The organism is Arthrobacter sp. ISL-28, from assembly GCF_018613875.1.
Lineage (GTDB): Bacteria > Actinomycetota > Actinomycetes > Actinomycetales > Micrococcaceae > Arthrobacter.
This window is the reverse complement of record NZ_JAGGPJ010000016.1, coordinates 57355-115025: the sequence shown is the minus strand read 5'-3', so window position 1 is coordinate 115025 and position 57671 is coordinate 57355. Positions and strand designations below refer to the sequence as shown.

Annotated in this window: 53 protein-coding genes, 1 pseudogene and 1 riboswitch (2 of these 55 only partly in view); of the genes and pseudogenes, 38 read left to right on the top strand and 16 right to left on the bottom strand. The window is 65.7% G+C overall.

What is annotated here, in order from left to right; genetic code table 11:
• On the top strand, positions 1-338 hold the end of the coding sequence (locus tag J7E80_RS13520) for a GntR family transcriptional regulator (RefSeq protein WP_251036847.1). It extends 409 nt beyond the left edge of the window; only the last 338 of its 747 coding nucleotides appear in the window; its start codon lies off the left edge, out of view; its stop codon occupies positions 336-338.
• A 7-nt stretch (positions 339-345) separates the two neighbouring features.
• On the opposite strand, the gene J7E80_RS13515 is transcribed toward J7E80_RS13520, so the two are convergent.
• A complete protein-coding gene (locus J7E80_RS13515) occupies positions 346-1134 on the bottom strand; it encodes a putative hydro-lyase (RefSeq protein WP_215052343.1) in 789 nt (262 codons plus the stop codon).
• Between the two features lie 179 nt (positions 1135-1313).
• Between J7E80_RS13515 and J7E80_RS13510 the strand changes: the two genes are divergently transcribed.
• Positions 1314-1655, top strand: a complete 342-nt coding sequence (locus tag J7E80_RS13510; RefSeq protein ID WP_215052341.1) for a hypothetical protein — start codon at positions 1314-1316, stop codon at positions 1653-1655.
• Between the two features lie 73 nt (positions 1656-1728).
• On the opposite strand, the gene J7E80_RS13505 is transcribed toward J7E80_RS13510, so the two are convergent.
• Both J7E80_RS13505 and J7E80_RS13500 read right to left on the bottom strand, forming a co-directional pair.
• A complete protein-coding gene (locus tag J7E80_RS13505; protein WP_215052340.1) occupies positions 1729-2748 on the bottom strand; it encodes a LacI family DNA-binding transcriptional regulator in 1020 nt (339 codons plus the stop codon).
• Positions 2749-2845: 97 nt separating this feature from the next.
• Positions 2846-4300, bottom strand: coding sequence for a sugar porter family MFS transporter (locus J7E80_RS13500; RefSeq protein ID WP_215052338.1), 1455 nt, complete (start codon positions 4298-4300; stop codon positions 2846-2848).
• Positions 4301-4815: 515 nt separating this feature from the next.
• Between J7E80_RS13500 and J7E80_RS13495 the strand changes: the two genes are divergently transcribed.
• The 4 genes from J7E80_RS13495 to J7E80_RS13480 all read left to right on the top strand — a co-directional run bounded on the left by J7E80_RS13495 (position 4816) and on the right by J7E80_RS13480 (position 9471).
• A complete protein-coding gene (locus tag J7E80_RS13495; RefSeq protein ID WP_215052336.1) occupies positions 4816-5382 on the top strand; it encodes a hypothetical protein in 567 nt (188 codons plus the stop codon).
• A 246-nt stretch (positions 5383-5628) separates the two neighbouring features.
• Positions 5629-6180 (top strand): hypothetical protein, encoded by a 552-nt coding sequence (locus J7E80_RS13490; RefSeq protein WP_215052334.1) that lies wholly within the window; start codon positions 5629-5631, stop codon positions 6178-6180.
• 290 nt (positions 6181-6470) lie between these two features.
• Positions 6471-9209 carry an AMP-binding protein gene (locus tag J7E80_RS13485; protein ID WP_215052332.1) on the top strand — a complete coding sequence of 913 codons (2739 nt, stop codon included), beginning with the start codon at positions 6471-6473 and terminating at the stop codon, positions 9207-9209.
• The gene (locus J7E80_RS13480; protein ID WP_215052330.1) at positions 9193-9471 is read left to right on the top strand and encodes a hypothetical protein; all 279 of its coding nucleotides are present in this window, start codon (positions 9193-9195) and stop codon (positions 9469-9471) included. Before J7E80_RS13485 ends, J7E80_RS13480 begins: the two co-directional genes overlap by 17 nt.
• A 25-nt stretch (positions 9472-9496) precedes the next feature.
• Here the strand turns inward: J7E80_RS13480 and J7E80_RS13475 are convergent, their stop codons facing one another.
• Complete coding sequence (locus J7E80_RS13475; RefSeq protein WP_251036846.1) at positions 9497-10225, bottom strand: TetR/AcrR family transcriptional regulator; 729 nt, start codon at positions 10223-10225, stop codon at positions 9497-9499.
• 144 nt (positions 10226-10369) lie between these two features.
• Here J7E80_RS13475 and J7E80_RS13470 point away from each other — a divergent pair, with 144 nt between their 5' ends.
• The 3 genes and pseudogenes from J7E80_RS13470 to J7E80_RS13460 all read left to right on the top strand — a co-directional run.
• Positions 10370-11839 carry an NAD(P)/FAD-dependent oxidoreductase gene (locus J7E80_RS13470; RefSeq protein ID WP_251036845.1) on the top strand — a complete coding sequence of 490 codons (1470 nt, stop codon included), beginning with the start codon at positions 10370-10372 and terminating at the stop codon, positions 11837-11839.
• Positions 11840-11894: 55 nt separating this feature from the next.
• A complete protein-coding gene (locus tag J7E80_RS13465) occupies positions 11895-13412 on the top strand; it encodes an APC family permease (protein WP_215052328.1) in 1518 nt (505 codons plus the stop codon).
• Between the two features lie 114 nt (positions 13413-13526).
• A pseudogene (locus J7E80_RS13460) lies at positions 13527-13676 on the top strand (pyridoxamine 5'-phosphate oxidase family protein); the annotation flags it as partial.
• 80 nt (positions 13677-13756) lie between these two features.
• Here J7E80_RS13460 and J7E80_RS13455 read toward each other — a convergent pair.
• On the bottom strand, positions 13757-15094 hold the full coding sequence (locus tag J7E80_RS13455; protein ID WP_215052326.1) for an MFS transporter: 1338 nt from the start codon (positions 15092-15094) through the stop codon (positions 13757-13759).
• Between the two features lie 226 nt (positions 15095-15320).
• Between J7E80_RS13455 and J7E80_RS13450 the strand changes: the two genes are divergently transcribed.
• The 4 genes from J7E80_RS13450 (at position 15321) to J7E80_RS13435 (ending at position 20344) form a co-directional block, all read left to right on the top strand.
• Entirely contained in the window at positions 15321-16049 is a 729-nt protein-coding gene (locus J7E80_RS13450) for a GntR family transcriptional regulator (RefSeq protein WP_311380832.1), read from the top strand.
• Positions 16050-16224: 175 nt separating this feature from the next.
• Positions 16225-17571: an L-fuconate dehydratase gene (locus tag J7E80_RS13445; protein ID WP_215052324.1), complete on the top strand. Its 1347-nt coding sequence runs from the start codon at positions 16225-16227 to the stop codon at positions 17569-17571.
• Positions 17568-19136, top strand: a complete 1569-nt coding sequence (locus tag J7E80_RS13440; protein ID WP_396020775.1) for an aldehyde dehydrogenase (NADP(+)) — start codon at positions 17568-17570, stop codon at positions 19134-19136. The genes J7E80_RS13445 and J7E80_RS13440 overlap by 4 nt, the downstream gene beginning before the upstream one ends.
• Before the next feature lie 8 nt (positions 19137-19144).
• A complete protein-coding gene (locus J7E80_RS13435; protein WP_215052322.1) occupies positions 19145-20344 on the top strand; it encodes a fumarylacetoacetate hydrolase family protein in 1200 nt (399 codons plus the stop codon).
• Between the two features lie 64 nt (positions 20345-20408).
• On the opposite strand, the gene J7E80_RS13430 is transcribed toward J7E80_RS13435, so the two are convergent.
• Complete coding sequence (locus J7E80_RS13430) at positions 20409-21029, bottom strand: hypothetical protein (RefSeq protein ID WP_215052320.1); 621 nt, start codon at positions 21027-21029, stop codon at positions 20409-20411.
• Positions 21030-21210: 181 nt separating this feature from the next.
• Between J7E80_RS13430 and J7E80_RS13425 the strand changes: the two genes are divergently transcribed.
• From J7E80_RS13425 to J7E80_RS13410, 4 genes are all read left to right on the top strand, one after another.
• Positions 21211-21588, top strand: coding sequence for a VOC family protein (locus J7E80_RS13425; RefSeq protein WP_215052318.1), 378 nt, complete (start codon positions 21211-21213; stop codon positions 21586-21588).
• 46 nt (positions 21589-21634) lie between these two features.
• Positions 21635-22699, top strand: a complete 1065-nt coding sequence (locus J7E80_RS13420) for a PHP domain-containing protein (protein WP_215052316.1) — start codon at positions 21635-21637, stop codon at positions 22697-22699.
• Between the two features lie 122 nt (positions 22700-22821).
• Complete coding sequence (locus tag J7E80_RS13415) at positions 22822-24201, top strand: MFS transporter (RefSeq protein ID WP_215052314.1); 1380 nt, start codon at positions 22822-22824, stop codon at positions 24199-24201.
• A 27-nt stretch (positions 24202-24228) separates the two neighbouring features.
• The gene (locus J7E80_RS13410; protein ID WP_215052313.1) at positions 24229-25005 is read left to right on the top strand and encodes an SDR family NAD(P)-dependent oxidoreductase; all 777 of its coding nucleotides are present in this window, start codon (positions 24229-24231) and stop codon (positions 25003-25005) included.
• Between the two features lie 64 nt (positions 25006-25069).
• Here the strand turns inward: J7E80_RS13410 and J7E80_RS13405 are convergent, their stop codons facing one another.
• A complete protein-coding gene (locus tag J7E80_RS13405) occupies positions 25070-25372 on the bottom strand; it encodes a DUF4193 domain-containing protein (RefSeq protein ID WP_215052310.1) in 303 nt (100 codons plus the stop codon).
• A 96-nt stretch (positions 25373-25468) separates the two neighbouring features.
• Positions 25469-25873 carry a DUF5997 family protein gene (locus J7E80_RS13400; RefSeq protein WP_215052308.1) on the bottom strand — a complete coding sequence of 135 codons (405 nt, stop codon included), beginning with the start codon at positions 25871-25873 and terminating at the stop codon, positions 25469-25471.
• A 114-nt stretch (positions 25874-25987) separates the two neighbouring features.
• Here J7E80_RS13400 and J7E80_RS13395 point away from each other — a divergent pair, with 114 nt between their 5' ends.
• On the top strand, positions 25988-26725 hold the full coding sequence (locus J7E80_RS13395; protein WP_215052306.1) for a LysR family transcriptional regulator substrate-binding protein: 738 nt from the start codon (positions 25988-25990) through the stop codon (positions 26723-26725).
• On the opposite strand, the gene J7E80_RS24315 is transcribed toward J7E80_RS13395, so the two are convergent.
• Positions 26702-26824 carry a hypothetical protein gene (locus J7E80_RS24315; protein ID WP_285291851.1) on the bottom strand — a complete coding sequence of 41 codons (123 nt, stop codon included), beginning with the start codon at positions 26822-26824 and terminating at the stop codon, positions 26702-26704. The two genes, J7E80_RS13395 and J7E80_RS24315, sit on opposite strands and share 24 nt — an antisense overlap.
• Positions 26825-26977: 153 nt before the next feature.
• Between J7E80_RS24315 and J7E80_RS24310 the strand changes: the two genes are divergently transcribed.
• The gene (locus J7E80_RS24310; RefSeq protein WP_215052304.1) at positions 26978-27679 is read left to right on the top strand and encodes a LacI family DNA-binding transcriptional regulator; all 702 of its coding nucleotides are present in this window, start codon (positions 26978-26980) and stop codon (positions 27677-27679) included.
• Between the two features lie 59 nt (positions 27680-27738).
• Here the strand turns inward: J7E80_RS24310 and J7E80_RS13385 are convergent, their stop codons facing one another.
• From J7E80_RS13385 to J7E80_RS13370, 4 genes are all read right to left on the bottom strand, one after another.
• Positions 27739-28089, bottom strand: coding sequence for a hypothetical protein (locus tag J7E80_RS13385; protein ID WP_215052303.1), 351 nt, complete (start codon positions 28087-28089; stop codon positions 27739-27741).
• 137 nt (positions 28090-28226) lie between these two features.
• On the bottom strand, positions 28227-28838 hold the full coding sequence (locus J7E80_RS13380) for a GNAT family N-acetyltransferase (RefSeq protein WP_215052301.1): 612 nt from the start codon (positions 28836-28838) through the stop codon (positions 28227-28229).
• 193 nt (positions 28839-29031) lie between these two features.
• Positions 29032-29808 (bottom strand): NlpC/P60 family protein, encoded by a 777-nt coding sequence (locus J7E80_RS13375; protein WP_215052299.1) that lies wholly within the window; start codon positions 29806-29808, stop codon positions 29032-29034.
• A 3-nt stretch (positions 29809-29811) separates the two neighbouring features.
• Positions 29812-30013, bottom strand: a riboswitch (cyclic di-AMP (ydaO/yuaA leader).
• 137 nt (positions 30014-30150) lie between these two features.
• Positions 30151-31257, bottom strand: coding sequence for a GTP pyrophosphokinase family protein (locus tag J7E80_RS13370; protein ID WP_215052297.1), 1107 nt, complete (start codon positions 31255-31257; stop codon positions 30151-30153).
• A gap of 268 nt (positions 31258-31525) precedes the next feature.
• Here J7E80_RS13370 and J7E80_RS13365 point away from each other — a divergent pair, with 268 nt between their 5' ends.
• A complete protein-coding gene (locus tag J7E80_RS13365; RefSeq protein WP_215052388.1) occupies positions 31526-32353 on the top strand; it encodes an alpha/beta hydrolase in 828 nt (275 codons plus the stop codon).
• Here J7E80_RS13365 and J7E80_RS13360 read toward each other — a convergent pair.
• Entirely contained in the window at positions 32350-33807 is a 1458-nt protein-coding gene (locus tag J7E80_RS13360; protein WP_215052295.1) for an insulinase family protein, read from the bottom strand. The two genes, J7E80_RS13365 and J7E80_RS13360, sit on opposite strands and share 4 nt — an antisense overlap.
• A gap of 339 nt (positions 33808-34146) precedes the next feature.
• Between J7E80_RS13360 and J7E80_RS13355 the strand changes: the two genes are divergently transcribed.
• The 5 genes from J7E80_RS13355 to J7E80_RS13335 all read left to right on the top strand — a co-directional run bounded on the left by J7E80_RS13355 (position 34147) and on the right by J7E80_RS13335 (position 38573).
• Positions 34147-35241, top strand: coding sequence for a ferredoxin reductase (locus J7E80_RS13355; protein WP_215052294.1), 1095 nt, complete (start codon positions 34147-34149; stop codon positions 35239-35241).
• A gap of 13 nt (positions 35242-35254) precedes the next feature.
• Entirely contained in the window at positions 35255-36436 is a 1182-nt protein-coding gene (locus J7E80_RS13350; protein WP_215052292.1) for an acyl-CoA desaturase, read from the top strand.
• A 111-nt stretch (positions 36437-36547) separates the two neighbouring features.
• Positions 36548-37549 (top strand): carbohydrate kinase, encoded by a 1002-nt coding sequence (locus J7E80_RS13345; RefSeq protein WP_251036843.1) that lies wholly within the window; start codon positions 36548-36550, stop codon positions 37547-37549.
• 10 nt (positions 37550-37559) lie between these two features.
• Positions 37560-38090: a YbhB/YbcL family Raf kinase inhibitor-like protein gene (locus tag J7E80_RS13340; protein WP_215052288.1), complete on the top strand. Its 531-nt coding sequence runs from the start codon at positions 37560-37562 to the stop codon at positions 38088-38090.
• A gap of 159 nt (positions 38091-38249) precedes the next feature.
• Positions 38250-38573 carry a PepSY domain-containing protein gene (locus J7E80_RS13335; protein ID WP_215052287.1) on the top strand — a complete coding sequence of 108 codons (324 nt, stop codon included), beginning with the start codon at positions 38250-38252 and terminating at the stop codon, positions 38571-38573.
• Positions 38574-38641: 68 nt separating this feature from the next.
• Here the strand turns inward: J7E80_RS13335 and J7E80_RS13330 are convergent, their stop codons facing one another.
• On the bottom strand, positions 38642-40036 hold the full coding sequence (locus tag J7E80_RS13330) for an MFS transporter (protein ID WP_215052285.1): 1395 nt from the start codon (positions 40034-40036) through the stop codon (positions 38642-38644).
• Between the two features lie 738 nt (positions 40037-40774).
• The gene (locus J7E80_RS13325; protein ID WP_311380831.1) at positions 40775-41812 is read right to left on the bottom strand and encodes a LacI family DNA-binding transcriptional regulator; all 1038 of its coding nucleotides are present in this window, start codon (positions 41810-41812) and stop codon (positions 40775-40777) included.
• 241 nt (positions 41813-42053) lie between these two features.
• Here J7E80_RS13325 and J7E80_RS13320 point away from each other — a divergent pair, with 241 nt between their 5' ends.
• The 13 genes from J7E80_RS13320 to uidB form a co-directional block, all read left to right on the top strand.
• Positions 42054-42902, top strand: coding sequence for a sugar phosphate isomerase/epimerase (locus tag J7E80_RS13320; protein WP_215052283.1), 849 nt, complete (start codon positions 42054-42056; stop codon positions 42900-42902).
• Complete coding sequence (locus J7E80_RS13315) at positions 42899-43909, top strand: Gfo/Idh/MocA family protein (RefSeq protein ID WP_215052281.1); 1011 nt, start codon at positions 42899-42901, stop codon at positions 43907-43909. The genes J7E80_RS13320 and J7E80_RS13315 overlap by 4 nt, the downstream gene beginning before the upstream one ends.
• Positions 43910-44116: 207 nt before the next feature.
• Positions 44117-45640 carry an ABC transporter substrate-binding protein gene (locus J7E80_RS13310; RefSeq protein ID WP_215052279.1) on the top strand — a complete coding sequence of 508 codons (1524 nt, stop codon included), beginning with the start codon at positions 44117-44119 and terminating at the stop codon, positions 45638-45640.
• Between the two features lie 7 nt (positions 45641-45647).
• On the top strand, positions 45648-46589 hold the full coding sequence (locus J7E80_RS13305) for an ABC transporter permease (RefSeq protein WP_215052278.1): 942 nt from the start codon (positions 45648-45650) through the stop codon (positions 46587-46589).
• On the top strand, positions 46586-48439 hold the full coding sequence (locus J7E80_RS13300; RefSeq protein WP_215052276.1) for a dipeptide/oligopeptide/nickel ABC transporter permease/ATP-binding protein: 1854 nt from the start codon (positions 46586-46588) through the stop codon (positions 48437-48439). The genes J7E80_RS13305 and J7E80_RS13300 overlap by 4 nt, the downstream gene beginning before the upstream one ends.
• Positions 48436-49320: an ATP-binding cassette domain-containing protein gene (locus tag J7E80_RS13295; RefSeq protein WP_311380830.1), complete on the top strand. Its 885-nt coding sequence runs from the start codon at positions 48436-48438 to the stop codon at positions 49318-49320. Before J7E80_RS13300 ends, J7E80_RS13295 begins: the two co-directional genes overlap by 4 nt.
• 66 nt (positions 49321-49386) lie before the next feature.
• Positions 49387-50247 carry a sugar phosphate isomerase/epimerase gene (locus J7E80_RS13290; RefSeq protein WP_311380829.1) on the top strand — a complete coding sequence of 287 codons (861 nt, stop codon included), beginning with the start codon at positions 49387-49389 and terminating at the stop codon, positions 50245-50247.
• Positions 50248-50283: 36 nt separating this feature from the next.
• Entirely contained in the window at positions 50284-51450 is a 1167-nt protein-coding gene (locus J7E80_RS13285) for a Gfo/Idh/MocA family protein (protein WP_215052274.1), read from the top strand.
• 131 nt (positions 51451-51581) lie between these two features.
• On the top strand, positions 51582-52643 hold the full coding sequence (locus J7E80_RS13280) for a LacI family DNA-binding transcriptional regulator (protein ID WP_215052272.1): 1062 nt from the start codon (positions 51582-51584) through the stop codon (positions 52641-52643).
• Between the two features lie 86 nt (positions 52644-52729).
• The gene (gene uxaC, locus J7E80_RS13275; protein ID WP_215052270.1) at positions 52730-54133 is read left to right on the top strand and encodes a glucuronate isomerase; all 1404 of its coding nucleotides are present in this window, start codon (positions 52730-52732) and stop codon (positions 54131-54133) included.
• A complete protein-coding gene (locus tag J7E80_RS13270; protein ID WP_215052268.1) occupies positions 54130-55560 on the top strand; it encodes a mannitol dehydrogenase family protein in 1431 nt (476 codons plus the stop codon). The genes uxaC and J7E80_RS13270 overlap by 4 nt, the downstream gene beginning before the upstream one ends.
• A gap of 208 nt (positions 55561-55768) precedes the next feature.
• Positions 55769-57592, top strand: a complete 1824-nt coding sequence (gene uidA / locus J7E80_RS13265) for a beta-glucuronidase (protein WP_215052266.1) — start codon at positions 55769-55771, stop codon at positions 57590-57592.
• Positions 57593-57653: 61 nt separating this feature from the next.
• Positions 57654-57671: the 5' end (the start) of a glucuronide transporter gene (uidB, locus tag J7E80_RS13260; protein ID WP_251036842.1), read on the top strand. The gene runs 1422 nt beyond the window's last position; only the first 18 of its 1440 coding nucleotides appear in the window; it begins with the start codon at positions 57654-57656; its stop codon lies beyond the right edge, outside the window.

The following is a 57671-nucleotide window of genomic DNA, read 5'->3' as shown; positions in this document are numbered from 1 at the left end:
GCATGGCGGATGCCAACCAGGAGTTGCACAAGGCTCTGGTGGCCCTCTCCGGGAGTGCCTCACTGCAGGAGCTGATGGAAAAGGTCCTGGCCGAAATGCGCCTGGTGTTCCATGCCATGGCCACCACACCGGACTTCCACAGCCATTACGTGGACCGGAACATAGCATTGGTGGCGCAGATCCGGGCCGGGAAGCGCGAGGAGGCGGCCGCCGAGCTTCGCCGGTACCTTGACGAGGCTGAGCACGAACTACTGGTGCACATTGGCGCCATTCCCGCCGAGCCTGCCGGGCACACAAAGCCCGCCGTTCCCGCCGGGCCCGGAGTCGGCGCGACGTAGGCGCTTCTTACGGCACCAGGTACGAGCTGTCCCTGGCATCAGTGATGAGCATGTGTCCCGGGGCATGTCCGATGGCCAGCGCGGGGCGGGACTCCATGACGGCGGCCTGCGGAGTGACGCCGCACGCCCAGAACACGGGGATGTGGCCGGCCGGGATGTCGACCGGGTCGCCGAAGTCGGGCCGGGACAGATCCGGAATCCCCAGTTCCGCCGGGTTCCCTATATGCACGGGGGCGCCGTGCACGGCCGGGTACCGGGAGGTGACGCGGACAGCGTCGGCCACCTGTGACGCGGGAATGGGGCGCATGGAGACGACGAGGGGCCCGGCCATGGCGCCTGCCGGTTCGCAGCGCACCGAGGTGCTGTACATCGGCACGTTCACTCCCTGGTCGATGTGCGCGACCCTGATGCCGTTCTCCTGCAGTGCGGCTTCGAACGTGAAGCTGCAGCCCACGATGAATGTCACCAGATCATCGCGCCAGTAGCGGCTGATGTCGGTTGGTTCGTCCACCTTCACTCCGTTTTCGTAAATGACGTACCTGGGCACATCGGTGCGCACGTCGCCGCCGGCGAGCAGGGCGCCGGTGGTTTCACCGGCGTCGAGCACTCCGAGGATGGGGCACGGCTTCGGGTTCCGCTGCGCAAACAGCAGGACGTCGAACGCCTGCGCTTTGGGCACTATGATCAGGTTCGCTTGGGCATAGCCGGCGCTCCACCCGGAGGTTGGCGTCACGAGCCCGGCGCGGAACAGCGCGCGTGCCTCGGCCGGCGAGAGTGTTGCGGGATTCGTTTCCATGAGTCCATCCAGGGGAGTGGGGGATTGGCGTCACAAAGGGGTGTCATGGATCACTTTACAGACTGTTGAACAATCCGTGCAAGATATTGTTCAACAATAAGCTGGATGATGTAGCCCGGTGAGTCACGGGAATGGCTGCATGTGCTCATATTCAGCTGCCATCGGCTATTTTGGAAGGCATGAAGAAACTCACCACTGCCTTGCTCGCTGCCGGGCTCCTTGCCTCCGCTTCGGCCTGCGCCTCGCCGAAGCTGACCACGGCAGAAACCTGTGATCGGATCAACGTGGTTGTTTCGAGCCCCACGGGCAGCATGGGCAAGACCGGAATGACCAAGCTTGCCAACGCCATCCGTCCCATCGAGGCAGTATCCTCCGACGACCTGAAGCCTGCACTGCAGGCAATCCTGAACTACGCGGATGAGTCCGTGAAAGAGCACCCAGACTCCACAAAACTCGAGGGCCTGAAGGCCGACTACCAGAACGCGGGCCAGACGTACAGCAAGTTCTGCAACCCGTCCTAGCCACACAAGGGGACCGGAGCGATCCGGTCCCCTTTCGCTTGTCTTCACGTACTTGGTAAGAACCCGGCGCCTGTTAAGAACGCGGCGCTGCGGTGCTGTTGCGGACGATGAGCCGAGGGGGCAGCATTTCGGAGCGTCGCGGCAGTGAGGCGTCGGCCATGCGCTCGACCAGCAGTTCGGCGGCGCGGATGCCGACTTCCCGGCTGACAGGGTCAACCGTAGTCAGTGAAAGGTGCCGGATGCCGGCGAGATAGGTGTTGTCGTATCCGACGAGTGAGACCTGGTCCGGAACGTTGACGGCCCGCTCGTCAGCAGCGGACAGCGCCCCGACCGCGAGGATGTCGTTCGCGGCGAAGACGGCGGTGGGCGGCCGCCCGCTGTCGAGGAGCCCGTTCATGGCCTCGAAGCCCGAGTGCTCGGTCAGGTCGGTGGTCGCCACGCGGATGTAATCCTGGAGGCCGTGGCGGGCCATGGTGTCCGCATATGATTGGGCGCGCAGGGCGGCCGACCCGGTGGGCGCGCTGAGGTAGGCGATGTCGCGGTGTCCGAGGTCGATGAGGTGTTCGACTGCCAGGCGTGCGCCGGTTGCATCATCGTTGGTGATGAGGTCCGAGGCCGGGAGGTCGAATCCGCGGGTTCCAACCACCACTGCCGGAGTATGCGTTGCGGCGCGCGCCAAGTCTTCGTCGAGCTGGATGTCTCCGGCGATGACGATGCCGTCGACGCGCAGTTCCATGAACGGGGACACCGGGCTTTCGCCGGGCCGGGCGAGGTACCGGGGGTCGCCGAGGACCATGCGCAGATTTTCTTCGCGGAATATGGTCTGCAGCCCGTCGAGCAGCTCCACGAACCACGGGTTCGCCAGGTCATCAAGCAGCACTCCCACGATGCGTGTCCGCCCGCTGGCAAGCGACCGTGCCGCGTTGCTGGGCCTGTAGTCGAGTGCGGCCATGGCTTCTGCCACTGCCTGTTTCTTCTGGTCGCTGACCTTGGGGGAGCCTTGCAGGACAAGGGAGACCAGCGCACGGGAGACGCCTGCTTCCCGCGCCACATCAACAATGGTCGGGCGCTTCCCCGGTCCCTGCTGCTTCAATGCACTCCCCACATCGGCCATTACCTGCGGGCAAGCGTATCGCGGAAGGGGCGGCCTTCCGCCGTCGTCCCTTCCGCGGTACGTGAAGCAGGCCCGGCTACTGGCGGGCGGGCTCCACCGTCTCGCCCGCGGCCGGCCGGGGCACGATGATGGGCAGGGCGCCGGTACGGAAGTGCACCTCAAGTTCCTCCAGCGACTGCCCCTTCGTCTCCGGCACAAACTTTGCGACGAAGGCCAGGGAGGCGATGTTGACCAGCACAAACACGGCGAAGGTTCCGGTCGACCCCAACGAGACAACGAGGATCGGGAACAGGAAGGAGATTGCCGCGTTCACGGTCCACAGGGCGAAGACTGCGATGCCCATGGCGAAGCCACGGATGGCCATCGGGAAGATCTCCGAAAGGAGCAGCCAGACGCAGGTCCCGATGAAGCACTGCACGAAGGCGACAAAGAGCATCATCGCGGCCAGGATCGTGTAACTGACCGCGTCCGACTGGGGAAGCATGAAGACGACGGCGAGGAGCGCCTGGGAGGCGACGACTCCGGAGAAGCCGATCATGAGCATCCGGCGGCGTCCGATGAAACCAAGCAGCCAGATGCCCACGACGGTCATGAGCACGGAGGTCACACCCACGGCAATGGTGGCCACGAGGGATGCGCTCACGCCGAGCCCGCTGCGTTCGAGGATGCTGGGCGCGTAGTAGTTGACGGTGTTGATGCCGGTTGCCTGCTGGACCACGGCGAGTCCGATGCCTATCCAGAGCAGCTTGCGCATCCAGGGGTTGTTTTTCAGGTCCCTCCACGCATGGGAGCGTTCCTCTCGGGCGGTCTTGGCCGATGCCACGATTTCCTCGTACTCAAAGTCGGCTTCTTCCGGGCTGCGGCTGAAGTCCAGGATGCGGCGGCTATCTGCAAAGCGGTCGCGGATCGCGAACCAGCGTGGGGATTCTGGCAGCGCGAGCATGCCGATCAGGAGGGCTATGGCGGGGACGGAGGCCACGCCCAGCATGATGCGCCACACGTTCGTATCGTGAATGAGGGTGTCGAGCAGCGCGTTGATGGCAAAGGCGAGCATCTGTCCTGTGACGATCATCAGCTCGTTGATCGTGACCATGCGGCCGCGAAGGTGCGCCGGCGCCATTTCCGCCAGGTACAGGGGGCAGGTCACTGCGGCGGCGCCCACGCCCAGGCCGAGGACCACGCGGGCGACGACCATAAAGCCGACATTGGGCGCGATGGCGCAGCCGAGGGCGCCAACCAGGAAGAGCAGCGCGCAGACAAGGAGAGTGCCGCGGCGTCCGAGTGTATCGGCGAGCCGTCCTCCGCTCAGAGCGCCGACGGCGGCGCCGGGGAACAGAAGGGCGCTGACCACTGTCGCTTCCTCAACGGGGCTCATGTTCAGCGAGTCCTGCATATAGAGCAGGGCACCGGAGATTACCCCGGTGTCGTAGCCGAACAAAAGTCCGCCGAGTGTGGAGATGACGGTAAGACGGGCGAGATAGCCGCGGTGTTTGGAGCCCGATGCGGGCTGGCGTGCTGCTTGCAACGACATTGTTGAATCCTTGGTTCGGTCGGCCAAACTGCTGGGGCCATCGGAAAGGGACAGGGGAATTGGTGGTGCAGGTCACGTACAGACCAGATTAGAGCGCTCTAATAGCGATCGTCAAGACTATGTACTGACATATGGTCAAAGATTTAAGCTCCCCAGACGCCCCCTTCGGAATGCCGAACTCGGGTGGGCAGGGCGGCTTGGGCGTAACGTGCGGGTAATTAGCGCATGGAAAGTTTGCATAATTCGCGTTTCTGGGTAATCTTCCCATTTAGGTGAGCCTAACCTTGGCTCTCCGAGTCGAGGTGCACTGCTGCATGACCGCGACCTTTACGGGCCTCCGGGAGACCCATAACGGTCAACGTCCCGTGGCCGGGCCCCTCAAAAGTGACCGGCCCGGTGACAGTTCGTACCGGGGCGGCGGCGCCTTTGGACGCGACAGCGCAGTCGCACCCATCTCTTAGGCTGTCCGCAACACTGCAGTTCCTCTCCCCAACACCGCTAACTAAGGATTTACGATGCTCCGTGCCACCCTGGCCTTCCTGGCCGCACCTCTTGCCCTCGCTGCACTCACCGGATGTGGCGGTCAGGCCACCGCAAAGGATGATGCGTTTGCCGTTCCGGCCGGCGTTCAGAAACAGTACGAAGTGCTTGCCGATGAGATTGCAGAAAAGGGCAAAACAGTCGAGTCCGGGGAATGGACCGTCAACCTGATCACTGAGGCCGCCGAACCATGGTTCGACAAGCACGGCGCCCATTTCCGTGCGCCGAAGGCGGGCGAAACCCATCACATCGAGATCATTCCGACCGAGACCTCGACCGGCCGGATTGTCCCTAACGTGCCGATCACGCTCGAGGTGCTCGACGCTCAGGACAAGGTCGTGCAAGAGCTGGAGCTGAACTTCTACTACTCGACCTTCTACCACTACGCCAACAACTTCTCGGTGCCCGAGGCCGGGACCTACACTCTGCGCGCCACCCTCGGTGTCCCGGCGTTCAATCGCCACGGCGAGGAGTCCGAAACACCCGCCCTGGCTAAAGGCACGACGGTCGAGTTCAAAGACGTCGAGCTGACCAAGGAATAAAGGCCTAACTTCCTCGAGGATCATGATGACTCCTTCCACGCCATCTTCGCGCTTCAGTGCTCAGCGCCGCATGCCAGCGGCCATTTGCACTTGTGCCACACCGCCCGGGTCGGTGAACAGCCGCTGCCGTGCCGCCTTCGCATCACCAGTCATCCCGCTGGGGCAGCATGAAGCTGACAGGTCCCCGCGATGATGGGCGTGGCACCGGCCCGGCCACAGGCAGAGTCGGCCTGCCCGCCTGCCTCGATGACGCCCCGCCAGAGGCAACGGCTGGCCTTGCTCGGGATACTGTGCACGGCGGGATGGCTGGCTTCGGTGCTCGTGGGGCATTATGTGGACTGCGGGCCTGAACTCCACCGGATCGGGCTTGCCGTTCATATCCTGGCTCTGGTGCTGTCCTTTGGCACCATCCTCGTGGTCGACTGGCTGGGATTGCTGTGGCTGCTGGGCAAGGTGGAGATGCACGCGTCCGGGAAGCTTGAGGCCGCTGCTAAGCCGCTGATCTGGGGCGGCCTGGCCCTGCTGCTGGTTTCCGGTGCACTGATCGATCCCGATCTGACCAGCCTGGTCACTGTGGTCAAACTCGCTTCCGTCCTGATACTGATGCTGAACGGCCTCAGCATCGCACCGGCCATGCACCGGCTGCTTGCGCTCCCGCCCCGCACGCGCTTCACCGAGCTGACACGCAGACTGCGTCTTCGGCTCATGGTTGCACTCACTGTTTCCCAGGCCTGCTGGTGGACAGCTGTGCTCGTCGGCCTCTTCAACAGCACGCTGCGTCGCTGGGCCGGTGCTTGAGCGGCGCCGGAAGGGAACGGTGGCAGGTCACGACTTTGCCACTTGCGAGCTCCGATGCCATCTGCGCAGATCCCTGCCACCACAGGGATTCAGCGGAAGCAGCTACCGACTCCGGTTCCTTGACGGCGGGCACCACGCCCACACTGCTGCTGGGCGACCATGCGGTTACGTCTCCACCCCCGGGCAGCTCCTTGCAGCAACCTTTGCCCGTTCCGATCAAGCAGAGCGCCAGCCCTGTCAGTAAAAGTTAGGCCAGTTCCCATGCCCACAAACACCGCCCGGGTGACGCGTTGACAGCGCAGCCCGATCTCGCCCGGGTCGCCTTCGCCGAACTCGCCCGCTACGGCGACCGCCCAGCAGTACTCACCTCAGATGGAGTCCTGACGTACCGGGAGCTTGCCTTGCGCGTCGACGACCTTGCCGCCCGCCTGGGGACCGGGCGCCGGCTGGTGGTGCTGGCGGCGCGCAACGACGTGGACTCGCTCGTCGGTTATCTCGCGGCCCTTTCTGCGGGCCATGTGCTATTGCTGGCTCCGGCGGACAAGCCCGAGGCCCTGGCGTCCCTGGTGGGCGCCTACGATCCGGACGTGCTGCTGCGCCCCGGCGACGGCGGGCCCCTGCTTGAGGAGCGGCGTACCGGGTCCCGGCATAAGCTGCATCCCGAGCTGGCGCTGCTTTTGAGCACCTCGGGTTCGACCGGCTCCCCGAAACTGGTGCGGCTCTCGCACACAAACCTGACCGCCAACGCCGAGGCCATTGCCGAGTACCTGCACATCGGACCCGACGACCGCGCTGCCACCACGCTGCCCCTCCACTATTGCTACGGCCTGTCGGTGGTGAACAGCCACCTGATCCGCGGGGCAGGGCTGGTACTCACCGACCTTTCGGTGGTGGACCCCTGTTTCTGGGATCTGTTCCGGGAACGGGAGGCGACCTCCTTCGCTGCCGTTCCCTACACCTTCGACCTCCTGGAACGGGTGGGTTTCGTGGAGACGGATCTGCCGCACCTGCGCTACGTCACCCAGGCGGGCGGGAGGCTGGCGCCGGAGAAAGTCCGTTGCTGGGCGGAGACCGGGCAGCGCCGAGGCTGGGATCTGTTCGTCATGTATGGGGCAACGGAGGCAACGGCACGCATGGCCTACCTGCCACCGGATCTGGCCGCCGACCACCCTGAAACCATCGGCCTGCCGGTGCCGGGCGGGACCTTCCGTATAGACCCTGTGGAGGACCTGACTGACGGGGAGCTGGTCTACAGTGGCCCCAACGTTATGCTCGGCTATGCTGAGCGCCCGGAGGACCTCGCGCTGGGCCGGGAAGTCCACGAACTGCGTACTGGTGACCTCGCCCGCCGGCACCCGAACGGACTGTACGAGGTCGTCGGACGCCGCAGCCGGTTCGTAAAAATCGTAGGCCTGCGCGTGGACCTCGGACAGGTAGAGCGGATCTTCGCCGACATGGGGATCACTGCGGCCGCCGCCGGTTCCGATGACGGCCTTGTGGTTGCCGTCGAGGGCGACCACGACGCCGGAATGCTCGCCAAGGTCCTGTCCGGCACCGTCGGGTTGCCCCGCGCCGCCGTCGCGGTGCATGCTGTCGAGTCCCTCCCGCGCCTGGCCACCGGCAAGCTGGACTACCCTGCGGTCCTCAGGCTTGCCGTGTCTCATTCCGCCGCTGCTCCCGCGGTCTCCGACGCGCCTGCAACGGAGGGCCCGGCCGACATCCGGCGCATCTTCGCAGAGGTCCTGGAATGTTCCCATGTCGGCGACAACGACACGTTTGTATCCCTGGACGGCGATTCCCTGTCCTATGTGGGGGTCTCCGTGCGGCTGGAACAGGCCCTGGGACAGCTGCCACCAGATTGGCACCTCATACCCGTGAAGGAGCTGGAACGGCGCCGGCGGCCCAAGCGGCTTCGCCTCGTGTCATTCCTGGAGACTTCCATTGTGCTCCGGGCGGCCGCCATTGTGTGCATTGTGGCCACGCACGTCGAACTCATCACCTTCCAAGTCGCCCACCTGCTCTTCGTAGTTGCGGGCTACAACTTCGCGCGGTTCCAGCTTGCCGACAAGAGAGCCCCACGGCTGCGCCGCCAGCTCCGCGGTGTGGCACGCATAGCAGTGCCCTCCATGGCGTTCATCGCGATCGCCTACCTGCTCACAGACCACTACACCATCGCCAACATCTTCCTGCTCAACGCCATGCTGGGGCCTGAGGAGCTGACGACCCAGTGGCACTTCTGGTTCGTGGAAATGCTCGTGTACGTCCTCCTGGCCGTGACAGCGCTCATGGCCGTGCCTTGGGCCGAGCGCTGTGAACGACGTGCACCCTTCTGCTTCGCCCTTGGCCTGGTTGCCATCGCCCTGCTGAGCCGCTACGACATTGTGGACCCCGGTCTGCCCAAGCCTGCGCCGGTGTTTTGGCTCTTCGCGTTGGGTTGGGCACTCGCCCGCGCCCGCACGGGCCTCCAGCGCTGGACGGTCTCAATCATCACGTTGCTGATCGTGCCGGGTTTCTTCCACAACACGATGCGGGAGGCGGTCGTGGCCGGCGGCATCCTGCTTCTTGTGTGGGTGCCGGCACTGCCGGTTCCCGCGGCGCTGCGCCGGGTAACCGGCTGGCTGGCCGCAGCTTCACTGTACATCTACCTCACCCACTGGCTGGTCTACCCCGTACTGCTTCCGATCAATCCGTTCCTGGCTGTGGAGGGTTCCCTCGTGCTCGGGATCGCTTACTGGAGCCTGTGCCGATGCCTGCCCGCCACAGCAGCAAGCAAAAAGGCCGGACGATACATCAAGTCGTTGCTCCGCTCACCGGACAGCCGTTCACAGAACCGGCCTCCACACTCCAAAAATGACCGTTATGGAGCTGGGTGTGTTTCAGAATGTTGCAGTCCAGCATGGCCTGACCAAAATCCCCTCCACTGCGGGCCTTCGATGCCCTGGCTGGGGCAGGACAAGATGCCCGTGACGACCATTCCGGGACCGACGCGTTGCTCGAGGAGTTGGCGCGTGCGTGCGTTCCGCCGCTGAACTTGTCCCCGGCGACCAGGGAGCGGGCGGTTGCGGAGCCCTGGTTCAAGGAAATGCCCCAGCCTCGGGCAAAACCTGGGTCTACACCAACCCGGAGCCCCGGACTTACATCCGGGCCGCCGTACCAGGGGACCGGATCATGGCCAACGTAGTTCATCAGGGTTGGAATCGTTGCCACCCCGTCTACGCTGCGTGGTCCAAGTCCGACCCGCCCGCCGCACGCAAGGAAGTCATTGAACTCCTTGCAGGACTGTACTCCTGAACGGCGGCTGTACACCTGAACGGCCCTAGCCCCGGAGCGCTCCGAGTCCGGAAATCAGCGCCTCGAGCCCAAGGCTGAACGCGACATCCGCCGGACGTTCATGGCCCTGCTCCGCCAGGCTGCGCACGGCGGCGGTGAAACTCGGCGTCGCTTCTGCCATGGAGCCGGGATCGAAGATGTCCGGCGGTGCGGTGACGTCGTAGGCCGAGCCGAAAATGAATGATTCCAGTGCCACGATGGACGAGACAATCCGCTCCTCCGGGAAGCCGGCCTTCCGGAACCCCGCGCTCACGGCCTCGTACATCGCCAGTGTTTGCGGGGCATCCGTTACCGGGAGCACGGCAATGACAGGAATCAGCGGGGTGTGCCGCGAAAACACATCACGGTAGCTCCGCGCCCACTTCCGCACGGCCTCCTCCCACGGCTCCATGCCGAACGCCGAGACGTCCACCAGGGCGGCAAGGTGGTCCTCCACCAAGAGCAGCACGTCGCGTTTGGATTTCACATGGTTATACAGGGCCGACGGCGCCACATCCAGCAAGCGGGCCAGCGCGGCCATGGTGAGGCCGTCGTAGCCCTTCTTTTCAATGAGCTGCAGCGCACCGGCAGTGATGCCGGCCTTGTCCAGGACCCCGCCCACGGGGCGGCCCGCCCGACGCCGCCCGTTCTCGGTTTTCGGCGCCCGTCGGGGAGTGCTTCCCAAGGCGGTGCCTCCCAAGGATGCGCTTCCCGGGGCGTCGGGTGATGCCGGCATTGCTGGCCTTTCGTGAGGCGGTTTCTCACACAGTATTCCATCAGCCTCTTCCGGTACTTCCGAAGAGCGGCTATAGTCTCTCATAAATGAATAGCATTCATTTAGTGGTTCGCATCACTCGGGCGACCACAGAGAGAGGACATCATGCTGAATCTTGACCGCGACGTCGTGATCGTGGGCGCCGGCCCCTCCGGGCTCACTGCTGCCCGCGAACTGAAGAAAGCCGGCCTCACCGTCGCCGTGCTGGAGGCCCGCGACCGTGTGGGCGGGCGCACCTGGACCGACACTGTTGACGGTGCCATGCTGGAAATCGGCGGCCAGTGGGTCTCGCCGGACCAGACCGTTTTGCTGGCCCTGCTCGAGGAACTTGGGCTGAAGACCTATTCCCGTTACCGGCAGGGCGAGTCTGTCTACATCGGCTCAGACGGCACCCCCATCCGCTATACGGGTGACTCCTTTCCTGTCAGCGCCAGCACCGGCGCGGAAATGGACAAGCTCATCGGACTCCTCGACGCGCTGGCCGCCGAGATCGGCCCCACCGAACCGTGGGCCCATCCGAAGGCCCGCGAGCTGGATACCATTTCCTTCCACCACTGGCTCCGCCAGCACTCCCAGGACGAGGAAGCCTGCAACAACATCGGCCTCTTCATTGCCGGCGGCATGCTCACCAAGCCCGCCCACGCCTTCTCCGCACTCCAGGCAGTGCTCATGGCCGCGTCCGCCGGGTCCTTCACCCACCTCACCGACGAGGACTTCATCCTGGACAAGCGGGTTGTCGGCGGGATGCAACAGGTATCCCTGCTGCAGGCAGCGGAAGTGGGGGACGACGTCGTCCTTAACAGCCCCGTGCGGGCCATCAGCTGGCAGGAAAAGACCGATGGCAGTCACCACGTCACCGCTGTTTCCGAGCGGGCCACCGTGAACGCACGCTTCGTGATCATGGCCGTGCCGCCCAACCTGTACTCGCGTGTCTCCTTCACCCCGCCGCTTCCGCGCCGCCAGCACCAGATGCACCAGCACCAGTCGCTGGGCCTCGTGGTCAAGGTCCACGCCGTCTACAGCACGCCGTTCTGGCGCGAGGCCGGCCTCTCCGGCACCGGGTTCGGCGCCGGTTCCCTCGTCCAGGAGGTCTACGACAATACCAACTACGGCGACACCCGGGGCACCCTCGTGGGCTTCGTCTCGGACGAAAAGGCTGACGCCATCTTCGAGCTGAGTGCTGAAGACCGCAGGCGAGCCGTCCTGGAATCCATCGCCGGCTTCCTGGGGGAGAAGGCGCTGGAACCGGAGGTCTACTACGAGTCCGACTGGGGCTCAGAGGAGTGGACCCGCGGCGCCTACGCCTCCAGCTACGACCTCGGGGGACTGCACCGCTACGGCAAGGACCAGCACGCGCCGGTAGGCCCCATCTACTGGTGCTCCTCCGACCTTGCCGCCGAGGGCTACCAGCACGTGGACGGCGCCATCCGCATGGGCCAGGCGACCGCCGCGCTCATCGCCGCAACAGCAGGCGCAACCGAAGCGGCCGGTACCCAAGCGTTGGGCCAGGCCGAGCTTGCCGACGCCGAGCCGGGCCGGGCCGATTTGGCCGGGGCCACGGCCGGCGTCGGCTGACCATGCCGGCGCCTAACCCATTCAACGACGAATGAACTCCCGGAGAGGCAATCCCATGAGTACTACCAAAGCCGCGTCCACTCAGGAAACGCATAAAACACTCAGTGAAAAGGGCCTGAAGGCCGGTTCCGTGGGGCTGATCGGCGCCGTGGTGATCGGGGTGTCCTGCATCGCCCCGGCGTACACACTCACCGCGGCCCTCGGCCCTACGGTGTCCGAGGTGGGCGTCCACCTGCCGGCGATCTTCCTGGTGGGGTTCATCCCCATGCTGCTGGTGGCGCTCGGATACCGCGAACTCAACAATGCAATGCCCGACGCCGGAACCTCCTTCACGTGGGCAACGCGCGCCTTTGGTCCGTGGATCGGGTGGATGGGCGGCTGGGGGCTCATCGCGGCTACGATCATTGTGCTGTCGAACCTCGCCGCGGTCGCCGTGGATTTCTTTTACCTGATGCTGTCGCAGCTCTTCGGCAACCCCGAACTCGCGGAGCTGACCGCCAACCTGCCGCTGAACATCGCCACCACCCTGGTGTTCATTGCCCTGGCCTGCTGGATTTCCTACCGGGGCATGGAAACCACCAAGGGCGTCCAGTATGTCCTTGTTGGCTTCCAGGTGCTGGTGCTCGGCTGGTTTGCCGTGTCCGCGTTCCTGCACGTGGCCAACGGTTCCGCCTTCGATGCCACCGCCATCGCCCCGGACTGGTTCAACCCGTTCGCCGTGGACTCCTTCTCCTCCTTTGCGGCCGGCGTTTCGCTCTCGATCTTCATCTACTGGGGCTGGGACGTGACGCTGACAATGAACGAGGAGACCCGCAACCCGGAGAAGACGCCGGGCCGCGCGGCAACCGTAACGGTCGTGGTGATCATGGCCATCTATATGACTGCCGCGCTCGCCACCCTCTCCTTCGCCGGCGTGGGCGAGACCGGACTGGGTGCCGGAAACCCCGAGAATCAGTCCAGCATCTTCGCCGTCCTCGCCGGACCTGTCATGGGGCCGTTCGCCATCCTGATGTCCTTGGCCATTTTGAGCAGCTCGGCGGCCTCGCTGCAGTCGACGTTCGTCTCGCCGGCGCGGACGCTGCTGGCCATGGGGCACTACAAGGCGCTGCCGACCAAGTTCGGCCGGGTCAGCCCGGCCTTCAAGTCCCCGAGCTACGCCACGATTGCTGCCGCCGTTGCCGCCGCGGGGTTCTACGTAATTACGCGGACCACCTCGGAGAATGCCCTCTGGGACACGATCACGGCGCTGGGCATGATGATCTGCTTCTACTACGGCATCACGGCGCTGGCCTGCGTCTGGTTCTTCCGGGCCGTGGCCTTCAGCAACGTCCGGGCGTTTTTCCTGGCGTTCCTCGCTCCACTGCTGGGCGGTGTCATCCTGCTCGTCATGTTCGTCAAGACCGCCTTCGACTCCATGGATCCGGAGTACGGCTCGGGCTCATCCGTGGGCGGGGTGGGCATGGTGTTCATCCTGGGCATGGGCGTGGTCCTGCTCGGCTTTGTGATCATGCTGGTGATGGCCAGGATCCGGCCGGAATTCTTCCGGGGTCAGGTGCTGGCACCCGGCCGGTGAAGCCAATGATGCCGCGAGTGGCGCCGGCCGGGTGGAAAGTAAGCACACTTATCAATAGGCTGGTGCGAGCGGAACATTCCCGTATCGAACAGGGCACACTGAACAGAGCGAGGCCCCGAGGTGGTCCTGCTGCATGTCGACTCTGACTCCGCGGAGTACTGGACGAGCCCCGGTGGCACCGCCGCCACGGTGCTGCAGTGGGTCAAATCCAAGGTCACCCACAGCCACATGAGCGTCGGCGAAAGCGGGACGGTCGAGTTATAACAGCAACGCGGGGTCAGATTGCGCCTTTTCGGATCTCCGATAGGGCGCGAACTGACCCCGCGCTGCTGTTGTTGCTGCTCTCAGACGACTGCCGGAGTTTTCACCTTGAGCGGCTCGATCTTGCCCATGACGAACAGATAGTTGGCGGCGCCGACTAGCGAGATTGCGCCGATGACGGCCAGCGGCGCCACGAAAGATCCGGTCTGGTCCACAAGCACGCCGATCAGGACCGGCGTGAAGATGCCGGCGAGGTTGGATGCAAAGTTCTGCAGGCCGCCGATGGAGCCCACATGCCGCGAGCTGGGCGCGACATCGGCCGGCAGTGACCAGATGCCGGTGGCGGCAACGGTGAGGCTTGAGTAGGCCACGGACAACAGGGCGAGGGCCATCCATGCTTCAGGAACCAGCGCGGCGAACATGATGACGGAACCGCCGGCCAGGCCACCGGCGATGGCCGTCTTGCGGACCTTGGTGACAGACATGCCGTTCCGGACTGCACGGTCAGCCAGGTACCCGCCGAGCCAGCCGAAAAGGACTGCGCAGATGCCGGGGATCGCCCCGAACATGCCGAGCTTGAGGAGGTCGAAGCCGCGTTCCTTGACGAGGTAGCTCGGGAAGAAGGTGATGAAGAAGTAGATCGCGCTGTTCAGGCAGAAGAAGCCGAACATCATGCTGAGGATGGTGCGGTATTTGAAGAGTGAACGCCACGGCAGCTTAGCTGCATTGGCATCGTCGCTGCCCTCACCGCGGGCACCGCCTTCCTCGATGTAGGTCACCTCGGCGGCATTGGCGCCGCGGTGTTCCTGCGGGCTGCGGTACACCTTCCACCACACGGCGGCCCAAATGATGCCGGCAATGCCGATGATGATGAAGACCGCGTGCCAGGACGTGAGGGCCACGATCAGGGTGACGACCGGAAGTGCGATCACGGCGCCGACGCGCGAGCCTGAGTCCCAGATGCTGGTGGCGAAGGCCCGTTCCTGGATCGGGAACCAGGTTGCCACGACCTTTGCGGCGGTGCTGGGCGCCGGGCTCTCGCCCACGCCGAGAAGGAACCTCGCGGCGAAGAGTGACCAGAAGTTGGTCGCGGCAGCGGTCGCCAGCGTGAAGACGGACCACCAGAGGGCGGCCAGCGAGAATGAACGGCGGGGTCCAACCTTATCCACGTACCAGCCCGCCGCGAGCTGGCAGAAGTCGTAGGCCCAGAAGAAGGCGGCGAAGATCAGGCCCTGCTGGGTGGCGGTGAGTTCAAAATCCTTGCCCATGAAGGGAAGTGCGACGCTCAGGCTGGAGCGGTCAAGGTAGTTGATGCTGAGCCCGATGAACGCGAGCCAGATGATGACCCAGCGCTTCCGGGTCATCATGCGGGGTTGTGTGGGGGATGACTTGGTGGCGGTCTTGCTTCCGAGCGCAGTCATGCGGTCTCCTTCGACGTGAACATGGCTTCGGGTGCTGTGGGCACCGGCGGGAGGAAAGACGCCGAAGATGTCGGCGCCAAAATCATATAGGAATCTGGTTAATCATATAGATAAAGTGATCTGGATCAAGTCCTATGTCAAAAAAGTCCCGCGAGTCACCTGCGGCAGCCTTTGGCTTATGATTCCCGAAGCGACTTCCGCCAGTACTGAACCAAGAGGTAAACGCGTGCCCCCACGTCAGCCGTCCGATACATCCCGCAGCAAGGCAGCCGTCCCCGACGTCTATTCGTCCATGCGTGCCTCCATCCTGAAGGGTGAAATTGCGCCTGGGGCGCGGATCAACATCGATGCGGTGGCCCGCAGCCTTGGCGTGTCCCAGACCCCGGTCCGGGAAGTCCTGCAGCGCCTCGAGGGCGACAACCTCGTGGTTTACAGTCCCGGCCGCGGGTACAGCACCACCCCGCTGCTGGACCTGGCGGGGCTGCGCTCGCTGTTTGAGTTCCGGCTGCTGGTGGAGCCCTGGGCGGCGCGCGCCGCGGCCGTGGACCGGCTGGCCAATCCCGCCGCGGCCCTCGAGAAGGAGCTGGCCGGATTCCGGGACACCATGAAGGTTACCAAGGACCTGCGCCAGGATCTGGTGGCGCACGACACCCGCTTCCACGACGCCGTCCTGGCCGCCTCGGGGAACCCGGTGGTGCGCCATGCCTTTGCCCAGACCCACTGCCACCTCCATACCTTCCGGCTGTACCCGGCCGACGTCGACGGGGCCATCACGGTGGCCGAGCATTCGGCTGTCCGGGCTGCCATCGAGGCCTGTGAGCCGGAGCAGGCCGAGGCCGCCATGACCAGCCACATCCGCAACTCCTTTGACCGCTTCGCCCAGGCCTTTGAGGGGCACGCCGAGCTGGCCCCGCTCGAGGACAGCGGCCCGCCCCGGAAGCGGATTATCCGATAAGCGTCAGTCAAGAAAAGCCCCGGCCCGCCGCCGGGGCTTTTTCATGCCCGGAGCCCGACACCTTTGAGGTAGCCAGGTGCCGCGACTTGACCTGGGTCACTTGGCCTATATGATTATCCAAATTCATATAGGAAATCATGACCACCCTCCAGAACTGCCCCGAGAGAAGAAATCCATGCCTTCCATCACCTCCATCAAGACGCAGGACGTCCGTTTCCCCACGTCCCTGGAACTCGACGGTTCCGACGCGGTCAACGTTGACCCCGACTACTCCGCCGCCTATGTCGTCATCCGCACGGACGCGGGCGACGAAGGCCACGGCTTCGTGTTCAGCTGCGGCCGCGGCAACGAGATCCTGACCGCCGCGATCGACGCCTACGCCAGTCTGTTGATCGGCAGGGACATCGACGAACTGATCTATGACCTTGGCGGCGCATCCAAGCGCCTCATCCACGACTCCCAGCTGCGCTGGCTCGGACCGGAGAAGGGCGTGACGCAGATGGCGTGCGGCGCCCTGGTCAGCGCCCTCTGGGACATCCGGGCCCGCCGCGAGAACAAGCCGCTCTGGCTCCTGCTGAGCGAAATGACCCCCGAGGAGGTCGTGGCCGTGGTGGACTTCACCCACATCCGCGACGCACTTAGCCCGCAGGAGGCACTGGACATCCTGCGCGCGGGCCAGGACGGCAAGGCAGGCCGCATCGCCGCACTCAAGGCCGACGGGTTCCCAGCCTACACCACCTCGCCCGGCTGGCTGGGCTACAGCGACGAGAAGCTCGTGCGGCTGAGCCGGGAAGCAGCTGCTGACGGCTTCTCGATGATCAAGCTCAAAGTGGGCGGCGACATCAACGATGACCGCCGCCGCATGGCCCTGGCCCGCGAAGCAGTGGGCAATCTCCCCATCGCCATCGACGCCAACCAGCGCTGGGAGGTTTCCGAGGCCATCGAATGGGTCAACCAGCTTGCGGAATTCAACCCGTACTGGATCGAAGAGCCCACGAGCACCGACGACATCCTGGGCCACGCCGGCATCCGCAAGGGAGTTTCCCCCGTGCGCGTCGCGACCGGCGAGGCAGTGGCCAGCCGCATCGTGTTCAAGCAACTCCTCCAGGCCGGCGCCATCGACGTCCTCCAGCTCGACTCCACCCGCGTGGGGGGCGTCAACGAAAACATCGCGAACCTCCTGCTCGCGGCCAAGTTCGGCGTCCCCGTCTGCCCGCATGCCGGGGGCGTAGGGCTCTGCGAACTGGTCCAACACTTCTCCTTCTTCGACTACGCCGCCGTCAGCGGGAGCCAGGAAGGCCGCATGATCGAGTACGTCGACCATCTCCACGAGCACTTCGCCGAACCTGTGCGGATCGTCAACGGCCGCTACGCTGCACCGAAGCTCCCGGGCACGGGCGCCGAAATGTTCAGCGCTTCACGCGCCCGCTGGGAATTCCCCGCAGGCGCAGGCTGGCAGGAAGTGGGCAACCGCGCTGCCGTCACCGGTGGATCCCTGACCTCCGCTGGAGCCGGCCGATGACCGCCGCGGCAGAAACAACCGTCCGGGAGGCCGGCGTCGGACGGGCCATGATGGGGGAGGCCACCGGCGTCGAACAGCTCAAGGCAACCCTTGAAATGGCGCAGGCCGCCTTTGAAGAAGGCCGGACAGCGGCTCCCGCCAAGCGCGCCGACTGGCTCGAGGCCATCGCCGCAGGGCTGGAATGGGACGCCGCGGCGCTCGTGGAGATCGCCGCCCGCGAGACCCACCTGGGCACACCGCGCCTCGAGGGTGAGCTGAAGCGCACGATCTTCCAACTCCTGCTCTTCGCGGCGGAAATCCGCCGGGGTGAACACTATGACGCCACGATCGACCACACGGATCCGGCCTGGGGGATGGGTCCCCGGCCGGACCTCCGGCGCTACAACGTGCCGCTCGGCGTGGTGGGCGTCTTCGGCGCCTCCAACTTCCCCTTCGCGTTCAGCGTGATGGGCGGCGACAGTGCCTCCGCGCTGGCGGCCGGCTGCGCCGTCGTGCACAAGGCGCACGACGCGCACCGCGAACTCGCCGCCCGAACGGCGGAAACGGTGACCGCCGCGCTGAACGCAGCCGGGGCGCCGTCGGGCCTGTTCGCGCTCGTGACCGGACGCCAGGCCGGCGAGGCGCTCGTGGAGCATCCACTCGTCAAGGCCATCGGTTTCACGGGCTCGACGGCGGGCGGCCGGGCGCTGCTCGACCGGGTCGCCGCGCGGCCCGAACCAATCCCCTTCTTCGGGGAGCTGGGCGGCATCAACGCCGTTTTCGTCACCCGGAAGGCGTGGTCGGCGCGCCGCAAGGAAATCCTCACCGGCTACGCCGGCTCCTTCACCCTGGGGATGGGCCAGTTCTGCACCAAGCCGGGACTCCTGTTCGTCCCCGCCGGGGAGACGGCGGAGACCGGTGCTGAACTCGCGAACGCGCTCGCGGATTTCACGCCTGCGCCGCTGCTGAGCGAGCGGCTGCACGGCGGCTACGCCGACGCGGTCCGGCGACTCCAGGAGACGGAGGGCGTGGACGTGCTCTTGGAGGGCGACTTCGCCGCGTCACCCGCCCCGACGGTCCTGCACAGCACCGCCGATGCGGTGCGCAAGGATCCCGACATCCTGCGCCAGGAAATGTTCGGCCCGGCAAGCCTCGTGGTCGAATACGGCGACGAGTCGGAACTCGCCCGACTGGCTGAACTGTTGGAGGGGCAGCTGACCACCACGCTGCAGGCCGAGGAGGACGACGATGTGGCCGGGCTCGCAGCACGGTTGGCCGACATCAGCGGCCGTCTCCTGTGGAACGGCTGGCCCACCGGCGTCACCGTCAGCTATGCGCAGCACCACGGCGGCCCGTACCCGGCCACGACATCGGCCACCACTTCCGTGGGAACTGCCGCCATCCGCCGCTTCCTGCGGCCCGTCGCCTACCAGTCGTTCCCCGCCTCGCGGCTTCCTGAACCCCTGCAGGACGGCAACCCCTGGGGCGTCCCGCAAAGGGTCGACGGCGTCTGGCACCGTCCGACGGCGGACGGCAACCGGAAAGGCATCAGCGAGGTCACCGCCGGCCAAGAGGGTCAGCTATGACGGCCCTCATGAGCGACTCAGCTGCGTCGGTTCTGCCGGAGGACGCGGAGCGGGCACTGCTCATCGGCCGTCTTTGGGACGTCGAAACGGGCGGTCCTCGCGTCATTGCGGTCAGCGGAGACGCAGTGTTCGACCTGCATCGTCTGGCTCGCACGGTCTCGGAACTGCTCGAGCTGCCGGACCCGGCCGGCGCCGTCCGCACCGCGCTCCAGGATCCGGAAATGGCCGAACCGCGGTGGGCGGCCGCCGACGTCGTGAGCGCCTCCCTGACAGGTGACGCCGACCGCCCGCACCTGCTGGCACCGGTTGACCTTCAGGTCATCAAGGCCTGCGGCGTGACGTTTGCCGACAGCATGATCGAGCGTGTGATTGAGGAGCGCTGTGCCGGCAACGCCGGGCGGGCGGCCGAAATGCGGAGGCTGGTTGCCCGGGCCCTTGGCGGGACCATCGGCGCGGTTCGCCCCGGATCCCCTGAGGCCGCAGAGGCCAAACGCGTGCTGATGGACGAGGGCCTGTGGTCGCAGTACCTGGAGGTGGGTATCGGGCCTGATCCCGAGGTCTTCACCAAGGCTCCGGTGCTGTCCTCGGTGGGGCTCGGCGCCGGCGTCGGCATCCCGTCCTTCTCCTCGTGGAACAATCCGGAACCGGAGTTGGTCCTCGTCGTCACGTCTCAGGGCAAGGTTGTGGGCGCCACGCTCGGCAACGACGTCAACCTCCGGGACGTGGAAGGCCGCAGCGCCCTGCTGCTCGGCAAGGCGAAGGACAACAACGCCTCCAGCGCCCTGGGTCCGCTGATCCGGCTGTTCGACGGTGAATTCACCTTGGATACCCTCCGCGAGGAGGAGATCCTGCTCCGCGTCGAGGGACCTGACGGCTACCAGCTGGAAGGGCGCAATACGGTGGCGCGGATCAGCCGGCCTTTCGAGGAACTGGTGGCCGCCACCCACGGCCGGCACCACCAGTACCCGGACGGCTTCGCCCTGTTCACCGGGACCCTGTTCGCGCCGACCCAGGACCGGGACGAACCCGGGCAGGGGTTCACGCACAAGCACGGCGACGTGGTCACCATCCGCAGCCGCCACCTCGGCGCCCTCATCAACCGGGTGGGCGCCTCGGAGGAACTGCCGGAGTGGACGTTCGGCCTGCGGCAGCTCTTTGGCTACCTCGAGGCACAGCGCCGTGAGCACGCGGGAGCCGCGCTGCGCTAGCCGGGATCGGTTTTCCGGAGCCGGGGAGGGCGTAAACGGACCTCCCCGGCTCCGGTACAGGTTCTCAGCCCTTGACCCTCGCGCTGGGCCCAGGGATCGGTGCTGACGGTTTGGCCCCGGCAGCTAGTTCGGCATGGTGCAGTGCGGACTCCAGCCGCGCCACGGCGGGCGGGTAGCCGGGGTCGCCGAGGGTCCTCAGCAGCTCCGCCTCCCGCATGGCCCTGATAAACGCGGCGGTTTCCGGGCGGGCCACGTCCCCCATGGCCGGGAAATCGATGGCCAGTGCGGGGTCCAGTTCATAGCGCTGCCAGCGCTTCAGCACCGCATCATGAAGCACGACGGCGGCCTGCCGGGCCGGCAGTTCATCGCGCTGCCGGCGACGTGAGGTGAACCAGCCCAGCACCTGGGGGCTGTTCCGGTACGCAGCGACGCCGCTGGCGCCGGCCACGGCCGTCAAGACCAGTCCGGCGAGCGGTGAGGTCACAGCCGGGATCACGAGCGCCGGGAAAATCACGGCTGCACCGAAGAACAGGTCCCAGAACAGCGGATCCGAACTGTCGCCGTCGGACGTCCCGGCATGATGCCGGACGACCAAGACGGTGCACGCAACCGCGGCGGCAAGCACGGCACCCCAAAGGACAAGCTGCAGCGCCCAAAGCGGGACGGCGTCGGTTACGGCGGGCACTCCACCACCTCCAGACAACAGGCCCGGTAATCCGGGCTCCACTTAAATTGCATCCCCTGACGAGCCGCCGGTCAATGGGCCCCCGGCCGCGGTGCCCGCGGATCAGGAAGCGCGCCCCAGGTGCGGGACCGGCCGGCGGAAACGGTTTGCACCGGACGGCGCTCGGCGTAGCCTTGGCGGCATGCGACTCAAAATGTGCAGTATCCATGTCCAGGACCCGGCAGCCGCCCACTCCTTCTACACTGGGACCCTCGGCTTCGAGACGCTCATGGCCATGCCCGAGCACAATCTCTTCATCGTGAAGGACCCCGGTGCGGCCGGCACTGTGGGACTGCTGCTGGAGCCGAGCGACAATCCCATCGCGGCCGCCTACATGAACGGACTTCACGACGCCGGGTTCCCGGCGATCGTCTTCGGTGTCCCCGATGTGAAGGCCGAGTATGACCGGCTGACCGGCGCGGGCGTCCGCTTCCAGGGTGAGCCGTCGGAGGATCCGTCCGGGATCTCCGCCGTCTTCGACGACGGCTGCGGCAACTTCGTCCAGCTGCACCAGGACTGAACGCTGTTCGCTGTATGACTGTGGGCCCAACCGGGGAGGGAGCTGAATGGACGCCGTCGACGCCCTGAACGAGATCGCGTTCTGGCTCGAGCGCAGCGCTGCGGCAACGTTCAAGGTCCAGGCATTCCGCAAAGCCGCTGGCATCATAGCGGACCTCGCCCCTGACGAGGTGGCGGAGCGTGCCCGCGACGGCAGGCTGAAGCGGACCAAGGGCATCGGCGACACGACATTCCAGGTCATCCTGCAGGCAGTGGACGGAGCCGTGCCCGACTACCTGGAAAAGCTGAGGCAGAAGGGTGCCGAACCCCTCGCCGCCGGCGGCAACGGCCTGCGGCCCCTGCTCCGGGGCGACCTGCACAGCCACAGCAACTGGTCCGACGGCGGATCGTCCATTGACCTCATGGCTGACGCCGCCCGGGTCCTGGGCCGCGAGTACCTTGCCCTGACGGACCACTCCCCGAACCTCACGATCGCGAACGGGCTGAGCGCCGAGCGCCTCGGCCAACAGCTGGAGGCCGTGGCCGCCGTGAACGGGATCCGGGCCACCGGGGCCTCCGGCAATCAGGACTCCGGCGATCAGAAGTCAGGGGAGTTCAGGCTGCTGGCCGGCATCGAGGTGGACATCCTGGAAAACGGGGAGCTGGATCAGTCTCCGGAAATGCTGGACCGGCTCGATGTGGTGGTTGCCAGCGTGCACTCCAAGCTCCGCTCTGACCGCCGCACCATGACGGAGAGGATGCTCGGCGGCATCCGCGACCCGCACACCAATGTGCTGGGACACTGCACGGGGCGGCTGCTGCAGGGCTCGCGCGGAACCCGCCCGGAGTCGGAATTCGATGCCGAGCGGGTGTTTGCGGCGTGCGCGGACGCCGGCGTCGCCGTCGAAATCAATTCCCGGCCGGAGCGGCAGGATCCTCCCGACAACCTGATGCAGCTGGCGCTGGATGCAGGGTGCCTGTTCAGCATCGACAGCGACGCGCATGCGCCCGGCCAGCTGGACTTCCTGCAGTACGGCGCCGAGCGGGCCGAACGGAACGGGGTGCCGGCAGACAGGATCATCACCACGTGGCCCCTGGACCGGCTGTTGGAATGGCTGAAAGCCGGGAATTAACGCCCGGGGCGCCCTCCCGCACCTCCAACTACTAAGTAGGGTGACTATTTGGTTGCCGAGTGGTAAACCTTAAATTGTTCCGCTGAGGAACCCCGGCGGGCCCTTCCCAGAGCGAGGTGCACATGACTGCCATGAATCCTGCCAATCATCTCGACGAGCTGGGCCAGCGAACACTGCGCCGGGTGCGCGGACGCCTGATGCCGCTTGTCGTCCTGCTCTACTTCATCGCCTATCTCGACCGGAACAACGTGGGTTTCGCCAAGCTGACCATGAGCGAGGACATCGGCCTCAGCGCTTCGGCGTACGGCCTCGGCGCAGGCATCTTCTTCCTGGGCTACGCCCTGCTGGAAATCCCGAGCAACGGAGGCATGTACAAATTCGGCGCCCGGAAGTGGATTGCCCGCATCCTGATCTCGTGGGGCATCTTCGCCACGGCGATGGCCCTGGTGAACGGCGAAGTGACCTTCTACATTGTCCGGTTCCTGCTGGGTGCGGCCGAGGCAGGCTTCTTCCCGGCCATCCTCTTCTACCTGACCCTGTGGTTCCCGGCGGCGCAGCGCGTCACCGTGCTGGGCATCTTCATCCTCGCCCAGCCGATCTCCAACGCCCTCGGTGCCCCCGTCTCGGGCCTGCTGCTCCAGATGGAGGGCATCATGGGCCTGCACGGCTGGCAGTGGCTCTACATCATCGAAGGCATCCCGGCCGTCCTCCTTGGCCTGCTCACCCCGATCCTCATGACGGACCGCCCAAGCCATGCACATTGGCTGAAAGACGATGAGCGCGAATGGCTGACCAAGACCATGGATGATGAGCTTGCCCACAAGCAGAAGGGCCAGCCGCACCACTTCCTCGCCGGCCTGAAGGACCCCCGGACTGTTGCCTACTCGGCGCTGTACTTCGGCCTGGTCTGCGGTATCTACGGTCTCGGCCTCTGGATGCCGACGATCGTTGCCGCCCTGGGCAAGTTCAGCACCACGGAAGTGGGCTTCATCGTTGCCATCCCGTACACCATCGCGGCCGTCTTCGTATACTTCTGGGGCAGGCGCTCCGACCGTACCGGCAACCGGGTCATGCATGCCAGCATCAGCATGATCATGGCGGCCATTGGCCTGCTGGCTGCCGGTTTCCTCGTGCAGGTCAACGCGGTTCTCGCGCTGGTTGCGCTGACGCTGGCGGCCATGGGCATTTACTCCGCCATTGCCCCGTTCCTCGCGATGCCGTCGACGGCACTGGTGGGTGCGGCTGCGGCAGCCGGGTTGGCCATGGTGAATTCGCTCGGCAACCTGGGCGGTTTCGTGGCTCCTTACGCCGTGGGGCTGTTCAATGACGCCACGGGCGACAACCGCTCCGGCCTCGTGTTCCTGGCCGCGTGCCTCGGCATCACGGCGGTGGCGACCTATCTCTATGCACACAAGCGGCCCGAGGGCCATGTGAAGCCGGGGACGCCGGCAACTGTTGGCGAGGAAGCCGTTGCCGCTGACGAGTTCGACATCAAGGGCTGACCAAGCAGGCGACGAGAGGCAGCGGACATGGCGCACCACGAAACGTTTCCGGCCGAGCGGACCGCGGTGCTGACCGGCGCCGCGTCTCCGCGCGGCATCGGACGGGCGACGGCGGAAATGCTCGCCAGCGCCGGCTGGGCGGTCGCGATTCTGGATATCGACGGCGACGCTGCCCGGAAGGCAGGGGAGGAGATTGCCGCCGTCTACGGCGTCCCGGCCACGGGTGTGGGCGCGGACGTCTCAGACCAGGCGACCGTGAACGCCGCCATCGACGAGATTGAATCCACCATGCCGCCGATTATCGGCCTCGCCAACCTCGCCGGCATCAGTTCGCCCACCGAGTTCATGGATGAGACAGTCGAAGGCTGGGAGCGGGTTTTCAAGATCAACATGACCGGAACGTTCCTGGTGACCCAGCGTGTGCTCCGGGGAATGATCGAGCGGAAGCTCGGCAGAATTGTCAGTGTCTCGTCCATCTCCGCGCAGCGAGGAGGCGGCACCTACTCGAAGGTCGCGTACAGCGCCTCGAAGGCCGCCATCATCGGCTTTACCCGGGCGTTGGCCCGGGAAATGGGCCAATACGGCATCACCGTCAACTGTGTGGCTCCCGGTCCCGTGGACACGGACATCATGGGCGGAACGCTGACCGATGAACGCAAGGCCGCCATGGCTGCCGACATCCTGGTGGGCCGGGTGGGCACGGCGCGGGACATCGCCGCGCTGATGGTGTTCCTGATGGGCGAGGACGCCGGCTACATCACGGCAGCGACGTACGACATCAACGGAGGTCTGCAGATTTCATGACCGGCCCTTGCCCGACTGGGCGTTCTGGACCGGGCATTCCTGACCGGGCAAGCCGGGGAGGCTGCTAGCCCTCACACTCCGAGCAGTACTTGTTGCCGTCCTTTTCCCGTGCGAGCTGGCTGCGGTGGTGGACAAGGAAGCAGGACATACAGGTGAACTCGTCGTCCTGCACCGGGATGACCTGGATGAGCAGCTCTTCGTGGGAGAGGTCGGCGCCGGGAAGGTCGATGCCCTCTGCGGTGTCGGCTTCCTCGACGTCCAGCAGGGCAGTCTGGGATCCGCCGCGCTGGGACTGCATCGCTTCGATCGATTCGGTTCCCGGCTGTTCGTCCTGGCTGACGCGGGGTGCGTCGTAGTCGGTTGCCATGGTGGTTTCACTCCTTCGCATGAGCGCCGGGATGGCACTCAATCGCAGGGGTCAACTCTACCCGCCGGCAAAGTATTCCCGGGACGGCGAAGAGGGCTACTCCGCCTTTGCGCGGGCCTTCTTCGCGTCCTTCTTCGCCGCCTCTTCCTTGACGCGCTGCGCCTCGGCCCGGACGGCGGCGTGGGTGGCGCGTTCGGCGACGAGCCACGCCGGGGGAGCCTGCAGCAGCGCGGTGATTTCCGCCGTCGTCAGCGCTTCTTCGACGCCGCCGCGGGCCAGGCCGCTGATGGAGACGTTCAGCTTCTGCGCCACCACCGGGCGGGGGTGCGGACCGTTGCGGCGCAGTTCGGCCAGCCACTCCGGCGGGTTGGCCTGGAGTTCGGCGAACTCCGCGCGGGTGATGGTCGAATCCTGGAACTCCTGCGGTGTCGCGGGCAGGTAGATGCCAAGTTTCTTGGCAACGGTGGCCGGCTTCATGGACTGGGAGTTAGCAGAGGTCATGGTTCAAGGGTATCCGGCTGCCAGCCCGACGTGCACCAATGGTGGCCGGCACCATTGGGCCAAAAGGGCGGCAGCGGCAGACCGGCGCAGCGGCTCTGGCGGTACTGTGAACGTGTGCCCGCTGAAGATGAAACCCCGTTAGTCCCTGCTCCGCCCGAACCCGAGCAGCGGGAGCTTCGTTTCGCGTACGTCCCGGGCGTCACCCCGGGGAAGTGGATCCGGCGCTGGGAAGAGCGGATGCCGCATGTTCCGCTGCACTCGTTCATGTCCGACGGCGGCACACAGCTTTCCGTCCTGCGCGACGGTTCCGCGGACCTCAGTTTCGTCCGCCTGCCCGTGGAGCGCGAGGGCCTGAACGTTATTCCCCTGTATGAGGAACAGCCTGTGGTCGTGGCACCCAAGGGCCACGAGATCTCGGTGTTCGAGGAAGTCGCACTCGAGGATCTCGCCGCGGAAACCTTCCTCGACGCCGACGGGCTCGGCGGGCCTGAAATGGCACTGCAGGTGGTGGCCTCAGGCGCGGGCCTGCTGATTCTTCCCATGTCCGTGGCCCGGCATTTCAACGTCAAGGACACGGTGGCACGCCGGCTCACCGGTGCGCCGACCACTGAAATTGCCCTGGCCTGGCCCAGCGACGCCACTGATGAGGTGATCGAGGAATTCATCGGCATTGTCCGCGGGCGCACCGCCCAGAGCTCCCGGCAACCCTCCGCCCAGCTGGAGAAGCCGAAGAAGGAACCCAAGCCGGACCGCCGGGGCACGGCCGCCAAGAAACCCAAGGTGGCCCAGCGCTACGCCCCGAACCCGGACAAAGGCCGAGGCCGGGGTTCACGTAAAAAGGGCAGGCGCTAGGTCGTTCGGGTTACCGCCGGGCCTCGCGTCGTCCAGCATCATGGCCCAAAAGGTCCGGACGGGAGCGTTGATGTTTACGCTGTAATTCAGCTTTTTCATTGGCGGATTCTACCTCCGGCCCTGAAACAGCGACGGGTCCAAACCACCAATTCGGGTGGGTTGGGATCGCCCTGTGACTTTCTGCCCCAAGGTTTTCAGAAGTCCCGGGGCGCACGATGGCCGTGGTTCTACCCACATACCGACGGTTGAGATATGAAGCGCGCATCGAACCCCACTCTCCGGGACGTCGCCATCAAGGCCGGGGTCTCCCTGACGACGGTCTCCTACGTGTTGTCCGGCAGGAACACCGGCACCACCAGGATCAGCCAGCCCACGCACGCTCGGGTGCTCGCCGCCGCCGCTGATCTCGGCTACGTGCCGAACCAGGCAGCCCGCGGAATGCGGCTGGGCCGGACCGAGATGGTGGCCGTTGCCATCGGCGATCTTGAGTGGGCACCGGACCGGGCGCTGGCTACTGCCGCCGCCGCCATCCTCCCGAAGCACGGTTACCAGGCTGTCATCATGCTGGGGCAGGCATGGCGGCAGTTCATGCTTTCGGGCGGCGCGGACGGAATCATCGTGGGAGACATTCCGCCGCACGCCTCCGAGGACAGCACCATCACAGAGCTCGCCAGGCGCGGCGTCGCGCAGGTGGTCATTTCGGCTGCCATGCAGCCCGCCGGGTTCGACGTGCTGGTCCCCGGTGTTGTTGATCCGGCGTCACCCGCCGCGGGCGCGGACTCCATTCCCGAACTCGCCGTGCACATGCTCGTGGAACGGCTGGTCGGGAATGCGCCCGCGGACGGCGTGCGCGTGGCGGTACCAAGGAGGCTGACGCTGCGCGGCACTTCCCTGGACGCTTACCGCGAGTCTCCCTCCGCCGTCGGCTCCTTCTCATGGATCGACCGCACCTAAGCGTGAACGGGCCAGCGCGAACAGGCAGATAATGCCGCCAAAATGCGACGGAGAGGGCATTAGCTGCCTGTTCGCGCCTGGTCCATCGTGAACCCACACTGGCACCGGTAGGTGACGGGCCGTTGAGCTGCCTGCCGGCCGCCGCTTGTACTGATGGAATATCCGCCAACCTGCAGGGGCTGGCGAGGGGACACTTCATCCGGATCCACGAGCTCCATCGGCCTGCGGCAGTGCAGGCGGGAGCTGAGGGTCCGCAGCAGCCCGGCATCAAGAATCGTGCCGGCATCCATAGCTGTGCTGTCCATAGCTGTGCTGTCAATGGAGACCAGACCGGCGTCGAGGCCGGCGGGGTCCGCACCCGCCGGAGGAATCTTCGCTACAGCATTGGGTCGCTCTTCGAGGGTAATCATGGTCGTTCCTTTGGGCTTTTCACGGAGCTGCCGCCATGGCGAGCCCCGCCGCGAACTGCTTGCGGGAGTTATGCTTACTTTGCAAGCAAAGCATGCTTACTATTTCTGGCGCAAACTTGGCGGGGTCCCGGACGGCCCTAGAAGTCGATCCGCATCACCGCCCGCCGAGGTGTTGGCCTGCTGACTTCGGAGAACCCCGCGTCGGCGAAGATGCTGCGGCTGCCGACGTAGAGCTCGCCCCAGGTGAACTCCTGTCCCGGCTTGGGCACCAGTGGATAGCCCTCGATGGCACGGGCGCCGCGTTCGCGTGCGAAGTCCACCGCCGCCCGTGCCAGCGTCCGGCTGACACCGCGCCGCCGGAAGCCGTTGCGGGTGACGAAGCACGTCACGGCCCAGACGGCGTCATCGGTTCTGTCTTCATCCCGGCCGGCCCACGGGACGCGCATGCCCAAGAGGCGCACATAGGCCGTCCGCGGTTCCACTGCACACCAGCCCGCCGGCTCGCCACCCAAATAGGCAACCAGGCCGCTCGTCGCGGTGCTCCCGGGATTTCCGCAGCCGGTCTGCTCCCGCAGGCGCTCGGCGAGTTCCTCCACGGGAGTTGAGCGCCAGTCCTTATCCCGGATCTTGAACCATTGGCATTGGCATCTGGAGGCCTCGCCGCGTGCGCCCATGACGGTCTGAAGGTCTTCCCAGGACGCTTCATTGGCCGGAACCACCCGGATCCCGGCTTCCCCCGGACCTGCCATGTGCCGCGACACCGCCCCTCCCAATGCGGCCGCCTCCGTGCAGCGGATGGTCACGACGTTGCCAGCGCGGCACCCGGACGTCAATGACCTCGCGGCCAGGAATTCCGAATTGAACGGCAGGCCGGCAAATGCAAAAAGAGCCGGCGCCCCGCTGCCCCCAAGGCAGCGGAACACCGGCTCTTTCGGCGGGCCGTTAGGCTCCGGCGCGCACGAAGGTGACCGGACCGGTGGCGGTCAGCCAGGACAGCGGGTGAACCACAGTCTCGTTGGCGCCGTTCATGCCGCCGCTGAGGACCTTGCCGTTGCCCACGAAGATTCCCACGTGGCCGGACTGGACCACCATGTCGCCGGGCTGCGGTGTTGAGACGACCTTGCCATGGTCCATGAACTGCATCGGGGCCAGGTCGCCGACCGGAATGCCCGAGGCGCCCAGGGCTTTTTCCACCATGGCGGTGCAGTCCTGGGTGATGCCGAGCTGCGCGTAAGCGGAGGAAACCATGGACGCATTCACGCTGCCGGCTGCTGCCGCGGGCGCAGGAGCTTTGGCGGGTGCCGGTGCGGCCTGGACGGTGATCTTGGGTGCCGGTGCAGCAGCAGGCGCCGGTGCGGCGGCAGGAGCCAGGGCCTCTTCGGCCGGTTCTTCAACCACGGGTGCTTCCACCACGGGCGCCGGCGAGGACTTCACGGTGGGACGCTCGAAGTCGATCCGCACGCTGGCGTCCGCACTCAGCGGAGCCTGTACCTGGCTGGCGGCTTCCGGGGCGGCGGCCGGGGCTGCCTCCTTCTTTGCGGAGGCGGTGGCGGCGTTGGCCGCCATGCTGCCGGTGAAGGCGAGCCCCGATGCTGCGAGGATGACGGCGGCCTGCCGTCCCAGTCCTCCGGCATTGGCCGTGACGGCGCGGGAGGCGGAAGCGAAGGGGTTTGAACGGCCGGCCGCTGCGCGGCGGGCACGGGTAATGCGTGACGACATGAAGGAGCCTCTCCCGATGCCTGCGAGGTGAGCTGTCGGATTCGGATGGGAGACACCCGGCCGCTGCGGCCCCGGACGGATCCAGGATCTGCGCGGCTTCACCCCAAGGCCTGCTTCAAGCGGGCCGAAATTGGTTTCCCCGTCTCTGCCGGACATGGTCTGCGGACGAATCCCGGGCTGCGGCAGAGTTAGGCATTCAGCGCGGGAGCGCCCCCCTCGGTGAAGAAGGCACGTTTTCCACGGTACGGGAGGCCTCGCTAAAGTCACATTAAGGTAACGGGAAGGGCACGTAACGGTAACGGTGCACACCGCAGCTGTTCGAGCCGGCGCGGAAGCGGCCCCCTACTGCTTGGTCTGGCGGTACCGCTCGATCTGTTTCAGCCGCCGCAGGAGGCTGTCGCGCCGCGGGTGCGGAACGGCGTCGGGCGCCTCTGCCGTGAGGTCGATGTGTTTGGTGCCGTACTGCCAGAGGAGGAGGTCATCCAGCAGCCGGTCCGGGCCGGGGGAGTAGCGGTGGTCCAGGGCCTTGCGGACCTCGGTGATCCGGTTGGCGCTGAGCAGCCCGGCGAGCTGGACCGTCTGGTTCAGGCCGTGGGCTGCCATGAGTTCGGCGGCCCATCCCCAGTCATCGTCCACTTTGCGGTCCACGTGCGGCAGGAGCGTCCGCCAGACGTCACGGATGCGGTTGGGAGTGAGCTGCGCCGCGCCGTCACCGTCCATGTCCCAGTAGCCGCGGACCTCCTCATAGCGTTCGTGGAGGTCAGCGAAGGCGCTCTCCACCGTTTCGAGCATGGCCGCAGTCGCTGTGAACTGACGGTCGAAGTGCGGGGTCCATGCCCGCGGATCCTCGGCCTTGAACCGGATGTCGTGTTCGATCTCACTCCACGCGTGCGCAAACACGGTGCGGATCTGGCATTCGAAGAAGTAGCTGCCGTTGGGCTGCGCCTCGGGGTTGAAGACCTTCTGGTAGTCCTTGACGACCTCGTTCTGGATGGTCCGCAGAATCAGATGGCGGCTGGAGTAGCCGTACGTCCCGGATTCAATGGAGCCGATGTCCTTCTCGCGGTCACCCCGGCAGTCGAAAAGCTGGCGCTGGCGCTTGATGAGGTTGGCTACCATGGCGTTTTCGGCCGGAAGCTTGGTGATGACGCGGACGCCCACCATGTCATTGAGCGTGCGGAACGGATCGGGGAATTTCAGCACCCTGGGGCCGTCCGGTTCCAGCGGCTCCTCAGTCCGGGAGATTTTTTCCCGGAAAGAGTCCACTGTCTTGGTGCGGCCGGTGACGAACAGGGGTGTTACCTCGGTGTCCTTGAGCATGGTGCGGAGGATCAGCAGGACTTCCCGGGTCACGAGCTTCAGGGCAGGCCGGACCCGCTCATACAGTTCCACGTTTTCCTGCACGGAGTCGCGCTGAGTGACGTCCAGGCGATCCCAGTTGCTTGCCATGGTTCCAAACTATCAAGCGCTTGCGACAGCCGCCGGTGTGACACCGGTGCGGGCTACTGCCGGTCGTCCTCCCAGGGACGGCAGGGAGGGCACGGAAACCCGGCGGACTCGTCCCTTCCGCCCGGCGGGAGCGGCGTCACGGTAGGCTCGGGATATGGCTGATGTGCGCCGTCGGTCCCTGCTGTCCCACGGACTGCTGGGCGCCGCGGCAGTGGTGATGCCGGGGGTGCTGGTCGCCTCCTGCTCACCGGGACCCAAGGAGGATGCAGTGAAGCGGCAGAAGTACCAGTACGGTGACCACCCCAGCCAGTGGGGCGAGCTCTTTCTGCCGGAGGCGCCGTCGTCCTCATCCCGGAATGCCAGGCGTCCGGCACCGCGCGGCGTTGTAGTGGTCATCCATGGCGGCTACTGGCGCTCGCAGTACGGCGCCGAACTGGGCGAACCGCTGGCCAAGGACCTCGCTTCCCACGGAATGGCGGCGTGGAACCTGGAATACCGGCGGGCAGGCAACGGCGGCGGCTGGCCGCACACCTTCGAGGACGTGCTGGCCGGGATCGACAAGCTCCGGGAGGTCGCCGGAGAGCACGGACTTGATCTGACCCGGGTGGTGGCGCTGGGGCACTCCGCCGGCGGCCACCTGGCCGTCTGGGCTGCAGGCCGGGACCGGCTGGCAGGACTCGGCACCCCGGACGCCGACCGCCAGGTCCTCAGGAACCTCAACGGCGAGGCCGTGCGGATTACCGGGGTGGTCAGCCAGTCCGGGCTGCTCGACCTCGCCCAGGCCGAGTGGCTCGACCTTAGCAACGGGGCGGTGAGCAACCTGATGGGCGGCTCCGCCAAGAAGTATCCCAAGCGCCACAAGTACGCGGACCCCATGACCGCGGTGCCGCTGGACGTGCCGGTCTACGCGGTCCACGGACTCGAGGATGACTCCGTGCCGATGAGCCAGTCGGAGGCCTATGCCGCGGCCGCCCGCGCGGCAGGGGCACCGGTCCAGGTGGTCAAGGTCCCGGGGGACCACTTCGCGCTGATCGACCCGAAGGCCTCGTCCTACCGGAAGTGCCGTGAGCTCGTGCAGGAGCTGCTGGGGATCTAGGGGGTTTCGGGCGTGAACCGCCGGCCCCCGCCTGCCTTGTCCAGGATGATATCGATGGCTTGCCGGCCGTTGCTGAACCACGTCTCCCGCACATGAATCTGCTGAGAGTCCCTTCCGATGAGGATTACGAGGCCGTCGCGTCCCACGGACACGCCTACCAGGTCATCCCACGTGATGCTCGCGGTGTAGTCGGTGGCCAGCGTCACGCCCTTCTCGCCGACAAAGAGCTTGCTTCCGCCGGGGACGCCGGCGAAAGTGCCGCGCACACCGCGCCGGAACTCCTTGCCGCCCAGCCAGTCGACCGCCCGGTCGGTATCGGACTTGATGCTGGCATCTCCCGGGCGAGTCCCTTCCGGCATCCCGAAGATGACCGTCTCCTCCAACCGTTGCAAGGCTGCCTGGCACGCCGCCGGAGTGACGCCCTCCGCCAGCGCAAGCTTGTCCCCGGGTGCTACCGCCGCCCTGCCGAGCAGCTGCGACTCGGCCGCTGCCACGGCCACCTCAATGGCGGACATAGGATCTTCCAGGTATTCCTGCACCTCCGCTGCTTCGGTGCTCAGCTCCTCGGCGGTAGGGCCGTTCAGGCGCAGATCCCGGAGGATTTCCAGGAGGCCGAGCCGAACGTCCTCGGCATGCTGCATCGTCGGGTCTGACTCGAAACACAGCACTCCCCGGCGGTCGTCTTCGAAAAAATGAAGGCAGTCGATGTCGTAGATCCAGCCGTGCTCCTGCCGCAGGATGCGAAGAGCGCGCCGGCAGGCGATCCGTGACAGGGTCCTGGCGGCCTCCCGCCGCGCTTCAGTGTCGGCAGGAACTTCGAATGACAGGCCCAGCCGCGGTCCGCTATGTTCGAACCACATGGGCAAGGGTATGCGGAGAGGCTCCGCCGTGACCGGACGGCGGGCCGGTCCCGCGGGCAGTTCGAGCCGGAGGCCCCGGGGCGGAGCACCGTTCAGGGCGAGGGCGGCATTTCCAGACGTGAAATGGCTTCGCATGTGCTGCAGGACCTCGGCCGATTCTAGCGACTCCAGGGCGGGCGGTGACACATCGGCCAGGCCGAGGGACGACAGGCCGAAGCGGTGCCGGAGGTGTTCGGCGGATGCCGGCGGAACAGTGCCGGAACCCTCCGCTGTGAGTACCTTCTTCTCCACATCCAGCCTGCCGAGATCCGGGGCGGTCAGGGCGGAACAGGCCGCACTGAGAAAAGATCCCACGGACTCGGCCTTGCCGCTTGCCGTGAATGAGGTGAAGGTCAGCCCAACTCCCGCATTGTGGCTTTGGCGCAGATCGGGGATCGATGACATCGCCAGGTGTTCCACCAGGTGGGTGAGGCCGGTTGTCATGAAGGTCTCGTCCCTGACGCCGACGCGGAAGATCAGGTGTGCCGTCAGGGGTTGCGGCCCCTCCACCCAGAACACGGGAACTCCATCGATGTCCGTTCGTTGCAATGTCATGGGGTAGATAGTAAGTCCGCTGCAGGGAGTCGGCAGGCAGCGGCTCACCGTCCTGCAGGATGTGCTCCACCGGTCCCCGACCCACGGTCGGTAAGTACACTTACTGTTTATGTCTACGACGCACCTGCGGGTGCGCCCCCTTAATCGGAGGAACGTCCCTTGCCTGATCGCACTGCTCCGTGCCGCATCCCGCCTGCCGGCGCCGCCAGCCTCGCTTTGGGCGGGCGGTGGCGCCAGCATGTGGGACGCTTGTAGCGGGGGTTGGGGTAGTTTTGTATATTACGATCACCGGTTTCACTAGGAGATACAGATGGGTGAATCCAACAGGTGGTGGACAGCATGATTCGGCTCCGTAGATTGGCGCGTGCCGCATCCGTTTTGACCACCCCGTTGGCGCCGGAGGACATTCTCGCGCTTTTTAATCCAGTTTTTTCGGCCCGCCAGTTGCGCGGCGTGGTCACGAAGGTTGTTCCGGAGACGGCGGATTCCGCCACCATTCACTTCCATCCCGGCCGCGGCTGGAAGGCCCACAAGGCCGGGCAGTGGGCGCGGATCGGCGTGGAGCTCGACGGCGTGCGCCACTGGCGTTCGTACTCCCTCAGCGCCCCCGCCGGGGAGGACCCTGCCATCACGGTAAGCGACGTCGGTGCCGTTTCGAGCGTCCTGGTCCGGCAGACCCGGCCCGGCGACGTGCTGTTCCTGGCGCCGCCGCAGGGCGACTTTGTCCTGCCGGAGCATCCGCGGCCTCTTCTGATGCTGACCGCGGGCAGCGGCATCACCCCCGTCATGTCGATGATCCGCACCCTGGTACCGCACCGCCCGGACGCCGACGTCGTGCTCATTCACTCCGCCCGCACTCCAAACGACAGCATCTTCCATGAGGAGCTCTCCGAACTCGCGGACCAGTTCCCCAATTTCCGCGTCACCCACTGGTACACCGGCGAACGCGGACGGCTGGACTTCGGCTCCGCCGCCCAGCTGAATGAGCTCTGCCCGGACTGGCGGCAGCGCGCCGCGTATGCCTGCGGGCCGGAGGGCTTCCTGGACGACGCCGAGGCCCTGTGGTCCGCCGAGGCGGCGGCCCATGCGGAGGCAACGCCCGGTCCTTTCGCGGCCGACCCCATCAACCTGATCATCGAGCGCTTCAACACCAGCCTGGTCGGTGGAGCAGGGCACGACGGCGGACTGGTCACCTTTGAAGCCTCGGACCGGGAAGTGGAAGCGGACGGAAACACGCCGCTGCTGGATGTCGGCGAAGACGCCGGCGTCCTCATGCCCAGCGGCTGCCGCATGGGCATCTGCCACAGCTGCCTGACGCCGCTCCGTGCCGGCCATGTGCGTGACCTCCGCACCGGCGAGGTCCACGGCGAGCCGGGCCAACTAATCCAGACGTGTGTCTCGGCAGCCGCCGGGCCCGTTAACCTCGACATCTGAGGAGCAACACAGCATGACAGCAATATCTGACCGCACAGCCGTGAAATCGACGTCGATCAACGGACCGGCGGCAAAGCCCCGTCCGGGGGCCCTGGCCAAGTCGGGGAGCCCGCTCGTGCGCCCGCCGGCCGCCGCGCACCTGACTGACGAGCAGGTGGCCGAGCTCGGCCGCGAGCTGGACGCCATCAAGGATGACATCCTCGCCAAGCGCGGGGCGTCTGATGCCGCCTACATCCGGCGCGTCATCAAGATCCAGCGGGGTTTGGAGATCTCCGGCCGCGCCGCGCTCCTGATGGGCCGCAACAAGGCTGCCTGGGTCACCGGCACCACCCTGCTGAGCGTCGCCAAGATCCTGGAAAACATGGAGATCGGCCACAACATCCTGCACGGCCAGTGGGACTGGATGCGCGATCCCGACATCCACTCGACCACCTGGGAATGGGACTTCGTCACCCCGGCGCGGGCGTGGCAGCACACCCACAACGACCTCCACCACCGCTGGACCAACGTGGTGGGCAAGGACAACGACGTCGGATACAACCTCCTGCGCATGGACGCCGACCAGCCGTGGAAGCCGCACAACCTCGGCAACCCGCTGTACAACGCGATCCTGGCACCCATCTTCGAATGGGGAATCGCCATCTACGACCTCGAACTGGCAGAGTACCAGGAGGGGAAGAAGTCCAAGGAAGCCCTGAAGAAGGACCTCAAGGCGCTGGGCTTCAAGGCCCTCAAGCAGTTCACCAAGGACTACGCCGCCACTCCTGCCGTGGCCATGCTGACCGGTTCCGGCAAGCAGGCGCTCTATGGAACGCTGACCGCCAACGCCGTGCGCAACGTCTGGGCACACGCCGTGATCTTCTGCGGGCACTTCCCCGAGGGTGCGGACACCTTCACCGAGGAAATGGTGGAGGGCGAGACCCGCGGTGACTGGTACGTCCGGCAGATGATTGGCTCGGCCAACATCTCCGGTTCCAAGTTCATGCACCTCATGACCGGAAACCTGTCCCACCAGATCGAGCACCACCTCTTCCCCGACCTTCCCTCCAACCGGTACGCCGAAGTGGCGCCGAAGGTCCAGGAAATCTGCAAGCGCTACGGCCTCCCGTACACCACGGGGCCGCTGCTCAAGCAGGTGGGCTCCTCATGGGCCAAGGTCTTCAAGCTCGCATTGCCCGGCAAGGCGAAGTCCTAGCCAGCGTGACACAGTGCGGCGGCCCTTTCGGTCCGCCGCACTGTGCTGTACCCGGGCCAACTGTTCCCGGGCCAACTGGGCGCCCGGCGCCTTCTCTGGCAGAGTATGAAGATGCTCACAGTTATTGGCGAGGGCCTCGTTGACGTGGTCCAGCGCTCCTCCGGAATCGAAGCCCATGTGGGCGGCAGCCCGCTCAACGTCGCCGTGGGGCTCGCCCGGCTGGGCCATCCCGTGCAGTTCATTGGCCGTTACGGCCGCGACGCCTACGGTGATTCGGTGGCCGCCCATCTGAGGGCCAGCTCCGTTATGCTCCCGCAGGCCCCGGACGGCCTGCCTACCAGCGTCGCCACCGCTTTAATTGACGACGACGGCGCCGCCACCTACACGTTCGACCTCGCCTGGGAGCTTCCCGGCCTGACGGAACGCCTGCCCTTCATGCTGCAGGGCACCACCCTGCTGCACACCGGCTCCATTGCCACCATGCTGGCGCCGGGCGCCGCTGAGGTGCTGGCCGCCGTCGAGCATTCCCACCCGGCGGCGACCATCAGTTTCGATCCGAACTGCCGGCCCAGCATCATCAGCGATGTGGACTACGCGCGCCGCCAAGCGGAGAAGTTTGTGTCCCTCTCCGACATTGTTAAAGCGTCCGACGAGGACCTCGCCTGGCTGTATCCGGGCGTGGACGTGCTGGATTCCGCCCGCCGCTGGCTCTCGCTGGGCGGCTCGGAAGGGCCGGCCATGGTGGTGGTCACGCGCGGCGCCGAGGGACCCTGGGGCATCACTGCGGCCGGAGAGGCTGAGTTTACCGCTCCAGAGGTGGAGGTGGCGGACACGGTCGGGGCCGGCGACTCGTTCATGGCGGCATTGCTCTCCGGCGTGGTGGACCGCGGCCTGGACGGAGCCCAGAACCGCAAGGATCTGCGGGCTTTGCCGGCCGAGGGCCTCCGGGCACTCCTGGCTCACGCCTCCCGGGCCGCCGGGGTCACAGTCTCCCGCGCTGGCGCCAATCCGCCCACCCGGGCCGAACTTAATCGCGTCGAGGAAGAAGCACGGATCGAAGAACAAGCGCGCATCGACGAAGAAGCAGAGGAAGCAGAAGTTCCCACTATCTGAAAGGCCAGCCATGACAACCTCCGGTCCATTTTCAGACCTGCCGGACGTACCGTCGTTCGAGCTCACCAGCGAGTCCTTCCGGGACGGCGAAACCCTGCCTCCTGCCCAGCGCAGCGGCAGAATGCATGCCGGCGGACAGGACGAATCGCCGCAGCTGAGCTGGAGCGGGGGGCCCGCCGGGACGCGAGGGTACGCAGTCACCGCGTTTGATCGTGACGCCCCCGGCGCCGGCGGATTCTGGCACTGGGCAGCCCTGAACATTCCTGCAGACGTGACGTCGCTGCCGGAGGGTGCAGGGGCCGAGGGCGGACAGCAGCTTCCCGACGGTGTGGTGCAGCTGAAGAACGACGCCGGCTTCCGGGGCTACGTGGGTGCGGCACCGCCGCCCGGGCACGGCCGGCACCGGTACGTCTTCACGGTCTATGCCCTGGATGTGGAGGAGCTCGACACCCGCGCCGGTGCCCGACCGGCAAGCCTCGGATCAGAGCTGTCCAAGCACCTGCTCGGCACGGCAACGATGACCGGAGTCTTCAGCCGCTGAGCGGCGGAACCGCTGATCGAGCCTGAAACCGCTGATCGAGCCTGAAACCGCTGATCGAGCCTGTCGAGATCCACGCCGCCTTGGCATCAACTAGTTAATCGTTGTGCCTTCTCAGGGCTCTGTCGCACACTGGAAAAAAGTGTGAGAGGAGTATTTGTGGTGCGCAAGAGAACATGGATCATCGGAGCGGCAGTAGCCGGGCTGGCCCTCGGCGGCGCAACTGTTGCGGCTGCAGCTGTGAACCCGTTCGACGATGACGAGACCACTGACGGAAGCACTCAGAGCCCGCTTAGCCAGACCGACCGCGACAAGGCCATCCAGGCTGCGCTGGCCAAGGTCGGCCAAGGCACCGTGACAGAAGTGGAGCGGGACGAGAACCCTGCTTCCGCCTACGAAGTTGAAGTACGGCTGGCCGATGGCTCCGAAGTCGAAGTAGCGGTGGGCTCGGACTTCAAGGTCCTGAGCCAGCAGTCGGACGACTGACCGGAGGCTCCGGAAATGCAAGAAGGCGGGCTGATTGATCAGCCCGCCTTCTTCATTGGGATCCCTGGTTACCGGTTCCCTGCCCGGAGCCGGCTGTACTCCTCACGCGGCACGGGGGTGGCGTCCGGTGTGCCCAGCTCGTTGAGCGGGATGCGGAACGTTTCCCGCGCCGACCAGGCGGCAATTGCTCCGATGACCGTGATTCCGAAGCAGATGGACCCGATGGTGAGCGGCACGTTCGCGGACCCCGGAGGCGCGACGGCTGCGAAGATGCTCGGCAGGAACGCCGTAATGAGGAGGCCGATGTTCTGCGAGACGGCGAAACCGGTGACCCGGGTGCGGGAGGGGAAGAGCTCCTGGAAGAAGCTGGCGAACGTGGCGTTCCAGACTTGGTAGAGAGTGCCCCACATGAGGATCGCGAGGATGATGGTGAGCACGACGTTGTTCTGGCTGACTGCGTAGAGGTAGGCGTAGGCCAGCGCGCCGGAGCTCAGGGACCCGAAGATCATCAGGGGCCGGCGGCCGAATCGGTCGGAAAGGTCTCCGAAGAAGGGGATAAGGGCCAGTGCGACGACGTTGGCCAGTACCGGGATCCAGAGGTAGACGGTCGTGCTCATGCCGACGCCGTAGCCCGGTTGTGTGGCGTATGCCGCGCCGAAGACTGCTACGGTCACACCGACGACGTTAACCAGGGTCATGCATACAGCCCGCACAACGTTCAGTCCGCTTTCGCGCAGCACCTGGACGATCGGCATCTTGGGGATCTCGTGGTGCGACTTCTCCTCCATGAAGACAGGGGTTTCGTCGACCCGGCGCCGGATCATGTACCCGGCAAACACCACGAACGCGCTGAGGAGGAACGGAACGCGCCAGCCCCAGGACATGAAGGCCTCATCGGAGAGCACGGCCGAAAGGGGAAGGAAGACCGCGGCCGCGATGATCTGCCCGGCCTGGGTGCCCTGTAGTGCGAAGCTCGCGTAGAAGCCCCGGCGACCAAAGGGGGCGTGCTCCACAATCATGGCACTGGCGCCGCTAAGCTCGCCCGCCACCGCAAATCCTTGGACGAGCCGGAGGGTGACCAGCAAGACGGGGGCCAGGATGCCGACCTGGTCGTAGGTGGGCAGCAGGGCGACCGCGAAGGTGGAGGTGCCCATCAACAGCATGGCCAGGACCAGAACGTTCTTCCGGCCGTGCTTGTCGCCCCACTGCCCGAGAAAGAAGGCGCCAATTGGGCGGGCCACGTAACCGACGGCGTAGGTACCCAGTGAGGCGATCAGCGCCACGGTGGGGTTCCCCCCGGGGAAAAAAATACCGGGGAAGACCAGTGCGGCCGCCTGCGCATAGATGAACCAGTCATAGTATTCAAGGGCACTGCCGACCCAGCCGCTGGCAGCGGCCTTCTTCGTACTGCTGGACTGTCGCGGTTCGTGGGAAATGCGCCGCTGACGCGTCTGGCTCTTCATGTTGTCCTCCTTTGGACAAGTCACGTGGGCTGGATGGGTTCCGGTCCGCGTCAGTCCATGGTTCTGGCGGTGCAGCCCGCGCTGGCTTGCGGGTCAGATGAGGGCCAGGTCCGTGGGAAAGGTAGTAGCGTCGGAAACGGTGGGAATGCGCTTTCCAATAACAACGGTAAGGTGCCGTGCGTCACATGTCAACCGCGGGTCGGTTCCAGGGTCCGGGTGCCGGCAGGCTCAGGCAGCGATGCTGTCGGCAAGGGTCAGCCAGTGGTTCTCTCTGCGGGCGCAGCCAGCGGGGCCAAGAGTGTCGACCGACTGGCAGGACCTCCAAGGCCTCGCCTCCCTGTCTCGCAACTCAGTTGGCAGGCGGTGCTCGATGACTGGTGTGAGACAGCGGGACGCGGTAGAGGAGGGCGGCGCGTTCGAATCCGGTAGGCGTCCAGGACGAAAGCCTGACGTTCGGTTCCTCAACCTTTTTCAAGCCATTGTTGGTGATGCGACTGCGGATTAGGGCCTGGCGAGCCTCATTGGCCGAGGCTTATCAGCTTCCATGGCAGACGGCTGGGTTGTCCGGCTGTGATGTCTAGTGAGGCCTCGGCTCGTTCTATGTCTTGGGGTGGGAGTAGGGTGCCTGTGGCAATGCGGGCGATGTTTGAAGCGATGACTCTGCCGTTGGGGCCCAGCAGGACGACGGCGGGCTCTCGTATAGTCAGCAGTGTCAGCCAAGAACTGTGGCCGATGGCGTCAGGTAAGGGAATCCTGCCTCGCTGGTGCGGGACCGGTAGAACCGCGGACCTTGAGGTGGGTGGGCATCACGGACCGGCTGCGGGTGCCGCCGCCGGCAAGTGGGTTCAGCTGGGCCAGCAGCATGGACACTGCCACGCGGCCGGCCTGTTCGATTGGGGAGGCCATGGTGGACAGGGGCGGATTGCAGAAGTCGGCGCCGAAGATGTCGTCGCAGCCCACGATGCTCATGTCCTCCGGGACCCGGATGCCGCGTTCCCGCAGGCGCTGCAGCATGCCGATGGCTATGAGGTCGTTGAACGCGATGCAGGCCGTCACTCGGCTGTGCACGGCGGCGTCGGCGGCTGCTGCGCCGGACTGTGTCTTGGGTGCGAACGGTCCGAGCAGGCGCACTTCTACCCCACGCTCCTCCGCTGCCTCGGACAGGGTAGTCCAGCGGCGGGTGCTGGACTGCGAGGTGAGCGGCCCGGCCATGTAGGCGATGCGGGTGTGTCCCAGCGAGATGAGGTGGTCAAGGGCCTGAGTGGTGGCGGATGGTGTGTCGATGAGGACCGCGGGCACCCCGTGAACGTCGCGGTTGACCGTGACCATTGGCATCTTCGCTGCGGCGGCAAGCAAGGCCTCGTCTGTCAGGCGGGAGGCAGCCACCACGATTCCGTCCGCGCTCTTGCGCAGCTGCTCCATGGTGCTGGCTTCCACTTCGTCGGATTCCTCTGTGTCCACGAGCAGCTGCGTGTATCCGGCGGCCTTGAGCTGGAGCTGGGTGCCCCGGATGAGGTCGAAGTAGAAGGGGTTGGTGATGTCGGGTACCAGGACTCCCACGGCACCGGTCCGTCCGGAGCTGAGGGCCTTGGCCTGGCTGTTGGGGATGTAGTTCAGTTGTGCTGCGGCTGCCTCGATCCGCTGGCGCGTCCGGATATTGACGCGGTCGGGGGTGGAGAGCGCCCGGGAAACGGTGGAGGCCGCCACGCCGCAGAGCGCGGCGATGTCATGGATCGTGGGCGGGCGGTCCACTGCTGCTCGTTGCGTCGTAGCCACGGCGCTCCTCTCTGAACGTGGTGGCCCGGGCCGTTTTGGCCAGTTCGAATCGGCTCTCCTGTGACTGCCGCCACAGAACCTGTCAGCCAAGAATGCCACAGCTGACAAACATTGGCAACCGATTGTCATTTCGCCGCCGCTCTGGCTAAGCTGTGGTGGACATTGTTTGTGAACTGCCTCACCGCACTGGAGCCGGAATGCGAGCTGCCCGCGCGGCGGCTGCGAAACCCAGGAGACCCGCGTGAGCAAAACAACAACAACAGTCTGGCCGCTCTCAGGCTTCGGCGATGAGATAGATCCGGATCCCGCGGTGCAGGCGGCGGTATTGCTGGCGCTGGGCGCAAGCCACATCGAGGTGCGCAGCGCCTGGGGCACCAACGTTTCCGAGCTGGAACCGCCGCAGGTTGCCGCGCTTAAGGAAATCTTCGATGAAAAGGGCCTGAAAGTCTCGGCCGTGGCCAGCCCCATCGGCAAGGTGGACGTGAGCCTGCCGGTGGAACACGAGCTGGACCGGCTCCGCCAGATCATCTCCGTGGCCAAGGGCCTGGACACCAACTACATTCGCATCTTCTCTTTCTTCCGGGCCGAAGACCGGAGCGCCGACGACATCCGCGAGGACGTCATGGTCCGCATGGGCGCCCTTGCAGCGCTGGCCGAGGAGTCCGGCGTCGTGCTTCTGCATGAAAACGAAAAAGGCATCTACGGCGACACCCCGGAGCATGTCCTGGACATCATGAAGACCGTAGACTCCCCGGCGCTGCGCATCGCATGGGACAACGCGAACTTCGTCCAGGTGGGCATCAAGCCCTACACCGAGGGCTACGCCATGCTCCGCCCCTACCTCGAGTACTTCCAGGTCAAGGACGCACTCGCCGCCAGCGGGGAGGTGGTGCCCTCCGGCGAGGGCGACGGCGAACTGGACGCCACCATCGCCGCCCTGAAAGCGGACGGCTTCACCGGCTTCGCCTCACTGGAGCCCCACCTGGCCAGCGCCCACGAGCTCGGCGGCTTCTCGGGTCCGGCGGCCTTCGGCACCGCAGCCCGCGCCTTCGCAGCGCTGGCCGCGAAAAACGGGATTGAACTCTCTTGAGGACGACGGCGGCTGTCATCGGCTGCGGCGACGTCTCCGCCGTGCACCTCGAAGCCGTGGCAAAGCTGAACGGCGCCGCGCTGGTTGCGGTTTGTGACGCGGACGCGCAGCGACTGGCCTCCGCGATGGACGCCTGGGGCGTCCCGGGCTACGCAGACCATCCGGCCCTCATCGAGGCCGTTAAGCCAGATGTGGTGCACATCTGCACTCCGCACGACCAGCACGCCGCGGTAGCCGCCGACTGCCTGGAGCGCGGCGTCAACGTCATCGTGGAGAAGCCGCTGGCCCACACCCTGGCGGAGGGCCGGCGCCTGGTCGAAGCCGCCTCGGCCGGCCGGGCGAAAATCGCGGTGTGCTTCCAGAACCGCTACAACGCGACGTCGCAGGCCATGCACGCTCTGCTGTCCTCGGGCGAACTGGGGGCCGTGACGGGTGCGTCGGCAACAGTGATGTGGCAGCGCTCAGCCGAGTACTACCAAAGCCGGCCGTGGCGGGGGACCTGGGCCGGCGGCGGGGGAGGCCTGTTGATGAACCAGGCCATCCATACCGTGGACCTGCTGCAGTGGCTGGTAGGCGACGTCGTCGCGGTCACCGGCAACGCGTCCACCCGCTTCCTGGGCGACACCATAGAGGTCGAAGACACCGCGGAATTCGTGGCAGAACATGCCGGAGGCGCCCGGAGCGCGTTCTACGCCACCCTGGCCAATCCCTTCAACGCCCCGGTGACTCTGGACGTGGTCACCGAGAAGGCCGTCCTGAGCCTGCGGGGTGACCTCACCGTGACACACGAGGACGGTCGCGTGGACATCGTTCGGGAGCGCACGAGCGGCTCCGGCGGCCGGTCCTACTGGGGCGTTTCCCATGAACTGCTGATCAGCGACTTCTACGCCCGCCTGGACGACGCCGATCCGTTTTGGATCAGCCCTGCCGAAGCCGAAAAATCGCTGCACATCATCAAGGACATCTACCGGCAAAGCTACCCGCAGTCTGCCCACGCGGTGTCCTGAGCCCTTCATGGAGCAACCGGATACCGAGGTTCACTGACCCGACCAGGCGCTGTCCAGTCGGCTCATGTGAAGTTGTTGCAAATTTCTTGACAATCGGTTGCCAAATGCGGCAACAGTGCGTACTCTGAATGTGACCCGGCCGGTGTGGTGCACACCACACCGGCCTTCGTCTGCAAGTCTCACGTTCCACAGATTCAGGAGCCAACAATGAAGTTAGGTCCCAAGGCGGCAGCAGCCGCCCTTGTTCTCAGCGCATCCCTCGCGCTGACCGGTTGCGGCGGTGCCGCCAACTCCGGTTCGGCCGCCGGCGCTGCCACAGCACTGACCCTCGGCACTGTCCAGGACGTACGTTCATGGGACCCGGCCCAGGCGCATGTCGGCCATGTTTTGCAGCCGTACCAGGCGGTGTATGACACGCTGATCCTGCGCGCGCCGGACGGCAAACTCAGTCCGATGCTGGCCACGGCGTGGAAGTACAACGCCGGCAACACCAGGCTCACCCTGGACCTGCGCACGGATGTGACCTTCAGCGACGGTGCCAAGTTCGACGCCGCGGCTGCCAAGGCCAACATGGACCACTTCAAAAAGGCCAACGGTCCACAGATGGCACAGCTCGCTTCGGTCAAGGACGTGACTGTGGTGGACGCCGACACCATCGACGTCAACCTCACGGCGCCGGACCCGGCGCTGGAATACTTTCTGAGCCAGGCCGCAGGCCTGATGGGCAGCCCCAAGGCGCTGGGCACCGAAGGCATCAGGACCGAACCGGTCGGCTCCGGCCCCTATGTCATGGACAAGGCCGCGTCGGTCAAGGACTCACAGACGGTTTTCACCGCCCGCAAGGATTACTGGAACGAGGATCTGCAGAAGTACCAGAAACTGACGTTCAAGGTCCTGACCGACCTCACCGCCCGCACCAACGCCCTGGTCTCCGGACAGGTGGACGCCACCATCCTGGATCCGAAGAACGGCAAGCAGGCCGAGGGCGCCAAAATGAAACTGGCTGCCAACGAGGTTGACTGGCAGGGGCTGCTGCTCCTGGACCGTGAAGGGGCCAAGAACCCGGCGCTGGCCAACGTCAAGGTCCGCCAGGCCATCAACTACGCCTTTGACCGCAAGACCATCCTGGACCAGGTCATGCTGGGTCAGGGCACCCCGACGTCGCAGCCGTTCGGCAAGGCCAGCGGCGCCTGGACCGAAGAGCTGGAAAACTACTACACCTACGATCCGGCCAAGGCCAAGCAGCTTCTGAAGGAAGCAGGCTTTGAAAAGGGCGTCACCCTGGAGATCCCGAGCGTGCCCGGGTTCGAAACCCAGATTTCCGTCATCACGCAGCAGCTGGCAGACGTCGGTATCACCCTGAAGGTCGGCGCAGCGCTGACGAACACCTATACGGCCGACATTGCAGCGCAGAAATTCACCACCATTTTCTTCTCGCTCTTCCAGGGCCAGCCCACGGTCGCCATCGACCAGATCGTCTCCACCAAGGCGCTCTACAACCCCTTCAAGAACACCACCCCTGAGCTGGACGCCAAGATCGCGGCCGTGCGCAACGGCGGCGCCGATACAGGCACACTGGCGCAAGAAGTCAACAGGTATGTCGTTGAACAGGCGTGGTTCGCTCCGCTGTTCCGGGTCAACCAGATGTACTACCACAACTCCAAGGTGAACGTGACTCCGCAGATCCAGCAGGCCGTTCCGTCCATCTACAACTACTCGCCGGCCAAGTAGGGACACCATGATCAGGTTCATTTTGAAAAGGCTAGGCAGCGGGCTGGTGGTGCTGTTCGTTGTCTCAGCCCTCACGTTCTTCCTGCTGTACGTCTCCAGCGGGAGCATCGCCAGGAATATCCTTGGCGACCAGGCCACTGCGGAGCAGGTGGCGATGAAAGAACACGAGCTGGGGCTGGACCAGCCGCTGGTGGTCCGCTACTTCTCCTGGGTGGCTGATGCGCTGAGCGGAAACCTTGGTGCCTCGTGGTTCACGTCCGAGCCGGTGGCCAACTCGCTGGCCACACGGATTCCGGTGACCATGACCATGGTCTTCGCCGCAATGATCCTGATCGCAGTCTGTGCCGCACTCATTGGTGTTATCGCGGCGGTGAAGCGCGGCTGGGTGGACAGGGTGGTCCAGGTTGGCGCCATCATCGGGGACTCCATTCCGGGGTTCGTGATCGGCGTCATCCTGGTCACCATCCTGGCCATCCAGCTGGGCCTCTTCCCGGCAACCAGCACCATTTCCCCCGAATCCGGCCCCGACGCGTGGGTCTATTCCATGTCCCTTCCAGTGATAGCCCTGTTGGTCAACGGCGTCACAGGAGGCGCACAACAGATCCGCAGCGCCGTCATCAAACAGCTCGAGCGGGACTACGTCCGCACCCTGCGCAGCCGCGGCATCGGCGAGCGGGAGATCCTGTTCAGGCACGTGCTGCGCAGTGCCGCCCCTGCCGGCCTGACGGTGCTTAGCCTGCAGCTGATCGGCATGCTTGGCGGTGTCGTCATCATCGAGCAGATCTTTGCCCTGCCCGGCATGGGTCCTCTGGCGGTCGCTGCCACCGGCCAGTCAGATCTTCCGGTGGTGATGGGCGTCGTGATGTACACGGTGGTCGTCGTCATCGTGGTGAACCTGCTCGTGGACATTCTCAATGGCTGGCTCAACCCGAAGGTACGTGTGTCATGAGTGACTCTGTAGAAACCGCGGCCGTTGCCGCCCCTGCCCCCTCCCTTCATCCCGGGCAGAGCGGCACGGTGGTCCGCTCCACCGTGGTCCGGCGCCTGCTCAGGAACCCGCTGGGCATCATTTCCCTGGCTATCCTGCTGGCGATCTCGCTGCTGGCCGTCCTGGCTCCGGTCCTGGCGCCCTTCCAGGAGAACTACTCGAACATCGCCAAGACACTGGCCGCCCCGGACTCGGTGAACATCCTGGGAACGGACAGCGCCGGGCGCGATGTCTGGAGCCGGCTGCTGTTCGGCGCGCAGCTGACGCTTCTTTCCGCCTTGCTCTGCGCGGGCGTCGCCATTGCCATCGGCCTGCCGGCCGGCCTGATCGCCGGCTACTACGGCGGAAAGTTCGAGGCAGTCTCGAACTGGGCAGTGGGCATCCTCATGAGCCTTCCCGGCCTGATCGTGCTGCTGACCATCCGCGCAGCCTTCGGCCCCTCGGTCTGGATCTCCATGATCGCCTTCGGCATCCTCATCAGCCCGTCCTATTTCCGGCTGACCCGCACCGCCGTCCAGTCTGTGCGCAACGAGCTGTACGTTGACGCGGCCAGGGTTTCCGGGCTCTCGGACCTGAGCATCATCGCCCGCCACATCTTCTCGGTCGTCCGGGCACCCATCATCATCCAGACGGCGGCCATCGCCGGAGTAGCCATCGCCGTCCAGTCCGGGCTGGAATTCCTGGGCCTGGGTGATCCCACCAAGGCAACCTGGGGCGTCATGCTCTCAGAGGGCTTCAAGAACGTTTACCTGAACCCGACTCTTCTCTTCTGGCCGGCATTCGCCATGGCGTTGACGATCGGTGGTCTGGTCCTGCTGGGCAACGCCATCCGCGACGCACTGGAAGACGGCGAAAAGATCAAGCACCGCAAGAAGGCAGCTAAGCTGAAGGGCACGACGGCCGCGCCCGCCGCCGCGCGCCTGTCGCGCAAGTCCGTGGCCGCCGTCGATGCCGGAACCGAGCACCACCTCGTGAAGGTGACCAATCTCGGCGTCGGCTACCCGCAGGCCGACGGTTCCATCAAAAAGGTCGTGGACGACGTTTCCTTCCACGTGGACCGCGGCGAGATCCTCGGCATCGTGGGGGAATCCGGTTCAGGCAAGTCCCAGACGGCATTCTCCATCCTGGGCCTGCTTCCGGACAACGCCCGCATTGTGGCCGGTTCCATCCAGTTCGACGGCAACTACACCGTCGCTCCGGGTGAGGAGCGCGTCGACCAGGCGCGGCTGTCCAAGCTGCGGGGCAAGCGGATCTCCTACATTCCGCAGGAGCCCATGAGCAACCTCGACCCCGCTTTCACCATCGGCTACCAGCTCGTGACGCCCATGGTGCGCGTCCTCGGAATCTCCAAGGAGGAAGCCCGCAAGCGCGCGCTGAAACTGCTGACCGACGTCGGAATCGTCAACCCCGAACGGACCTTCAGCGCCTACCCCCACGAAGTCTCCGGAGGCATGGCTCAGCGTGTGCTCATCGCCGGCGCCATCAGCTGCGAACCGGACCTGGTGATCGCAGATGAGCCCACCACGGCCCTGGACGTCACCGTGCAGGCCGACGTGCTGGACCTCCTGCGCGAGCTCCAACAGCGGCTGAACATCGGCGTCATCCTGGTGACCCACAACTTCGGCGTCGTGGCCGACCTCTGCGACCGCGTGGCCGTCATGCAGAACGGCCGCCTCGTGGAGGAAGGACCCGTCCGCGACATCCTCCGGAACCCGAAAGAGCGGTACACCCGGACCCTCCTGGCGTCGATGCTTGAAGGCAAGACCCCCATGTCCATGCTTGTTTCCAGCCAGAAGGAGCCGGTCGCGTGAGCACAGTGGAAGTTAGGGAAATTGCACCGCTCCTGACGGTGGAGAACCTCATCGTCGAGTACCCGAGCAAGAGGTTCCGGGCCAAGCCGTTCAGAGCACTGACGGACATCAACATCTCCATCGGCCAAGGCGAGACCCTTGGCCTGGTGGGGGAGTCCGGCTCGGGGAAGACCACCCTGGGCCGCGCCGTCCTGGGCCTGGCCCCGGTGACGGGCGGCAAGGTCATCTTCGAAGGCAGAGACATCAGCCACGCCACCCGCAAGCAGCGCCGGATCCTGAGCCGGGACCTCCAGGTGGTCTTCCAGGACCCGTACACCTCCCTGAACCCGGCCCTGGAGATTGGCGACATCCTCGCCGAGCCCCTCGGAGTGCAGGGCATGGAGCAGGCAGCGGCCAAAAGACGCGTCAAGGAACTGCTCGACCAGGTGAGGCTGCCCTCGGACGCCATCCACCGCCTGCCGCGGGAGTTCAGCGGCGGCCAGCGCCAGCGCGTCGCGATCGCCCGGGCACTGGCGCTCTCACCGAAACTGATCGTCTGCGACGAACCCGTCAGTGCACTTGACCTGTCCACCCAGGCACGTGTCCTGGACCTGTTCCTGCAGATCCAGAAGGACACCGGCGTTTCCTACCTCTTCGTCTCCCACGACCTGGACGTCGTGCGGCACATCAGCCACCGGGTGGCCGTCATGTACCGCGGAGAAATCGTGGAACAGGGACCCGCCGAGGTGGTGACCCGGGACCCCGAGCACCCCTACACCCAGCGTCTCCTGCTGGCGTCCCCGGTACCCGATCCGGACCGGCAGGAACAGCGCCGGGCGGACCGTCACCGGCTGATGGAAAGCCAGCGGCACCAGCACGAACAGGCCGGCGCCGTCGCCTAGCAGCAGCGAATCAACCAGACCGGCAAAGCGGCCCGACCCGGGGCCCGGAACACTACGGAGGAAAAAGTGGCCACCATTGGCGTACAAGCGATGATGCTCAAAGACAGCTTCACCGAACTCGGGGCGTTCGAAACGCTCCGGAAGGTCAGCGCGATCGGCTACAACGCCGTCGAGATCTCCCAGATCCCGATGACAGCGGAGAACGTTACCGAACTCGACCGTTCCCGCAGTGAGCTGGGCATGGACATTGCGGCGTTGTCGGTCGCGATGGAGACCCCCAAGGGCATGCCCGGCGATTCGCTCAAAGACCATTTTGACAAGATCGTTGACGACGCGAAACGCCTGGACGCCAGGCTCCTGCGGATCGGGATGCTGCCGTTTCCGGCGATGAAGTCGATCGGCGCCGTGGTGGACTTCGCCAAACTGGCCAACGAGTACGCCGAGCGGCTGCAGGAGCACGGCATCGGCCTGTACTACCACAACCACCACATCGAGTTCGCCAAGTTCGACGGCAAATGCATGCTGGACATCATCGCCGATAACTCCCCGGCCATGGGCATGGAAATCGACGTCCACTGGGTGCAGCGCGGCGGACTTGACCCCGTCCGGACCCTCACGAAGTACGCCGGACGCACCGCCATGGTGCACCTGAAGGACTACCGCATCGGCGAGCTGCCCCAATCGGCCTTCGGGCTCCTGGAATCCGGGAACGTCGCGGGCTTCATGGCCGAGTTCAAGGACGTGGTCCAGTTCGCCGAAGTGGGCGAAGGCAATTTGGACTTCCCGGCCATCATCCCGGCCGCGCAGGCCGCCGGCGCCCGGTACATGCTCGTGGAGCAGGACCAGCTGTACGGCCGCAGTGTGTGGGACGCGCTGCAGACCTCGTACGACAACCTGGTGGCCATGGGCCACGCCGACCTCTTCTAACTACTGACCCCGACCAAACGAAAAGGAAAACAAACTGTGAGTAAGAAAGTACGCCTCGGCATCATCGGCCTGGGCCAGCAGGGCGGCGCCTACGCCAAGTTCATCACCGACGGACTGGTCCCCAACATGGAAATCGGCGCCATCTGCGATACCGACCCCGCCAAGAAGGAACTCGCGGCTTCGCAGTACCCCGACGCGCCGTTCTACGAGGACTACATCGCCATGCTGGAAAGCGGCGACGTCGACGCCGTGGTCACCTGCGTTCCGCACTTTCTGCACCCGGAGATGGGCATCGAGACGCTCAAGCGCAACATCCACGCACTCGTGGAGAAGCCTGCCGGTGTCTACACCAAGCAGGTCAAGGAACTCAACGAGTATGCCGCCGGCAAGCCTGAGCTCTCCTTTGCGATCATGTTCAACCAGCGCAACAACCCGCTGTACCAGAAGCTCAAGGAGATCGTCGGCAACGGCGAGATCGGCAGCATCCGCCGCACCAACTGGATCATCACCAACTGGTGGCGTCCGCAGGGCTACTACAACTCCAGCGATTGGCGCGCCACGTGGGGCGGGGAAGGCGGGGGTGTGCTGGTCAACCAGGCCCCGCACCAGCTGGACCTGTGGCAGTGGATCTGTGGCGCGCCGAAGTCTGTCTACGCGAAGGTGGCCTACGGCTTCCGCCGCGACATCGCCGTCGAAGATGAAGTCACGGCAGTGGTGGACTACGGCGACGGCGCTACCGGCGTTTTCGTCACCGCTACACACGACCTGACTGGCACGGACCGCTTCGAGATCCTGGGCGACCAGGGCAAGATCGTCGTCGAAAATTCCAAGACCGCCACCGTGACCCGCCTGGTCAAGCCCGAGCGCGAACTCAGTGACGGCATGGACATGGACGACGTCCGCAAGCTCTTCATGGGCCAGCTGAACCCCGAGGAGTACTACACCACCGAAGTCACCGAATTCGAGTCCGCGTGGGGTGCACAGCACTCCGGCGTCCTGGAGAACTTCGCCGCCAACATCCTTGATGGCACCCCGCTGCTGGCACCCGGCTCGGACGGCATCAACGGCGTCCGTCTGGCCAACGCCATTCACCTCTCCAGCTGGACCGGCAGGGAAGTGGGCCTGGACTTCGACGAGGACGAGTTCCTCGCCGAGCTCAACAAGCGGATCGCCGAGGAAGGCAAGTTCCCCGAGCGCTCGTAGCCCCGTTACAACACGTTGTGGCAACCGTTGGCCAACCCCAGCCCGACTGTGTCGCCGTTACGGCCGTTTTCAGCCGTGAAAACGGCCATAACGGCGGCCTGGTCGGTGTGGTTGGTCGCTAGGATGGGGCGGTGACTGAACCCAAGAAGCCGGACGCGCCCGCAGCGACAGGCCCGGCCAAAAAGCACGCCCGGGAGGGGAAATCCAACCCCACCATCTATGACATTGCCAAGGTTGCAGGGGTGAACCCCTCCACGGTGTCCCGTGCGCTCAGCAAGCCCGGCCGGGTCAGCGCCAAGACGCAGAAACTCATCGAGGACGCCGCCGCCGAGCTCAACTACCAGGTCAACCAGTTCGCGCGTGCCCTGCCCACCGGCCGGACCAGTACCTTTGGGCTGATCGTCGCGGACATTACCAACCCCACCTTCTTCGACATCATCCGAGGGGCCGAGACCACGGCCACGCTGCGGGACTACACCCTGATGCTGGCCGAGTCCGAAGAGTCGGCCGTCACCGAACTGACGGCGGCCCGCCGCATGATGGCCACCGTGGACGGCCTCATCCTGGCAAGCCCCCGGATGGACGACGACGACATCCGTACGCTCGCCCGCGACAAGCCCGTGGTGGTCATCAACCGCGAGGTCGACGGCGTGCCGTGCGTGGTGCCCGACGTAAACAAGGGCATCAGCGAGGCAGTGCGCAGCCTTGCCGCCAACGGCCACAGGAAGGTTGCCTTTGTTGCCGGCCCGCCGCAATCCTGGATGTCCGCGCGCCGCTGGGAGGGCATGCGGGCAGCCTGCGAATGGTCTCGGCTCGAGGCGGTGCGGCTGGATTCCACCAAACCGACGGTCAACGGCGGCAGGGAGGTGGCACGGGTCGTCCGGGACAGCGGCGCCACGGCCGTGCTGACCTACAACGACCTCCTGGCCATCGGGCTCATGCAGGAACTCCAGGCCGCGGGCATGGTGGTGCCGGATCAGATCAGCATCGTGGGCTTCGACGACATCTTCGGCGCGGATTTCACCACACCCCCGCTCACCACCGTGCGTTCGCCGCTGGGGGAGTGCGGCTCGGGCGCCACCACGCTGTTGCTGGACCTCCTGCACGGCATGGGGGAACCTGCCGGCATCCTGCGCGTGGAAACGGAGCTGGTGCTGCGCGGCTCGAGCGGACGGCTGCTGCCTCCGGGCTAGCCTTACTCTCTCAGCAGCTACGCAACTTGTTGGCAATTTATGGCAACCGGTTGACAATTGCCTCAGGTAGGCCCGACCATTGACCTATGTCACAGTCGATTGCTGCCAACCCAGACCGGCTCCTGCCCGCTGATCCCGGAACGCGCAGCATTGCGCGTGACCTCCTGCAGCGCGTCCAGGACCTCCCCATCATTTCCCCGCACGGGCACGTTGACGCCGCGGTCATCGAGCACAACACCCCCTTCCCGGACCCGGCAGCGCTGCTGGTCAGTCCGGACCACTACGTCACCCGGCTGATCCACGCCAGCGGCGTTCCGCTGGACCGTCTCCGCTCGAAAACCGCAGAGCCGGATTCCCGTGCCGTCTGGCACGAGTTCTGCAAGACCTGGCCGCTGTTCGAAGGCACCGCCTCCGGTTACTGGCTCCGCACCCAGTTCGACAGCGTCTTCGGCCTCCGGCAGGAGATCAGCGCCGACACAGCGGACACCAGCTACGACGCGATTTCCGCCAGGCTGCTGGAGCCCGGTTTCCGGCCCCGCCAGCTCTTCAAGGACTTCAACATCGAGGTGTTGGCCACCACGGACGACCCCCTGGACAGCCTCGCCAGTCACAAGGCGATCGCCCAGGATCCGACATTCCACGGCCGCGTCCTGCCCACCTTCCGCCCCGACCAGTACCTGAACATCGCTCACCCGGAGTGGCAGGCCAACGTGGACCGCCTTATCGCGGCGGCGGGCGACGGCGGCACCGGCTATGCCGGCTATCTCACCGCGCTGGAAAACCGACGTCGCTACTTCGTGGAACACGGTGCAGTCTCCGCTGACCACGGCGTCCGCACTCCCGCAACGCTCAAGCTCGACGATGGTGCCGCGGCGAAACTCTTCGACCGTGCCCGCTCCGGGCAGGCCACGGCGCAGGATCGCGACGACTTCGAGGCCCACATGCTGTACCAGATGGCGAGGATGTCCGTGGAGGACGGCCTGGTCATGACCATCCACCCCGGCTCGTACCGCAACCACCATGAACCCACCTTCAACGCCTACGGCGCCGATACCGGCCACGACATCCCGTTCGCGGTCAACTACACCGAGGCCATCCGCCCGCTGCTGCAGGACTTCGGCACCGCCAAGGACTTCCACCTGGTGCTCTTCACGCTGGATGAGACCGTGTTCTCCCGCGAACTTGCGCCGCTGGCAGGCTTCTACCCGTCCGTGTACCTCGGTGCCCCGTGGTGGTTCCTGGACGCGCCGGACGCCATGCTGCGCTTCCGTTCAGCCGTCACGGAGACGGCCGGCTTCTCCCGCTCCTCCGGCTTCATCGACGACACCCGCGCCTTCTGCTCCATCCCCGCCCGCCATGATGCCTCCCGACGGATCGAGGCCTCCTTCCTGGCCCGGCTCGTGGCGGAGCACCGCGTCAGCGAGGAGCGCGCCCACGAACTGATCGTCGACATCGTCGACGGCTCGCCTAGAAGGGTCTTCAAGCTGTGAGCACCGAACTGCACTCCGCGGACACACCGGCCGTGGACCTTCCCCGGCTGAACCGCAGCCTGTGGCCCGCCGGCAAGGCGCCGGTCCGCATTGTCCACTTGGGGCTGGGCGCGTTCCACCGCTCGCACCAGGCCTGGTACACGCACCAGGCGGGCGACGCCGCGGACTGGGGCATCGCCTCCTTTACCGGCCGCCGCCCCGACGCCGCGCTGGCCCTGGCGGAGCAGGACGGCCTGTACACCGTGGTGGAACGCGCCGACGGCGGCGACTCGTTTACCGTAGTCGGCAGCATCGTCGAAGCAGTGGACGGTGCCGACGTGCAGCGGCTGGCGGGGCTGGTTGCAGCCCCTGCCACCGCGGTCGTCACCCTCACCATCACCGAAGCCGCATACAGGGTCGGCGCCGACGGACAGCTCGACCGCACGGCTGCCGACGTCGTAGCGGACCTTGCACTGCTGGAGTCCGGTAGCGGAACCCCGACGACGCCGCTCGGCCGGCTGGTGCTGGCCCTCGCCGCCCGCCGGGCTGCCGGCACCGGGCCCCTCGCCGTGGTGTGCTGCGACAACCTCTCCAACAACGGCACCGTGGCGCACAACGCCGTCGTCGGCATGGCCGGGGCCTGGGACCAAGGCCTGGCCGAATGGATCGACGGCACCATCAGCTTCGTCAGCACCTCGGTGGACCGCATCACCCCGCGCACCACGGAGGCCGACCTCGCCGCCGTCCGGGCCGCACGCGGCTACCGCGACAATTCCCCCGTCGTGGCCGAACCCTTCTCCAACTGGGTGCTCAGCGGGGACTTCCCGGCAGGGCGCCCGCGCTGGGAAGACGCGGGTGCTGTCTTCGTTGACGACATCGAACCCTATGAGAACCGGAAGCTGTGGCTCCTGAACGGCGCGCACTCGCTGCTGGCGTACGCGGGCCAGCTTCGCGGACACTCCACGGTGGCGCAGGCCCTGGCCGATCCGGTCTGCCGGCGGGCTGTTGAAGCGTTCTGGGACGAGGCCGAGGCCAACCTGTCCGGAGCGGAGGGCGCCGCTGACCTGCAGATCCCGGCCTACCGTGCCGCCCTGCTGGCACGCTTCAGCAACGCCAGGATTGCCCACCATCTGGCGCAGATCGCAATGGACGGCAGCACCAAGCTGCGGATGCGCGCTGTGCCGGTGCTGCAGGCCGAGCGCGCCGCAGGCCGGTCCGGTGCGGCCGCGGCGCTGATGATTGCCGCATGGATGGACTACAGCGCGGCCGCCGCTGAGGTCCAGGATCCGCTGGCAGCCGACATCGCCAAAGCCAACCGGCTCAGCGGCGCCGAACGGATCCAGGCCCTGCTGGACCTGGTGGATCCGGCCCTGGCCGGGGACACCGCCGTCGTGGATCTCATGGAAGACCTGTGCGGAACGTTCGCGGAGCCGGCTGTCTCCCCATAACGTCTTCGCACATGCGGTACTGCCCGGCATCCGGACCATAGGGAGCCGGGCAGTACTGTTTGTAGAAGCTTCAAGGAATATTTGGCAACCGCTTGCCATTTGATTGCCAAGTGACTAGGATTACAACAAGAGCAAAACCAGGCGCCGCCAGGCCCCCCGACATCTTCTCCGCCGGCTCAGTCCGCAAAGACGCGATAGGACCCCGCAAATGCTTAAGCCCCAGGCAAACGAAACCCGAGAGCTCATCAACTTCGACGGCATCTACCGCTTCAAGGTGGACTTCGACCGCGCCGGCCACCGCCAGGAATGGTTCAAGACGCCGTTGGAGACTGACCTCGAAATGGGCGTCCCTGCCAGCTACAACGACGTCTTCCCGGACAAGGCCATCCGTGACCACGTGGGCTACGTCTGGTACCAGCGCGAGGTGCGCGTACCCCGCGGCTGGGCAGGCGAACGGATCCACCTCCGGCTCGACTCCGCCACCCATGAGGGCATGGTCTGGGTCAACGACGTGCTGGTCGCCGAGCACACCGGCGGGTACATGCCGTTCGCCGCAGACATCAGCGAGTATGTAACCGCTGGCCAAACCTTCCGGCTGACGATCTCCGTGAACAACGAGCTCACCCAGGCCACCATTCCGCCGGGCAGCATCACCGTCACCGAGGACGGACGCCGCCAGCAGAGCTACCTCCACGATTTCTACAACTACGCCGGCCTGCACCGCAGCATCTGGCTTTACAGCACCCCTGCCGTCACCGTGGACGACATCACGGTGGTGACCGGCTTTGAAGGCAGCACGGGCAGCGTGGATTACACGGTCGCCACCGCCGGCGGCACCGGAAACGAGGTTGTCAGGGTCACGCTTCGGGATGCGGACGGCAGCGAGGTCGCCACAGCAGAAGGCGCCGAGGGCAAACTGGCGATTGACGGCGTCGTGCTCTGGAAGCCTGGTGCCGCCCACCTGTACAGCCTCACCGCCGAGATCCACGACGCCGGCCGGCTGCTGGACAGCTACACCCTCCCGGTGGGAGTCCGGACAGTCGAGGTCCGTGGCAAGGAATTCCTCATCAACGGCGAACCGTTCTACTTCACCGGCTTCGGCATGCACGAGGACCACGTGGCCATCGGCAAGGGCCACAGCAACGCCCAGATGGTCAACGACTTCCAGCTCCTGGACTGGGTGGGCGCCAACTCCTTCCGCACCTCGCACTACCCCTACGCCGAAGAGGTCATGGAGTTTGCCGACCGGCACGGCATCGTGGTGATCGACGAAACGGCCGCCGTCGGGCTGCACCTGGGCTTCGGCGCAGTGTTCGGCGGTATCGCCAAGCCGACGTACGTCGAGGGCGGAGTGGACGCCAACACCGCAGCCAACCACCGCCAGGCAATCAGGGAACTCGTCGCCCGCGACAAGAACCACCCCTCGGTGGTGATCTGGTCCATCGCCAATGAGCCCAACGGCTCAGAGCAAGGCGCCCGGGAATACTTCCAGCCGCTGGCCGAACTCACCCGGCAGCTGGACCCCACCCGCCCCGTGGGCTACGTCAACGTCATGTTCGACACTCCGGACAAGGAACTGCTCGGTGACCTGTTCGACGTCATCATGCTCAACCGCTACTACGGCTGGTACCTGAACAACGGGGACCTGGAAACATCGGAGCAGGTTCTGGAGAAGGAACTGCGGGAATGGGAAGCCAAATACGGCAAACCCATGATCATGACCGAGTACGGGCCCGACACCATGCCCGGCTTCCACTCCATCTACGAACAGCCCTGGAGCGAGGAATACCAGGCCGCCTTTCTTGCCATGTACCACCGGGTCTTTGACCGCGTGGACGCCATGGTGGGCGAGCAGGTCTGGAACTTCGCAGATTTCCAAACGTCCAACGGCATCATGCGCGTGGACGGCAACAAGAAGGGCGTCTTCACCCGCGACCGCCGGCCCAAGCCCGCAGCCTTCGCCCTCCGCCAGCGCTGGACCGCCCTGGCCGGCCTCAAAAATGGCAGCGACAAGACGATCACCAACCCCTAGCACTTTTCATTATTTCTGGCTGCCCCCTGGGCAGACGCTTGGGTAAAGGAGCCCACACCTCATGAAAAAGCTCAGCAAG

Excerpts from the sequence above, each read along its gene's own strand:
- J7E80_RS13515 (WP_215052343.1), bottom strand. The coding sequence starts at position 1,134 with ATGGAAACGAATCCCGCAACACTCTCGCCGGCCGAGGCACGCGCGCTG.
- J7E80_RS13510 (WP_215052341.1), top strand. The coding sequence starts at position 1,314 with ATGAAGAAACTCACCACTGCCTTGCTCGCTGCCGGGCTCCTTGCCTCC.
- J7E80_RS13500 (WP_215052338.1), bottom strand. The coding sequence starts at position 4,300 with ATGTCGTTGCAAGCAGCACGCCAGCCCGCATCGGGCTCCAAACACCGC.
- J7E80_RS13495 (WP_215052336.1), top strand. The coding sequence starts at position 4,816 with ATGCTCCGTGCCACCCTGGCCTTCCTGGCCGCACCTCTTGCCCTCGCT.
- J7E80_RS13490 (WP_215052334.1), top strand. The coding sequence starts at position 5,629 with ATGACGCCCCGCCAGAGGCAACGGCTGGCCTTGCTCGGGATACTGTGC.
- J7E80_RS13475 (WP_251036846.1), bottom strand. The coding sequence starts at position 10,225 with ATGCCGGCATCACCCGACGCCCCGGGAAGCGCATCCTTGGGAGGCACC.
- J7E80_RS13470 (WP_251036845.1), top strand. The coding sequence starts at position 10,370 with ATGCTGAATCTTGACCGCGACGTCGTGATCGTGGGCGCCGGCCCCTCC.
- J7E80_RS13465 (WP_215052328.1), top strand. The coding sequence starts at position 11,895 with ATGAGTACTACCAAAGCCGCGTCCACTCAGGAAACGCATAAAACACTC.
- J7E80_RS13455 (WP_215052326.1), bottom strand. The coding sequence starts at position 15,094 with ATGACTGCGCTCGGAAGCAAGACCGCCACCAAGTCATCCCCCACACAA.
- J7E80_RS13445 (WP_215052324.1), top strand. The coding sequence starts at position 16,225 with ATGCCTTCCATCACCTCCATCAAGACGCAGGACGTCCGTTTCCCCACG.
- J7E80_RS13440 (WP_396020775.1), top strand. The coding sequence starts at position 17,568 with ATGACCGCCGCGGCAGAAACAACCGTCCGGGAGGCCGGCGTCGGACGG.
- J7E80_RS13435 (WP_215052322.1), top strand. The coding sequence starts at position 19,145 with ATGAGCGACTCAGCTGCGTCGGTTCTGCCGGAGGACGCGGAGCGGGCA.
- J7E80_RS13425 (WP_215052318.1), top strand. The coding sequence starts at position 21,211 with ATGCGACTCAAAATGTGCAGTATCCATGTCCAGGACCCGGCAGCCGCC.
- J7E80_RS13420 (WP_215052316.1), top strand. The coding sequence starts at position 21,635 with ATGGACGCCGTCGACGCCCTGAACGAGATCGCGTTCTGGCTCGAGCGC.
- J7E80_RS13415 (WP_215052314.1), top strand. The coding sequence starts at position 22,822 with ATGACTGCCATGAATCCTGCCAATCATCTCGACGAGCTGGGCCAGCGA.
- J7E80_RS13410 (WP_215052313.1), top strand. The coding sequence starts at position 24,229 with ATGGCGCACCACGAAACGTTTCCGGCCGAGCGGACCGCGGTGCTGACC.
- J7E80_RS13405 (WP_215052310.1), bottom strand. The coding sequence starts at position 25,372 with ATGGCAACCGACTACGACGCACCCCGCGTCAGCCAGGACGAACAGCCG.
- J7E80_RS13400 (WP_215052308.1), bottom strand. The coding sequence starts at position 25,873 with ATGACCTCTGCTAACTCCCAGTCCATGAAGCCGGCCACCGTTGCCAAG.
- J7E80_RS24315 (WP_285291851.1), bottom strand. The coding sequence starts at position 26,824 with ATGAAAAAGCTGAATTACAGCGTAAACATCAACGCTCCCGTCCGGACC.
- J7E80_RS24310 (WP_215052304.1), top strand. The coding sequence starts at position 26,978 with ATGAAGCGCGCATCGAACCCCACTCTCCGGGACGTCGCCATCAAGGCC.
- J7E80_RS13385 (WP_215052303.1), bottom strand. The coding sequence starts at position 28,089 with ATGATTACCCTCGAAGAGCGACCCAATGCTGTAGCGAAGATTCCTCCG.
- J7E80_RS13380 (WP_215052301.1), bottom strand. The coding sequence starts at position 28,838 with ATGGCAGGTCCGGGGGAAGCCGGGATCCGGGTGGTTCCGGCCAATGAA.
- J7E80_RS13375 (WP_215052299.1), bottom strand. The coding sequence starts at position 29,808 with ATGTCGTCACGCATTACCCGTGCCCGCCGCGCAGCGGCCGGCCGTTCA.
- J7E80_RS13370 (WP_215052297.1), bottom strand. The coding sequence starts at position 31,257 with ATGGCAAGCAACTGGGATCGCCTGGACGTCACTCAGCGCGACTCCGTG.
- J7E80_RS13360 (WP_215052295.1), bottom strand. The coding sequence starts at position 33,807 with ATGACATTGCAACGAACGGACATCGATGGAGTTCCCGTGTTCTGGGTG.
- J7E80_RS13355 (WP_215052294.1), top strand. The coding sequence starts at position 34,147 with ATGATTCGGCTCCGTAGATTGGCGCGTGCCGCATCCGTTTTGACCACC.
- J7E80_RS13350 (WP_215052292.1), top strand. The coding sequence starts at position 35,255 with ATGACAGCAATATCTGACCGCACAGCCGTGAAATCGACGTCGATCAAC.
- J7E80_RS13345 (WP_251036843.1), top strand. The coding sequence starts at position 36,548 with ATGCTCACAGTTATTGGCGAGGGCCTCGTTGACGTGGTCCAGCGCTCC.
- J7E80_RS13340 (WP_215052288.1), top strand. The coding sequence starts at position 37,560 with ATGACAACCTCCGGTCCATTTTCAGACCTGCCGGACGTACCGTCGTTC.
- J7E80_RS13330 (WP_215052285.1), bottom strand. The coding sequence starts at position 40,036 with ATGAAGAGCCAGACGCGTCAGCGGCGCATTTCCCACGAACCGCGACAG.
- J7E80_RS13310 (WP_215052279.1), top strand. The coding sequence starts at position 44,117 with ATGAAGTTAGGTCCCAAGGCGGCAGCAGCCGCCCTTGTTCTCAGCGCA.
- J7E80_RS13305 (WP_215052278.1), top strand. The coding sequence starts at position 45,648 with ATGATCAGGTTCATTTTGAAAAGGCTAGGCAGCGGGCTGGTGGTGCTG.
- J7E80_RS13300 (WP_215052276.1), top strand. The coding sequence starts at position 46,586 with ATGAGTGACTCTGTAGAAACCGCGGCCGTTGCCGCCCCTGCCCCCTCC.
- uxaC (WP_215052270.1), top strand. The coding sequence starts at position 52,730 with ATGTCACAGTCGATTGCTGCCAACCCAGACCGGCTCCTGCCCGCTGAT.
- uidA (WP_215052266.1), top strand. The coding sequence starts at position 55,769 with ATGCTTAAGCCCCAGGCAAACGAAACCCGAGAGCTCATCAACTTCGAC.